The 56,230-nt window shown below is 62.5% G+C and carries 54 protein-coding genes; 25 read left to right on the forward strand and 29 right to left on the reverse strand.

Annotation, left to right across the window (positions count from 1 at the left end; genetic code table 11):
- Positions 1-40 precede the first annotated feature (40 nt).
- Positions 41-1,048, forward strand: coding sequence for a GTP 3',8-cyclase MoaA (moaA, locus tag AACZ65_RS07170; protein ID WP_339669399.1), 1,008 nt, complete (start codon positions 41-43; stop codon positions 1,046-1,048).
- An 81-nt stretch (positions 1,049-1,129) separates the two neighbouring features.
- On the opposite strand, the gene AACZ65_RS07175 is transcribed toward moaA, so the two are convergent.
- Entirely contained in the window at positions 1,130-1,834 is a 705-nt protein-coding gene (locus AACZ65_RS07175; RefSeq protein WP_037269199.1) for a DUF1223 domain-containing protein, read from the reverse strand.
- Positions 1,835-2,081: 247 nt separating this feature from the next.
- Here AACZ65_RS07175 and acnA point away from each other — a divergent pair, with 247 nt between their 5' ends.
- Positions 2,082-4,832 carry an aconitate hydratase AcnA gene (acnA, locus tag AACZ65_RS07180; protein WP_339669403.1) on the forward strand — a complete coding sequence of 917 codons (2,751 nt, stop codon included), beginning with the start codon at positions 2,082-2,084 and terminating at the stop codon, positions 4,830-4,832.
- A gap of 202 nt (positions 4,833-5,034) precedes the next feature.
- Positions 5,035-5,178, forward strand: coding sequence for a hypothetical protein (locus AACZ65_RS07185; protein WP_339669405.1), 144 nt, complete (start codon positions 5,035-5,037; stop codon positions 5,176-5,178).
- 76 nt (positions 5,179-5,254) lie between these two features.
- Here AACZ65_RS07185 and AACZ65_RS07190 read toward each other — a convergent pair whose 3' ends face one another.
- From AACZ65_RS07190 to yajC, 9 genes are read right to left on the reverse strand one after another with little or no spacing between them, the layout of a single operon-like run.
- Entirely contained in the window at positions 5,255-5,788 is a 534-nt protein-coding gene (locus AACZ65_RS07190; RefSeq protein WP_339669407.1) for a DsbE family thiol:disulfide interchange protein, read from the reverse strand.
- Positions 5,781-5,939, reverse strand: a complete 159-nt coding sequence (gene ccmD / locus AACZ65_RS07195) for a heme exporter protein CcmD (protein WP_339669409.1) — start codon at positions 5,937-5,939, stop codon at positions 5,781-5,783. Before ccmD ends, AACZ65_RS07190 begins: the two co-directional genes overlap by 8 nt.
- Positions 5,936-6,676 (reverse strand): heme ABC transporter permease, encoded by a 741-nt coding sequence (locus AACZ65_RS07200; protein WP_339669411.1) that lies wholly within the window; start codon positions 6,674-6,676, stop codon positions 5,936-5,938. Before AACZ65_RS07200 ends, ccmD begins: the two co-directional genes overlap by 4 nt.
- A gap of 16 nt (positions 6,677-6,692) precedes the next feature.
- On the reverse strand, positions 6,693-7,349 hold the full coding sequence (gene ccmB, locus AACZ65_RS07205) for a heme exporter protein CcmB (RefSeq protein WP_339669413.1): 657 nt from the start codon (positions 7,347-7,349) through the stop codon (positions 6,693-6,695).
- Positions 7,346-7,963: a heme ABC exporter ATP-binding protein CcmA gene (gene ccmA, locus AACZ65_RS07210; protein WP_339669416.1), complete on the reverse strand. Its 618-nt coding sequence runs from the start codon at positions 7,961-7,963 to the stop codon at positions 7,346-7,348. Before ccmA ends, ccmB begins: the two co-directional genes overlap by 4 nt.
- Positions 7,964-8,019: 56 nt before the next feature.
- The gene (locus AACZ65_RS07215; RefSeq protein WP_339669417.1) at positions 8,020-8,373 is read right to left on the reverse strand and encodes an Mth938-like domain-containing protein; all 354 of its coding nucleotides are present in this window, start codon (positions 8,371-8,373) and stop codon (positions 8,020-8,022) included.
- 3 nt (positions 8,374-8,376) lie between these two features.
- Positions 8,377-9,138: a sulfite exporter TauE/SafE family protein gene (locus tag AACZ65_RS07220; protein ID WP_037269185.1), complete on the reverse strand. Its 762-nt coding sequence runs from the start codon at positions 9,136-9,138 to the stop codon at positions 8,377-8,379.
- Complete coding sequence (secD, locus tag AACZ65_RS07225) at positions 9,131-11,767, reverse strand: protein translocase subunit SecD (RefSeq protein ID WP_339669420.1); 2,637 nt, start codon at positions 11,765-11,767, stop codon at positions 9,131-9,133. The genes AACZ65_RS07220 and secD overlap by 8 nt, the downstream gene beginning before the upstream one ends.
- A gap of 41 nt (positions 11,768-11,808) precedes the next feature.
- Complete coding sequence (gene yajC, locus AACZ65_RS07230; RefSeq protein WP_037269181.1) at positions 11,809-12,090, reverse strand: preprotein translocase subunit YajC; 282 nt, start codon at positions 12,088-12,090, stop codon at positions 11,809-11,811.
- A 160-nt stretch (positions 12,091-12,250) separates the two neighbouring features.
- Between yajC and serS the strand changes: the two genes are divergently transcribed.
- Both serS and AACZ65_RS07240 read left to right on the forward strand, forming a co-directional pair.
- Complete coding sequence (gene serS, locus AACZ65_RS07235; RefSeq protein WP_339669422.1) at positions 12,251-13,543, forward strand: serine--tRNA ligase; 1,293 nt, start codon at positions 12,251-12,253, stop codon at positions 13,541-13,543.
- 328 nt (positions 13,544-13,871) lie between these two features.
- Complete coding sequence (locus AACZ65_RS07240) at positions 13,872-14,786, forward strand: hypothetical protein (RefSeq protein WP_339669424.1); 915 nt, start codon at positions 13,872-13,874, stop codon at positions 14,784-14,786.
- Between the two features lie 114 nt (positions 14,787-14,900).
- Here AACZ65_RS07240 and AACZ65_RS07245 read toward each other — a convergent pair whose 3' ends face one another.
- The 4 genes from AACZ65_RS07245 to AACZ65_RS07260 form a co-directional block, all read right to left on the reverse strand.
- Entirely contained in the window at positions 14,901-15,914 is a 1,014-nt protein-coding gene (locus AACZ65_RS07245; protein WP_339669425.1) for a fatty acid desaturase, read from the reverse strand.
- A 110-nt stretch (positions 15,915-16,024) separates the two neighbouring features.
- On the reverse strand, positions 16,025-17,491 hold the full coding sequence (gene der, locus AACZ65_RS07250; RefSeq protein WP_339669427.1) for a ribosome biogenesis GTPase Der: 1,467 nt from the start codon (positions 17,489-17,491) through the stop codon (positions 16,025-16,027).
- A 49-nt stretch (positions 17,492-17,540) separates the two neighbouring features.
- Positions 17,541-18,794 (reverse strand): PQQ-binding-like beta-propeller repeat protein, encoded by a 1,254-nt coding sequence (locus tag AACZ65_RS07255; protein WP_339669429.1) that lies wholly within the window; start codon positions 18,792-18,794, stop codon positions 17,541-17,543.
- Between the two features lie 148 nt (positions 18,795-18,942).
- Entirely contained in the window at positions 18,943-19,632 is a 690-nt protein-coding gene (locus tag AACZ65_RS07260) for a hypothetical protein (RefSeq protein ID WP_339669431.1), read from the reverse strand.
- 221 nt (positions 19,633-19,853) lie between these two features.
- Here AACZ65_RS07260 and AACZ65_RS07265 point away from each other — a divergent pair, with 221 nt between their 5' ends.
- From AACZ65_RS07265 to AACZ65_RS07275, 3 genes are all read left to right on the forward strand, one after another.
- Positions 19,854-21,065: an efflux RND transporter periplasmic adaptor subunit gene (locus tag AACZ65_RS07265; protein WP_339669433.1), complete on the forward strand. Its 1,212-nt coding sequence runs from the start codon at positions 19,854-19,856 to the stop codon at positions 21,063-21,065.
- On the forward strand, positions 21,062-24,841 hold the full coding sequence (locus AACZ65_RS07270) for an efflux RND transporter permease subunit (protein ID WP_339669435.1): 3,780 nt from the start codon (positions 21,062-21,064) through the stop codon (positions 24,839-24,841). Before AACZ65_RS07265 ends, AACZ65_RS07270 begins: the two co-directional genes overlap by 4 nt.
- A gap of 207 nt (positions 24,842-25,048) precedes the next feature.
- Complete coding sequence (locus AACZ65_RS07275; RefSeq protein ID WP_297542513.1) at positions 25,049-25,222, forward strand: VPEID-CTERM sorting domain-containing protein; 174 nt, start codon at positions 25,049-25,051, stop codon at positions 25,220-25,222.
- A gap of 8 nt (positions 25,223-25,230) precedes the next feature.
- Here the strand turns inward: AACZ65_RS07275 and xrtE are convergent, their stop codons facing one another.
- The 6 genes from xrtE to fdhF all read right to left on the reverse strand — a co-directional run bounded on the left by xrtE (position 25,231) and on the right by fdhF (position 32,839).
- Positions 25,231-26,835 carry an exosortase E/protease, VPEID-CTERM system gene (gene xrtE, locus AACZ65_RS07280; RefSeq protein WP_339669439.1) on the reverse strand — a complete coding sequence of 535 codons (1,605 nt, stop codon included), beginning with the start codon at positions 26,833-26,835 and terminating at the stop codon, positions 25,231-25,233.
- Between the two features lie 66 nt (positions 26,836-26,901).
- Positions 26,902-27,567, reverse strand: a complete 666-nt coding sequence (locus tag AACZ65_RS07285) for an alpha/beta fold hydrolase (RefSeq protein ID WP_339669441.1) — start codon at positions 27,565-27,567, stop codon at positions 26,902-26,904.
- Positions 27,564-28,193 carry a DNA-3-methyladenine glycosylase 2 family protein gene (locus AACZ65_RS07290; RefSeq protein ID WP_339669499.1) on the reverse strand — a complete coding sequence of 210 codons (630 nt, stop codon included), beginning with the start codon at positions 28,191-28,193 and terminating at the stop codon, positions 27,564-27,566. The genes AACZ65_RS07285 and AACZ65_RS07290 overlap by 4 nt, the downstream gene beginning before the upstream one ends.
- On the reverse strand, positions 28,190-28,918 hold the full coding sequence (locus AACZ65_RS07295; RefSeq protein WP_339669443.1) for a cobalt-precorrin-6A reductase: 729 nt from the start codon (positions 28,916-28,918) through the stop codon (positions 28,190-28,192). The genes AACZ65_RS07290 and AACZ65_RS07295 overlap by 4 nt, the downstream gene beginning before the upstream one ends.
- Positions 28,915-29,964 carry a cobalt-precorrin-5B (C(1))-methyltransferase gene (locus AACZ65_RS07300; protein ID WP_339669445.1) on the reverse strand — a complete coding sequence of 350 codons (1,050 nt, stop codon included), beginning with the start codon at positions 29,962-29,964 and terminating at the stop codon, positions 28,915-28,917. The genes AACZ65_RS07295 and AACZ65_RS07300 overlap by 4 nt, the downstream gene beginning before the upstream one ends.
- Positions 29,965-30,064: 100 nt before the next feature.
- On the reverse strand, positions 30,065-32,839 hold the full coding sequence (fdhF, locus tag AACZ65_RS07305; RefSeq protein WP_339669447.1) for a formate dehydrogenase subunit alpha: 2,775 nt from the start codon (positions 32,837-32,839) through the stop codon (positions 30,065-30,067).
- A gap of 231 nt (positions 32,840-33,070) precedes the next feature.
- On the opposite strand from fdhF, the gene AACZ65_RS07310 reads away from it, so the two are divergent.
- From AACZ65_RS07310 to AACZ65_RS07330, 5 genes are read left to right on the forward strand one after another with little or no spacing between them, the layout of a single operon-like run.
- Positions 33,071-33,721: a histidine phosphatase family protein gene (locus AACZ65_RS07310; RefSeq protein WP_339669449.1), complete on the forward strand. Its 651-nt coding sequence runs from the start codon at positions 33,071-33,073 to the stop codon at positions 33,719-33,721.
- Between the two features lie 18 nt (positions 33,722-33,739).
- Positions 33,740-34,354, forward strand: a complete 615-nt coding sequence (locus tag AACZ65_RS07315) for a glutathione S-transferase family protein (RefSeq protein WP_339669451.1) — start codon at positions 33,740-33,742, stop codon at positions 34,352-34,354.
- Positions 34,355-34,363: 9 nt separating this feature from the next.
- Positions 34,364-35,419 (forward strand): saccharopine dehydrogenase, encoded by a 1,056-nt coding sequence (locus tag AACZ65_RS07320; RefSeq protein ID WP_339669452.1) that lies wholly within the window; start codon positions 34,364-34,366, stop codon positions 35,417-35,419.
- Positions 35,420-35,668, forward strand: a complete 249-nt coding sequence (locus AACZ65_RS07325) for a SemiSWEET transporter (RefSeq protein WP_296636715.1) — start codon at positions 35,420-35,422, stop codon at positions 35,666-35,668. It abuts the gene before it with no gap.
- Between the two features lie 14 nt (positions 35,669-35,682).
- Positions 35,683-36,825 carry a saccharopine dehydrogenase family protein gene (locus AACZ65_RS07330; protein WP_339669456.1) on the forward strand — a complete coding sequence of 381 codons (1,143 nt, stop codon included), beginning with the start codon at positions 35,683-35,685 and terminating at the stop codon, positions 36,823-36,825.
- 98 nt (positions 36,826-36,923) lie between these two features.
- Here the strand turns inward: AACZ65_RS07330 and AACZ65_RS07335 are convergent, their stop codons facing one another.
- Positions 36,924-39,263 (reverse strand): UvrD-helicase domain-containing protein, encoded by a 2,340-nt coding sequence (locus AACZ65_RS07335; RefSeq protein ID WP_339669458.1) that lies wholly within the window; start codon positions 39,261-39,263, stop codon positions 36,924-36,926.
- Positions 39,264-39,372: 109 nt separating this feature from the next.
- On the opposite strand from AACZ65_RS07335, the gene AACZ65_RS07340 reads away from it, so the two are divergent.
- The 8 genes from AACZ65_RS07340 (at position 39,373) to AACZ65_RS07375 (ending at position 48,523) form a co-directional block, all read left to right on the forward strand.
- Positions 39,373-40,512 (forward strand): alpha-hydroxy acid oxidase, encoded by a 1,140-nt coding sequence (locus AACZ65_RS07340; protein ID WP_339669459.1) that lies wholly within the window; start codon positions 39,373-39,375, stop codon positions 40,510-40,512.
- Between the two features lie 152 nt (positions 40,513-40,664).
- Positions 40,665-44,105: a pyruvate carboxylase gene (gene pyc, locus AACZ65_RS07345; protein WP_339669461.1), complete on the forward strand. Its 3,441-nt coding sequence runs from the start codon at positions 40,665-40,667 to the stop codon at positions 44,103-44,105.
- Between the two features lie 119 nt (positions 44,106-44,224).
- Positions 44,225-45,025 (forward strand): phosphodiesterase, encoded by an 801-nt coding sequence (locus AACZ65_RS07350; protein ID WP_339669463.1) that lies wholly within the window; start codon positions 44,225-44,227, stop codon positions 45,023-45,025.
- 16 nt (positions 45,026-45,041) lie between these two features.
- Complete coding sequence (locus AACZ65_RS07355) at positions 45,042-45,431, forward strand: MAPEG family protein (protein WP_339669465.1); 390 nt, start codon at positions 45,042-45,044, stop codon at positions 45,429-45,431.
- 133 nt (positions 45,432-45,564) lie between these two features.
- Complete coding sequence (locus AACZ65_RS07360; protein WP_206018417.1) at positions 45,565-45,858, forward strand: ribbon-helix-helix domain-containing protein; 294 nt, start codon at positions 45,565-45,567, stop codon at positions 45,856-45,858.
- An 89-nt stretch (positions 45,859-45,947) separates the two neighbouring features.
- Positions 45,948-46,343, forward strand: a complete 396-nt coding sequence (locus tag AACZ65_RS07365; protein ID WP_339669468.1) for a VOC family protein — start codon at positions 45,948-45,950, stop codon at positions 46,341-46,343.
- Between the two features lie 56 nt (positions 46,344-46,399).
- On the forward strand, positions 46,400-46,924 hold the full coding sequence (locus AACZ65_RS07370; protein ID WP_339669470.1) for a Twin-arginine translocation pathway signal: 525 nt from the start codon (positions 46,400-46,402) through the stop codon (positions 46,922-46,924).
- Between the two features lie 27 nt (positions 46,925-46,951).
- Positions 46,952-48,523: a GMC family oxidoreductase gene (locus tag AACZ65_RS07375; protein ID WP_339669472.1), complete on the forward strand. Its 1,572-nt coding sequence runs from the start codon at positions 46,952-46,954 to the stop codon at positions 48,521-48,523.
- 71 nt (positions 48,524-48,594) lie between these two features.
- On the opposite strand, the gene AACZ65_RS07380 is transcribed toward AACZ65_RS07375, so the two are convergent.
- The 3 genes from AACZ65_RS07380 to hisF are packed head-to-tail and all read right to left on the reverse strand — an operon-like array spanning position 48,595 to position 49,964.
- On the reverse strand, positions 48,595-48,885 hold the full coding sequence (locus tag AACZ65_RS07380) for a Dabb family protein (RefSeq protein ID WP_037269127.1): 291 nt from the start codon (positions 48,883-48,885) through the stop codon (positions 48,595-48,597).
- A gap of 3 nt (positions 48,886-48,888) precedes the next feature.
- A complete protein-coding gene (locus AACZ65_RS07385; protein ID WP_297542473.1) occupies positions 48,889-49,203 on the reverse strand; it encodes a phosphoribosyl-ATP diphosphatase in 315 nt (104 codons plus the stop codon).
- On the reverse strand, positions 49,200-49,964 hold the full coding sequence (gene hisF / locus AACZ65_RS07390; protein WP_297542471.1) for an imidazole glycerol phosphate synthase subunit HisF: 765 nt from the start codon (positions 49,962-49,964) through the stop codon (positions 49,200-49,202). The genes AACZ65_RS07385 and hisF overlap by 4 nt, the downstream gene beginning before the upstream one ends.
- Before the next feature lie 102 nt (positions 49,965-50,066).
- Here hisF and AACZ65_RS07395 point away from each other — a divergent pair, with 102 nt between their 5' ends.
- On the forward strand, positions 50,067-50,519 hold the full coding sequence (locus AACZ65_RS07395; protein WP_339669476.1) for a DUF302 domain-containing protein: 453 nt from the start codon (positions 50,067-50,069) through the stop codon (positions 50,517-50,519).
- 15 nt (positions 50,520-50,534) lie between these two features.
- Here AACZ65_RS07395 and hisA read toward each other — a convergent pair whose 3' ends face one another.
- Complete coding sequence (gene hisA / locus AACZ65_RS07400) at positions 50,535-51,257, reverse strand: 1-(5-phosphoribosyl)-5-[(5-phosphoribosylamino)methylideneamino]imidazole-4-carboxamide isomerase (RefSeq protein WP_339669478.1); 723 nt, start codon at positions 51,255-51,257, stop codon at positions 50,535-50,537.
- A 135-nt stretch (positions 51,258-51,392) separates the two neighbouring features.
- Between hisA and AACZ65_RS07405 the strand changes: the two genes are divergently transcribed.
- Together AACZ65_RS07405 and AACZ65_RS07410 are read left to right on the forward strand one after the other, a co-directional pair.
- Complete coding sequence (locus tag AACZ65_RS07405) at positions 51,393-51,782, forward strand: DUF2147 domain-containing protein (protein WP_339669480.1); 390 nt, start codon at positions 51,393-51,395, stop codon at positions 51,780-51,782.
- Between the two features lie 68 nt (positions 51,783-51,850).
- Entirely contained in the window at positions 51,851-52,285 is a 435-nt protein-coding gene (locus AACZ65_RS07410; protein ID WP_339669482.1) for a VOC family protein, read from the forward strand.
- Between the two features lie 31 nt (positions 52,286-52,316).
- Here the strand turns inward: AACZ65_RS07410 and AACZ65_RS07415 are convergent, their stop codons facing one another.
- The 4 genes from AACZ65_RS07415 to AACZ65_RS07430 all read right to left on the reverse strand — a co-directional run bounded on the left by AACZ65_RS07415 (position 52,317) and on the right by AACZ65_RS07430 (position 55,363).
- Entirely contained in the window at positions 52,317-53,267 is a 951-nt protein-coding gene (locus tag AACZ65_RS07415) for a glutaminase (RefSeq protein ID WP_339669484.1), read from the reverse strand.
- Complete coding sequence (gene hisH, locus AACZ65_RS07420; RefSeq protein ID WP_339669485.1) at positions 53,267-53,905, reverse strand: imidazole glycerol phosphate synthase subunit HisH; 639 nt, start codon at positions 53,903-53,905, stop codon at positions 53,267-53,269. The genes AACZ65_RS07415 and hisH overlap by 1 nt, the downstream gene beginning before the upstream one ends.
- 3 nt (positions 53,906-53,908) lie before the next feature.
- Positions 53,909-54,496, reverse strand: a complete 588-nt coding sequence (gene hisB / locus AACZ65_RS07425) for an imidazoleglycerol-phosphate dehydratase HisB (protein WP_339669487.1) — start codon at positions 54,494-54,496, stop codon at positions 53,909-53,911.
- A gap of 102 nt (positions 54,497-54,598) precedes the next feature.
- The gene (locus AACZ65_RS07430; protein ID WP_339669489.1) at positions 54,599-55,363 is read right to left on the reverse strand and encodes an SDR family oxidoreductase; all 765 of its coding nucleotides are present in this window, start codon (positions 55,361-55,363) and stop codon (positions 54,599-54,601) included.
- Positions 55,364-55,543: 180 nt separating this feature from the next.
- Here AACZ65_RS07430 and AACZ65_RS07435 point away from each other — a divergent pair, with 180 nt between their 5' ends.
- Positions 55,544-56,086 (forward strand): helix-turn-helix domain-containing protein, encoded by a 543-nt coding sequence (locus AACZ65_RS07435; protein ID WP_339669491.1) that lies wholly within the window; start codon positions 55,544-55,546, stop codon positions 56,084-56,086.
- Positions 56,087-56,230 lie beyond the last annotated feature (144 nt).

A 56,230-nucleotide genomic window follows, 5' to 3' on the forward strand; every position in this document is an offset into this window, starting at 1 on the left:
GTCCCTTGCCCCGCCTCGCCCCCCCGCCTAGATTTACGCCATGACAGCACCTCTGATAGACCCGTTCCAGCGCGCCATCTCTTACCTGCGTGTCTCCGTGACAGACCGCTGCGATTTCCGCTGCGTCTATTGCATGTCCGAGAACATGACCTTCCTGCCCAAGCGCGAATTGCTCACGCTCGAGGAACTGGACAGGCTCTGCTCGACATTCGTGCGCATGGGGGTGCAGAAACTGCGCATCACCGGCGGCGAACCGCTGGTGCGCAAGGGCATCATGACCTTCTTCGACGCGATGACCCGCCATCTGGCGACGGGCGCACTCAAGGAACTGACCCTCACCACCAACGGCAGCCAGATGGAACGCTTCGCGGGCGATCTCTATGCCGCAGGCGTGCGCCGGGTGAATATCTCGCTCGACACGCTCGATGATCAGAAATTCGCCGACATCACCCGTTGGGGCCGCTTGGCCCAAGTGATCAAGGGCATCGACGCCGCCCAAAATGCCGGGCTGCGCGTCAAGATCAACACCGTGGCGCTCAAGGGCTTCAACGAGGACGAACTGTTCACCCTGACCGAATGGTGCGCGTCGCGCGACATGGACCTCACCTTTATCGAAGTCATGCCAATGGGCGACATCGGCAATGAGGACCGCTTGGGCCAATACTGGAAACTCTCCGATCTGCGCGCGCGCTTGCGCGAACGCTTTACCCTCACCGAATTGACCGAGCGCAGCGGCGGCCCCGCCCGCTATGTGCGCCTTGAGGAAACCGGCCAGAAAATCGGCTTCATCACGCCGCTCACGCATAATTTCTGCGAAAGCTGCAACCGCGTGCGCCTCACCTGCACCGGCGAGCTTTACATGTGCCTCGGCCAAGAGGATATGGCCGATCTGCGCGCGCCCCTGCGCAACAATCCCGCCAGCGACGCCATGCTGGAAGAGGCCATTCGCGCGGCGATCACCCGCAAACCCAAGGGGCACGATTTCGACTATTCGCGCCAGACCGTCGATGGCCGCGTCTCGCGCCACATGAGCCACACGGGCGGATAACCCCGCCCGCCTGCGGCAAAACCCGCAGGCTTCATCGTTCCCAAAATACTCAGTATCACCGCGCAGTCCCGGCGCGCGCCCTCAGCGCAGATGCGCGACCGCCTCGATCGTTCCGAAATCCACATACTGAAACAGCACAATCGCCTTGTCTTCGCGCGCCAGCGTAAAATCCAGCGCCAGCGGTTCACGGCTGTCCCAGACCGTAAGCGGCGTCATTTCCGTTACGATATTGGCATAGGTGATGGTTTTCCCCGCATTCTCGCCATGTTCGATGGCGACCGTTTCCTCGGGAATATAGCGCACCAACTGAACCGAAAGCGGCATGCTGCGCGCAGGCTCGGCCCGCGCCGCGATCTGCACCCGCTCCTCGTCCCGCGTCACCTCGACAGCAATGCCGTTTTGGCCCGGCTCCCGGTGCTTGGCGATCAGCGCCTCGACATCCTCGAACCGCGTGCCCACGACATGATCGGCCCCGTTGATGATCATCTGCGGCGTGTAGACCATCTTGCGCTCAGCCGCCTTGGCATATCCGCGCTGCCGGGCACTGTTGTCGGGGCTGCCGAAACTGTCCTCCCAGCCGATGTAGTCCCAATAATCCACATGCAGCGAGAGTGCGACCACATCCTTCCGCGCGGCGAGGTCCTGAAAATAGGCATCTGCGGGCGGACAAGAGGAACAGCCCTGCGACGTAAACAGCTCTACCACCACAGGCCGCTCTTGCGCGCCCGCCTGCACCGCCCAAAGGGACAAAAGCCCCACGATTACGCTCGCCGCCAGTTGTCGCATATCGTTCGTCTTCCCGTTCGGTGTGCTTGGTCACAGTCGGATCATATCATATCCGCGCCTCTTCGTATTTAGGCCGCGTGGCACGCAAAAACCAATCAACGTTTCGAGAGTCACAGGTGATTTACTGAAATATCGATCAATTGTGTGCAATAGTATACAAATATTCTCGCACCCCTCTTGATCGAGCGTTTCAAATCGGTCAGAAGCAGGATCAAGTGATCCAGCCTCGACCATGAAAGGACGGCCCATGCCCATCAGCGTCGGACAAGACAGCGCCAAGACCCGCAAGACCCTCACCATCGGTGACCAGACCGTCGCCTATTATTCGATCACGGCCGCCGAAGAGGCCGGGCTTGGCGATTTCTCGCGCCTGCCCGCCGCGCTCAAGGTGGTGCTGGAAAACATGCTGCGGTTTGAGGATGGCAAGACCGTTTCGCTCGATGACATCCGCGCCTTCTCCGAATGGGCGGCGAATGGCGGCAGCGCCAATCGCGAACTGGCGTATCGCCCGGCGCGCGTGCTGATGCAGGATTTCACCGGCGTTCCGGCGGTGGTGGACCTTGCCGCCATGCGCGATGGCATCGTGGCCCTCGGCGGGGATGCCCAGCAGATCAACCCGCTCAATCCCGTGGACCTCGTCATCGACCACTCGGTGATGATCGACGAATTCGGCAATCCGCGCGCGTTCCAGATGAACGTCGACCGCGAATACGAACGCAACATGGAGCGCTACCAGTTCCTGAAATGGGGCCAGGGGGCGTTCAACAATTTCCGCGTGGTGCCGCCGGGCACCGGCATCTGTCACCAGGTCAATCTCGAATACCTGGCCCAGACCGTCTGGACCGACACCGACCAGCACGGCCAGACCGTCGCCTATCCCGATACGCTTGTCGGTACCGACAGCCACACCACCATGGTCAACGGCATGGCCGTCCTTGGCTGGGGCGTGGGCGGGATCGAGGCCGAGGCCGCGATGCTGGGTCAACCGATTTCCATGCTCATCCCAGAGGTCGTCGGTTTTGAACTGACCGGCCGCATGGTCGAGGGCACGACTGGCACCGACCTCGTGCTCAAGGTCGTGGAACTGCTGCGCAAAAAGGGCGTGGTCGGCAAATTCGTCGAATTCTACGGCGCGGGGCTCGATCACCTGCCGCTGGCGGATCGCGCCACCATCGCCAACATGGCCCCGGAATACGGCGCCACCTGCGGCTTCTTCCCGATCGACGATGAAACCCTGCGCTACCTGCGCAACACCGGGCGCGACGAGGCGCGCGTCGCGCTGGTCGAGGCCTATGCCAAGGAAAACGGCTTCTGGCGCGGCGCGGATTACGCCCCCGTCTACACCGACACGCTGCATCTCGACATGGGCAGCATCGTGCCCGCCATCTCGGGGCCGAAACGCCCGCAGGATTACGTCACCCTCGACAAATCCGCCGCGGCCTTCCTTGACGTCGTGTCGCAATATCGCGGCAAGGATGCCAGCCCCGCCGCCGCCGACATGGCCGCCGAAGGCCCGGCCACGGCCGTCGCCGCCGACCCGCGCAAATCGGTCAAGGTCAAGGGCGAAGACTATACCATCCGTGACGGCTCGGTTGTGATCGCCTCGATCACCTCCTGCACCAACACCTCCAACCCCTATGTGATGATCGGCGCGGGCCTCGTCGCCCGCAAGGCGCGCGCGCTTGGCCTCAACCGCAAGCCTTGGGTCAAGACCTCGCTTGCCCCCGGCTCGCAAGTCGTCTCGGCCTATCTCGAGGCCGCCGGTCTGCAAGAGGATCTCGATGCCATCGGCTTCAACCTCGTGGGTTATGGCTGCACCACCTGCATCGGCAACTCCGGCCCGCTGCAAAAGGAAATCTCCGAGGCCATCGCCGAAGGCGATCTCATGGCCACCTCCGTGCTCTCGGGCAACCGCAATTTCGAGGGGCGCATTTCCCCCGACGTGCGCGCCAACTACCTCGCCTCCCCGCCGCTCGTCGTGGCCTATGCCATCGCGGGCGACATGAACATCGACCTCACCACCGAACCCTTGGGCACCGACAAGGACGGCAACCCCGTCTATCTCAAGGACATCTGGCCCAGCCAAAAAGAGATCGCCGAACTGGTCGAGCGCACGGTGACGCGCGAGGCGTTCCAGTCGAAATATGCCGATGTCTTCAAGGGCGACGAGATGTGGCAGGCGGTCGAGACCTCCGAAGGCGAAACCTATGATTGGCCCGCGCAATCGACCTATGTGCAAAACCCGCCCTATTTCAAAGGCATGGCCAAAGAGCCGGGCACCATCTCCAACATTTCCGGCGCGCGCGTGCTGGCGCTCTTGGGCGATATGGTCACGACCGACCACATCTCGCCCGCAGGCTCCTTCAAGGAAACCACCCCCGCCGGCAAATACCTGACAGAGCGTCAGGTGCCCGTGCGCGAGTTCAACTCCTACGGCTCGCGGCGCGGCAATCACGAGGTGATGATGCGCGGCACCTTCGCCAATATCCGCATCCGCAACGAGATGCTGGATGGGGTCGAGGGCGGCTATACCAAGGGCCCGGACGGCGCGCAGACCTCGATCTTTGACGCCTCCATGGCCTATCAGGAGGCGGGCACGCCGCTGGTGATCTTTGGTGGCGAACAATATGGCGCGGGCTCGAGCCGCGACTGGGCGGCCAAGGGCACGGCGCTTCTTGGGGTCAAGGCCGTGATCGCCGAGAGTTTCGAGCGTATCCACCGCTCCAACCTCGTGGGCATGGGCGTCATCCCGTTCGAATTCACCGGCGGCGACTCGCGCAAGACGCTGGGCCTGACCGGCGAGGAAACCGTGGCCATTTCGGGCCTCGATACGATCAAACCGCTGGCCGAGGCGCCCTGCACCATCACCTATGCCGATGGCACGGCCAAAACGATCACGCTCAAATGCCGGATCGATACCGCGATCGAGATCGAATATATCGAGCATGGCGGCGTGCTGCATTACGTGCTGCGCAACCTCGCCAAATCCGCGGCCTGATAAACCCCGCGGTCTCATCACCAGGGCGGCCCCTCATCCGGGCCGCCTTTTTCATGTCCTGCGCAGAGTTCCGCCTGCGACGCCCAATTTCCGGCCATTCCCCGCCGGTCCCGCGCTCCTGATGCCATCGTGAGGTGATTCCCCTTTTTCCGTGATGCCCGCACCCCAATCTTGAGGGCAGGAGATTGAGAAAGGGTAAATCATGCGCACCACCGCACTCATCCTCGCCCAGGCCGGGCTGATCAGCCTGCTTGCTGTCTATGGGGCCTATGGCGACAATCCCAAGCAAACCGCCTGCCCGCTGCCCGCAATGACCAGCGCGCAAGAGTGTGCGGCACCGCAATGACGGGCACCACCGGAGCTTACAAAATCTGCTTACAAACCTTACAAACCGTAAGGTCGCGCACTTGGGCCACTACGCCCTAACGCGCCGCCTCAATCGCAGGCAGGATCGTGGTCTGCATAACCCGCTCGGTGATCGGCCCGGCAAAGCGCAGCACGATATTGCCTTTGCCATCAATGACATAGGTCTCGGGCACGCCATAGACGCCCCAATCCAGCGCCATCCGCCCGGATTCGTCCGCCCCCAGGGCGGCATAGGGATTCCCAAGTTCCTTCAGGAAATTCAACGCGTTATCGGCCTTGTCCTTGTAGTTCACACCGTAAATCGTGATCCCGTCCCTGGCCAGTTTCTCAAGGTTGGGATGCTCTACCCGACAGGGCGCACACCAACTTGCCCAATAGTTCACCAGCTTGACCGTTCCGTCGCGCAAGTCACTGTCAGAAAATGTTTTTCCATCGCCAAGCGGTGTCACGACCACCGCCGGTGCCGCCTTACCGGCCAGCGCCGAGGGCAGCTCGTTGGGGTTGTCCCGCTGCAACCCGACAAAGGCGAGCCCGGCAAATCCGGCAAAGATCACCAGCGGCAACACCATCATGGGGGAAAGTTTAGCCATTGGATTTCACCTTGCTTTCAACATCTTGCAGCTCTTTCTTCACGCGATTGGACCGGCGCACGCTCAGCAGCACCAGCACCACGATCATCAGGATCGACACTGCATAAGACGACAAGACCGCCTCTGCGTATTTCCCCAAATCCGGCATCATGCCCCCATCCTTTCGCGCGCCAAGAGCGCCCGCATCCGCCGCGCGCGAATTTCCGTTCGCGTCCGCATCAACACCAAGGCTATGAAAAGAAATACAAATCCCGCCATGCAAACCAGCAGCGGATACCAGAACACATCCGCCACATTCTCCTCCTTGTCGAGGCTGAGCGACGCCCCCTGATGCAACCCCTGGTTCCAGAAATTGACCGCATAACGGCTGAGCAGGGCAAAAACCGATCCGACAAGGCAAAGAATACTGGTCAGATCCGCAGCCGTGTCGTCATTCTCGATTGCTTCCCACAGGGCTATGTACCCGAGATAAAAAAGAAAAAGGATGAGAAAGCTGGTCAGGCGTGGGTCCCACGCCCACCAGGTGCCCCACATCGGTTGCCCCCAGATCGCCCCTGTAACAAGTGCGATGACCGTCATCACTATGCCAACCGGCGCCGCCGCCCGCGCCGCCAGCGCGCTCACATGATGCCGGCGCACAATCCAAATGAGCGACGTGATCAACATCATGAGCCAGGCATTGATCGCCATTAGCGCGCTAGGCACATGTAAATAAATGATCTTTACCGTCGACCCTTGACGGTAATCCGCAGGCGTAAAGAAGAACCCCCAGATAAGACCGCTCACCAAGGTCACCGCCGCCAGCCCCGCGAACCACGGCAAGAGCCAGTCGGCGGTCTGGATGAATTTCTTGGGATTGGCGTATTCCCAGAATGCGTTCAGGTTCATCGTATTTCCCGTGTCATCAGCGCAGGTTCACTCTCAATACCGCAGCCGAGGCAAAAGGCAAAAGCGCGATGGTGCCGCAGGTGATCCCCGCCAGCATCAAGAGCGGGGTGGTTACGTCCAACCCCTCCGCGCCGCGCCGCGCCACCTCGGCCCCAAAAATCAATGTAGGCACATAGAGCGGCAGCACAAGCAGGCTGAGGAGCAGACCGCCACGCTTGAGCCCGACCGTCAGCGCCGCACCGAACGTGCCAATCACACTCAGCGCAGGCGTTCCAAGAAAAAGGGATATAATCAACCACTTATAGCCCGCTTCTGAGAGGTTGAGTAAAAGACCCAACACCGGAGCCGCCGCCACCAATGGCAGGCCTGTGGTCAGCCAATGCGCCAACGCCTTGACGCTGACGATCCCCTCCATCGGAACGGGCGAGGTGGCCAATAGGTCAAGGCTCCCATCTTCCCAATCGAGGGCCAGTATACGGTCGAGCGACAGCAAACACGCGAGTAGCGCCCCCAACCACAGGATACCGGGCGCAATCACCGTCAAGAGCGCGCTTTGCGGCCCGACGCCAAAGGGCACCAGCACCACGACAATCAGGAAAAACGACAGCCCGAGACCAAAGCCGCCGCCCGCGCGCATCGCAAGACGAATATCCCGGAGGAGCAACGCAATCACAGGAACGCCCCATCAAAATCGCTATTCGACAATGGCTTAGCCTTAAACGCCCCAACATCGAGCATCTGCGCCTCATTAAGCCCAAGGTCGATATGCGTCGCCATCAGCGCCATACCTCCCGTCGCCAGATGCGCACGCACGGCATGGGCGAACATCGCCACGGCCTCGGTGTCTAGCGACACGGTCGGCTCATCCAGCACCCAGATCGCCCGCCCCGTCACCAAAAGCCGCGCCAATCCCAGCCGTCGCTTTTGCCCCGCCGAGAGCGCGCCCGCCGGACGGGTCGAGAGAGAGCCAAGCTTGAACGCCTCAATTGCTTGGGAATAGTCTTTTTTGCCAAAAACTTGCGCCCAGAAACTCAGGTTCTCCGCAACCGTCAGCGTCGCCTTTATCCCGTCCGCATGCCCGGCATAAACAAGACTTTCAGGCGGCACGTCGATCAGGCCTGAAATCGGCGGTTGCAAGCCCGCAATTGTCCGCAAGAGCGTGGTCTTGCCAATCCCGTTTGGCCCGCGCACCACAAGCGCCTGACTCGGGGTCAGCGTGAAACGCACCCCTTCCAGCACGGGTATCCCGCCGCGCGCAATGGTCAGATCAGAGACTTGCAGCATCATGCGCTGTGCTTAACCCAATGCGAGACCATGGAAAAGCACCATCGGCGCGCGGATCGTCACACCGGTTGCAGCGCCACCGCCACCCGGCGCCCCTCGGACAAAAGCACATTATACGTTCGGCAGGCCGCGGGCGAATTCATCGTCTCCACGCCCAATCCTGCCGCTTCAAGATCATCGCGCAACCTTTTGGGAATATGCGCTATTTCCGCTCCAGTCCCGATAAAGATCACATCGACCTCCAGCGCGAGGGCCAGCAGCGATGCCGCATCGTCATAGCCACCCCATGTGCGCGCGCCCTTGGGCGTGACCAGAATAGCCCCTTCCATCACCTGCCCGGCCACCCGAAAGAACCCCGGACCATAGCCGTCAATCGGCGTCGCCCCGTCAAAGCTGATTTCCGTCATCCGCATCGCTTATCCTTCCGTCCCCCAGATCGGCAAACCGCTCACCACGGCCAGACCGATCACAGCATAGGCCGCCCAACGATAGAGCCGCTCGTGACGCGGGTCAAAGAGCGATTGCCCGAACAGCGAGGTGATGAAGTAAGGCACCGCAAGTATCAGCGCCAAAAGGAAAATCTGGCCATTGATCGTCCCGCGCAAGAGCAGGTTCACCACAATCACCACATCGAGCGCCGCCAGAAAGAGGATCGTATTGGCCCGCACCGATTGCGCCACCGCTTGCCCGGCGAGGTAGAACAGGATCACCACCGGGCCTGTCAATCCTGTCAGCCCGCCGATCACCCCAGCCAACGCGCCAATCGCCACCAGCATGGGGCGTCCCACCTGCCCCGAGAACCGCCACCCGGTGATGAGCGCCGCCAAAGTCACGGTTCCAACAGCGGCGACCACCCAACGAATGCTCACCGGATCGAGCCGCGCCATGAGCCACAGACCGAGCGGCACGGTCACGAGCGCCGCAAGCGCCAGGATGCCCACCTCGCGCCGATCCGCCTGTGACCACGCCCGCGGCAACAGCGCAGAGGTGCTGGCAATGCCCGTTAGCGTGATCACCCCCACGATGATCTCCGGCGGCAGGAATATTCCCGCCACCGGCACAAAGATCAGCGCCGTGCCAAACCCGGTAAATCCGCGCACGATCCCCGCCAACGCAATCGCCAGCAAGAGCCATGGTAGCCCCGGCGTGGCCCAGACCGCGCTCAGCGTCTCAGGCATCTATATTGGCAAATTGCGTGCCCGCGTTGGCATCCGGCTTGGACCAGTCGCGCTTCACACCCAGCCACATCAGGATCGTGCTGGCCACGAAGATTGACGAATAGGTGCCCACGATCACACCCCAGATCATCGCGAAAACAAACCCCCGGATCACGTCACCACCAAGGACATAGAGCGCCAGCAGGGCCAGCAGCGTGGTCAGCGACGTCACCATGGTTCGGCTCAGCGTTTCGTTGATCGAGAGGTTGAGCACCTCGCGCAACGGCTTCTGCTTGTACTTGCGCAGGTTCTCCCGCACCCGGTCGAACACCACCACCGTATCGTTCAGTGAATAGCCGACAAGCGTCAAAAGGGCCGCGATGATCGCCAGATCGAACTGGATCTGCAATTCCGAGAAGACCCCCACCGTCAGCGCGACGTCATGCACAAGCGCAATGACCGCCCCCACCGCGAATTGCCACTCGAAGCGCATCCAGATGTAGATCAACACCGCCCCGATCGCGAGGACAACGGCAAGCACCGCCGTTTGGATCAGCTCGCCCGACACCTTCGGCCCCACGCTCTCGACCGAGGTGAACTGAATATCCGGGACCACCTGCTGCAACGCCGCCTCGACCGCGGTAATGACCTCGGGTGTCACGCTCTCGGCTTCGTCCTGCGCCTGTATCCGCAGCATCGCCACATTCTCTTCGGGGCCAAAGGTCGGGTCGAATACCTCGGTGATACTTACATCGCCCAGCCCCAGATCGTTGATCGCGCCGCGATAGGTGCCAATATCAACTGGTTCGGCACTGAGCGTGCGGATCGTGGTTCCCCCCTTGAAATCAATGCCGAAATTTAGCCCCTGCACCGCAAAAGAGCCCAGCGCCACAAGGATCATGACCCCGGAAATGCCCAACCACAGCTTCCACCGACCAAAAAAATCCCAAGAGGTGGTTTCCGGCACGATCCGGAAACTGCGCCCGGTCAAGACCGTCTTGGGTCGCTTGCGCTCGAACCACATGACCGTGATCAGCCGCGTCACAAAGAGCGCGGTAAAGACCGAGGTCACAATCCCCAGCCCCAGCGTGATGGCAAAGCCGCGCACCGGGCCAGACCCCATGACATAGAGGATGAGCGCGGTCATGAAGGTGGTGATATTGGCGTCCACAATGGCGCTCATCGCCTTTTCATAACCCAGATCAATCGCACGCGCCGCCCCCTTGGCCGATTTCATCTCTTCACGAATGCGCTCGAACACCAGCACATTGGCATCCACCGCCATCCCGATGGTCAACACGATCCCGGCAATGCCCGGCAGGGTCAACGTAGAGCCGATGAGACTCAACAGGCCAAAGATCAGACCGACGTTCACGATCAGGGCAAGATTTGCAAAAATGCCAAAGATGCCATAGCTCAGGACCATGTAGACCAGCACCAGTGCAAAGGCGACAAGACAGGCCAGCTTGCCCGCCTCGATACTATCGGCACCCAGTTCTGGGCCCACCGTGCGCTCTTCGAGGAAATCAAGCCCCGCAGGCAGCGCGCCTGCGCGCAGGAGCACCGCAAGCTGCGTGCTGTCCTCGACATTGAAATTGCCGGTAATGATCCCCGATCCGCCGGGAATGTGGCTCTGGATCACTGGCGCACTGATGACCTCGCCATCGAGAACGATGGCAAAGGGATTGCCGATGTTTTCAGCCGTGTAATCGCCGAATTTGCGCGCGCCCGTGGGATTGAAGCGGAAGGATACCGCCGGTCGGCCATTCTGGTCGAAATCGGGCTGCGCATCGACCAGTTCCTCGCCGGTCACGACTGGCGCACGCTCGAGGATGTAGTAAACCCCACTCTCATCGAGCGCGGGCAATACCTCGTTACCCGCCCCCGCCGGTGCATCGGCACTGGACGCGCGGCTTACGACCGGCTGAAAGGTCAGTTGCGCCGTGGTCCCGATCAGCGCCTTCAACTCGGCGGCACTGCCGATCCCCGGCACCTGAATCAGAATCCGGTCCGCCCCTTGCCTCTGAATTGTCGGCTCGCGCGTGCCCACCTCGTCGATCCGGCGACGGATGATTTCCAGCGATTGCCGCACGGTGCGGTCGTCGGTGGCACGCTGTTCGGCCTCGCTGAGGCGAATGATGACATCCGCGCCGTCGGTGGTCACGTCGATGTCGTTACCGCCGACGCCGGTCAATAGATCCGTGACGGGGCGTGCCAGCCCCCGCACCAATGCCGCCGCCTCGGACGCCATCTCGGGCCGCTCGACCAGTCGTACCCGCAACTCGGGCGCTTCGGTCTGTTGCAGCCGGATCGGCCCCACGCGATCCCGCTCTTCGCGCAAGAGATCGCGCACCTCGGGCCACATGCCCTCAACCCGCGCCTGATACACATCCTCGACCTTGACCTCGGCCAAGAGATGCGCACCGCCACGCAGGTCGAGCCCCAGATTGACAAGGTTGGACGGCATCCAATCAGGCCAGAGCGACAGATCCTCAGCCACCGTGGCCGGGTCCTGTCCCGCCTCAACAGCGGCCACGGCATCGTTATGCCGCTCTACCCTGTCATAAAACCCGTTCGGCAGGGCCAGCATCAGACCAAGGGCCACCAACCCCCAGATACAGAGGCGTTTCCACAGGTCGATTTGCAGCATTTTCCCGCCCTTTCAGAGCTTTTTCGCAGGGGGCCGGGGGCTTAGCCCTCGGCGGGCTCGGTCTTGGACAGAACCTGTGCGATGGTGGCGCGCACCACACGTACCTTGATACCTTCCGCGAGTTCCACCTCGATCTCGCTGTCATCCTTGACCTTGGACACCTTGCCGATGAGGCCGCCTTGCGTCACTACCTGATCGCCCCGGCGCAGCGCGCCGATCATGGCCTTATGCTCCTTGAGCTTCTTCTGTTGCGGACGGATCAGCAGGAAATACATGATCGCAAAGATCAGAATGAGCGGGATGAACTGGCCAAAGGCTTCCATGGGGTGTCCTCTATTTGGGGCGTGAACAGGGGTTCACGAATTGCCGGGGAACCTAGGCGCGAGGCGGGGCATTTGCAAGGCGCGAAAGCATGGCGCAGCCCCGGTTTCTGGTGCATAACGCCGCCCAAGCGATTCACAGTTAGGTTTGAGGACCAGCGCCATGCACGATATCCGCGCCATCCGCGAGACCCCCGATGCCTTTGACGCCGCCCTTGCGCGGCGCGGCCTGGCCCCGGTCTCGCCCCAGATCCTCGCCCTCGACGAGGCGCGGCGCGCCCGCATCCACGCGGCCGAAACCGCTCAGGCCGACCAGAACCGCGCCAGCAAAGAGGCCGGCGCCGCCAAGGGCCGCGGCGACGAGGCCGAATTCGAACGCCTGCGCGCGCTGGTCTCTGCCAAAAAGGATGAAATGGCCGCGATGCAGGCCGAGGCCAAGGCGCTTGATGCGCAACTCACCGACCTTCTGATGGCCCTGCCCAACCTGCCCTTCGACGACGTGCCCGATGGCGCGGACGAGAGCGGCAATGTCGAGCTGCGCCGCTGGGGCACGCCCGCGCATTTCGATTTCCAGCCCAAAGAGCATTACGACATCACCGGCGTTCTTCCGGGGATGGATTTCGAAACCGCGGCCAAACTCTCCGGCGCGCGCTTTGTCGTCTTATCGGGCAGCATTGCCCGCCTGCACCGCGCCTTGGCCCAGTTCATGCTCGACACCCATATCGAGGAAAACGGCCTGACCGAGACATGGACGCCCGTGCTGGTGCGCCCCGAGATGATGCTGGGCACCGGGCAATTGCCGAAATTCGGCGAAGACAGCTATGAAACCACCAATGGCTGGTGGCTGGTGCCCACCGCCGAGGTGACGCTGACCAATATCGTGAATGGCGAGACAGTCGATGCCGCCACCCTGCCGCGCCGCTACGTGGCCCATACCCAATGCTTCCGCTCCGAGGCCGGTAGCGCCGGGCGTGACACCGCCGGCATGCTGCGCCAGCACCAGTTCGAAAAGGTCGAAATGGTCTCGATCACCCACCCCGAGGATAGCCGCGCCGAGTTGGACCGCATGACCGGCTGCGCCGAAGGCATCCTTGAACGCCTTGGCTTGCCCTATCGCACCATCGTGCTTTGCACCGGCGACATGGGCTTTGGCGCGCGCCGCACCCATGACATCGAGGTCTGGCTGCCGGGGCAGAACGCCTACCGCGAAATCTCTTCCGTCTCGGTCTGCGGTGATTTTCAGGCCCGCCGCATGAACGCCCGCTTCAAACCGCAGGGCGGCGGCAAGCCCGAATTCCTGCACACGCTCAACGGCTCCGGCCTCGCCGTCGGCCGCTGCCTGATCGCGGTGCTGGAAAACGGCCAGCAGGCCGATGGCTCCGTCCGCCTCCCCGACGCCCTCCACCCCTACCTGCGCGGCAAGACGATGCTCAAGGCAGACGGCAGTCTGGCGTAAAGCACGTTGCGCCCCATCGGGTTCGCACCGCCCCGGGCCTGACCCGGGGCCTCCACCCTCCCGCTTCGGCGAGGTGCCGGGGCAAGCCCGGGACGGATGTGGTTCCGATGGCGCGCAACACGCCCTACACAGGGATTTCCTCTCGCCTTTGACACCTCGCGGGGGCAACCGTCGAACAGTCAGGCATTCTTGCACAGGACAATAACGACCATTCAAGAACGCTACCTTAGAGACCGAGCCGGTATGGGTTGGGAGGGCGGGACGGAGCTTGAGTTCGCTACAACGAATATCCTTCTCAAATGCCGTATTTATCCTGTAACGTTATCGTATGGCGCGGTTTTATTTTCCCCAACTGTTTTGGTCTCCTTTTTCTTCGGAAGAAGTTCAAACCGAAACGTTCAGCATGCATCCTCGTCGTTGGGACGTATCTGTTTTTGATCTGTATTCGCTCGCAGCAGAAAAGCACCCGATGCGAATGACCGCAGAACTGATGCAGATTTTTATGCCGAACGTTAATCTTGAGATTTCGGTGGATACTACAGATCTTTCGGAAGCAAAGAGGCTGTTGGATATCCTGAAAGTGATGCTTTACATTGAAGGTATTAAACCCACGATCACACCCTTTGCTACAAGCCACTCTCTAAATGAGTATGCGGGGATTAACTATCGAAGTTCCAGCACCCTGCGTGAAAAGCTACCGGAAGAAATGCGCAATGGCATTACTGCCAAAGAGTCTAGGGTAGAAGGGTGGCCTGTTGAGCTTACTTTTTCCGTCCTACGTGGGGATAGTGAGAGTTATTCCAATACGATAGATGCAAATGCTTTTATCAAAGCGGCTGAGGCTGTTATCGCTTGGCAAGAAATCGAAACTCATTTTCGCAAAGCGTCTATACTACGTGCTGCTTTGGCGAAGGCTCCCTTAATGCCTGACCGATCGTCATCGATTCTTCACATCTGGCAGGCGCTTGAGTCTGTGTTTGGAGGTGGATCAGAGCTAAGATTTAGGATGTCACTTTCGCTAGCTGAGTTATGCGGACCTGTCGAGCCGCGAGCTGAAACTTATGAAAAGGCCAAGAAAAGCTACTCTGACCGCAGCAGTATAACCCATGGAACCATATACCACGCAGATGACAAGCAATGGACGCGAGCATGGGGGCTTTTGGTAAGAGCTATTCGAGCGATTCTGCATCGAAAAGCGATACCTTCAGAGAACGATCTCTTCTCAGCGTTGCTTTCCCGCTGAGCCACACGCCACTCTTGCCTCTGGCCACTTTCAATCCCCACCCCGCACACAGCACGAATGTCCGATCTCACTTTTGCCTCAACGGTATGCCTTGAAAGCCGAATACCCTACCCCCTACTCCGCCGCCACAATCCCCACCGCGTCTGCCTTCGGAAACGGCACCAACCGCCCCGCGCCCTCATCCCAGAGCTTCAACCGGAAACTGCGGATTGCCTCGGGCCAGCGGATCACGTCATGCGCGCGCAACTCCTCCGGCAACGCCCTCTGACAGCGCCGCAGGTTATAGGACGGAATACCGGGGTTATAGTGATGCAGATCGTGATAGGCGATATTGCCCGTCCCCAGATCCCAGAGCCATCCCAGATCGAGCGAACTTGACCCCATGAGCGTGGCCCGGCGGAAATCGAGCGACGGCTTGCGGTCCCAATATGTCTCTTCGAAATTGTGCTGGAGATAGACCAGAAACACCCCGATCACCCCTGCCAGCACCGCGCTCAGCGCCCAGACCGCTAGGCCCGTCACCCCCAACGTGGCCCAGATCACCGCCAGATAACCCGCCAGCATCAGGTTGTGGGCAATCACCCCCCACACGCCCACCACCCGCGTATTGCGCGGCCAGCGATAGCTGATGAAATAGGCGTAAATCCCCCCCAGCGACAGCATCACCATCGGATTGCGATAGAGCCGATACCACAACCGCCGGGGCCAAGGCGCCGCCCGCCATTCCGCCAGTGTCATCGTATAAACCTCGGTCGTCTCGCGGTGATCGAGATTGCCCAGATAGGCGTGATGCTGGTTGTGATTGTATTGCATGACCCGGTAGGGCGTCAGCGAAAACACCGACAGGATATATCCCGCCCCATCGTTCAGCCCCTTTCGCGCAAAGAGCGCAAGATGCCCGCAGTCATGCTGCAAGACATAGAGCCGGACCGAGGCAAAGGCGAGCACGACCACCATCAGCCCCGCAGCGATCCACTGACCCGCCTCGACCAACCAAACGCCCAACACCAACGCCACGCCATAAACCGCCACCGTGCACGTAAACGACAGCGCCCCGCGCAAATCGCTTTTGGCGGTATAGGGCTTGAGGAACGCGCGCAGCGCGGCCTGATCGGGGGTTTCGGTCACGTCAGCCTCCTTGCCACAGAGGGATAACAGTCTTGATGTGACGCAGATGTGACCTCGGCCCGCTGGAATGCAAGAGGGACCGCGCAGGAATTTGCACGGCCCTGCCCGGCTTAGTCGCTGGCGCGGCCTGTAAGATGCTTGCGCAGGCTCGACGGTCCCGCCTTTTTCTTGCTCTTGTAGGGGTTGCGATCCGCCTGACTGCGGAAATACAGGCGGATGGGCGTGCCCGGCATGTCGAAATCGGCGCGCAGCCCGTTCACCAGATAGCGCGAATAGCTCTCGGGCAGTTTGTCGGGATGGCTGCACATGACCACGAATCCCGGCGGCCGCGTCTTGGCCTGCGTCATGTAGCGCAGCTTGACCCGGCGACCGCCCGGCGCGGGCGGCGGATGCTGCTCCAGCATGCCGATCAGCCAGCGGTTCAATTGCGCTGTGGTTACGCGCCGGTTCCACACCTCATGCGCGCGTGCCACCGCATCGCGCAGGCGGTCCAGCCCCTTGCCCGTCTTGGCCGATACCGTGACCAGAGGCGCGCCGCGCAACTGCGGCAATAGCCGCTCGAAGGCCTCGCGCAATTCGCGGATCTTGTCGCTCTTGTCGGGCTCCATGTCCCATTTGTTGATCGCCACCACCACCGCGCGCCCCTCGCGCTCGGCCAGATCGGCGATCCGCAGATCCTGCTGCTCAAAGGGAATCGCGGCATCAAGCAGAACCACGACCACCTCGGCGAATTTCACCGCGCGCAGCCCGTCTGACACCGACAGCTTTTCCAGCTTGTCCTGAACCTTGGCCTTCTTGCGCATCCCCGCCGTGTCGAAAATGCGCACCGGCATCCCGTCCCAGTCGATGCGCAGGGAAATGGCATCGCGCGTGATCCCGGCCTCAGGCCCGGTCAAGAGCCGCTCTTCACCTAGGATCTTGTTGATCAGCGTCGATTTCCCGGCATTGGGCCGCCCCACGACCGCCACCTGCATCGGGCGCGCCTCGGTGGGCCTGCGATAGCTGACATCCTCGTCATCCTCGATATCCTCGTCGAGCATGACATCCACCTCCGGTGCCTCCGCCTCGGCGCGCGCCTCAAAGGCATCGGACAGCGGCATCAGTTGTGCATAAAGGTCGTTCAAACCCTCGCCATGCTCCGCCGACATGCGAATGGGCTCGCCCAGACCCAGACCCCAGGCCTCGATCACCCCCGCATCCGCCGCCGAACCTTCGGCCTTGTTGGCCGCAAGGATCACATGCGCCGAGCGTTTGCGCAGAATCTCAGCAAGGCTCTCATCCATGGGCGTCACGCCCGTCCGCGCATCAATCAGGAACAGGCAAACATCGGCCATATCAACCGCGCGCTCTGTCAATTTGCGCATACGGCCCTGCAGGCTCTCGTCGGTGGCGTCCTCCAGACCGGCCGTATCAATCACCGTGAACCGCAGGTCACCCAACCGCGCCGCACCTTCACGCAGGTCACGCGTCACACCGGGCTGGTTGTCGACCAAGGCCAGCCGCTTGCCCACCAGACGGTTGAACAGCGTCGATTTGCCAACATTGGGACGGCCCACGATGGCGAGAGAAAAGGTCATGACTTAGGCTCCGATACGGATCAAGTCGCCCTGATACAGGAACACAGGATCAACGGAAAGCCAGCAATTGACCCTTTTTCGACACGACATAGAGCGTGTTGCCCGCAACCACCGGGTTGGACGTGGCCCCGCCCGGCAAATCGCGCGCGCCCGTCATCTGCCCCGAGGCCGGATCAAAGAACCGCAATTGCCCGTCGCCCGAGGCCAGGATCAACTGACCACCGGCCAGAATGGGGCCGAAATGGCCCACGATCTCGGCCTGCCGCTTGGGCTTGCGATCCGCAAAGAGCGGCAATTCGTGCCCCCAGATTCGCGTGCCATCCTCGGTCGAGAGGCGCACCAATTCGTTGCGATCAGTGACCATGAACACCGAGTCGCCCGCAGGCCAGACCGGGTTCAGCGGGCCTTCTTCTGCGGTCCACAGACGCTTGCCGCTGCCAAGGCTCAGCGCCACCGTGCGCCCCGAGTGACTGCCGGTGTAGAGTCGGTCCCCCACGACCACCGGGTCGCCAGTGATGTCATCCACCCGCGCGCTCGCCACACCCAGACGCTCGCCCGCGACCTGCGCGTCCCAGAGGCGCAGACCGCCCCGACGGAACGCACCCTGCAATTCCCCCGCACCAAAGGCAAAGACAACGTACTTATCCGTGACCGCCGGGGCCGGTCCGCCCAGCACGTTGTGAATGTCAGGCGTACCGCTCAACTGCCAGGCAATGCGCCCGGTGTCGGTCTCGATCGCCCAGGCCACATCGTCGCCCGCCACCACATAGACCAACCCGTCAAGCACCGCCGGTGTGCCGCTGCCGGGCGCGCCCAATTCCTGCTCCCAGATCACGCCGCCGCTGGTCGGGTCAATTGCCGTGAGCTTGCCAAAGGCCGAGGACACAAAGAGCTTGCCATCGCCATAGGCCAGACCACCGCCGCTGGCATTGTCCGAGTTGTCATTGGCCGGGGTCAAATCCCGCGTCCAGAGCAGTTGCCCCGTGGTCGAGACCGCCGCCACCTTGGCCTCGGCATCAAGCGTAAAGATGCGCCCTTCGGCGACCACCGGATCGGCGGTGATCCGCACCCGCCGCCCGTCGCCCTGCCCGATATTCACCGACCACGCCAGTTGCGGCGCGCGCGACAGCGCGGGATGCGCACTGCGCGTCGCAGGCGATCCGATCCGCTGGCGCCAGTCTGCATTGACGGTTGCCGCGGGCAACGAAATCGGAAGCACCCGGTTTTCCGGGGTCACGTTGGCCTGCGCGCGCGCCGCCTCGCTCTGGAGAACTTCGCGAATCCCCTGGCGTTCGCCGCTCAAAATCTGTGTCTTCTTTGTACAGGCCGTCAGCGCGAGGACTGCAACCAGCCCCAGAATCAATCCGTTCGGTTTCACTGCTCTTGCCCTCACTCTTCGCCTTTTACCGCCCTGTTGACCCGCTTGGGCCTTTGGCCTGGCGCGGCCTTCGTCATTCGCCCACCGACACGGCCCCTGTCACAGGCTCCGGAAGGTCGGGCAATTCTTCGCCCAAGGCCACAATCACTTGTGTCACCCGCCTGCGCAAGCCCATCGTGGCCTCGGCATCGCTGGCAATTGCCACAAGGCGCTCAAGAGCCGCCTCGCGGTTGCCTGTTTCAAGGTCGATCAGCGCCAGTTGTTCCTCGGCCAAGAGCCGCAGCACACCGCCACTCAGCGCCAAGCCGTTCAACCGACCACGGCGCGCCTCGGCATCCAGCCCAGAGCCGGGCAGCATCACCGCCTTGAGCGTGGCAAGGTTGCGATAGACCGCCTGCACATCCGACCGATCCGCCAGCGCCAGCAACCGCTGCGCCGCCGCCTCAGGGTTATCCGCCGCTTCCTCTGCGGCCGCCAAGAGGGCAATCACAGACGCCGCCTGCGCGCCCGGTGCCGTGATTGCATCCAATGCCGCCGCCCGTGCCGCCCGATCCTCGGTCGCGAGGGCAGCCAGCACCGCATCGCCCAATGCCTGTGCGGCGGCGCGATCCTGCGCCTTGCGCCATTCGTTCCAAGCGGCTCCGCCCACCAGCAACAGGATCGCCAGAACCGCGATCCAGCCATAGCGGCGCATCAACGCAAATAGCCTGTCGCGGCGCACCTCTTCGGTGACTTCGTCGATGAAACTGTCGGTGTTGCTCACGCCGCGCCCCCCTTGAATTTTGCCCCTCTTACCCCGAAGCCCTGTCCCTGCCAAGGGGCGGCGCGCCCGCGACGCAAGGGCGTGCTTGCAGCAGGCATCGGAAAAGATTAATCTGAACCGGTTGGTTTAGCGTAAGTCGGTAATGGTGCGCCTGGGCCGTGTCCCGCAAGGTAGGCCCAAGCCCGGCCCAACGCCACGCCTCATGGCCCGAAGGTAGATAAATGCGGTTGCTTCCTGTTCTCATCGCCCTCGTGGTGTCTGCCTTGGTCTATGTGGTCGTTTTCGAGCATCACCGCTTTCTTCCCGCCCCCGACCCGCAAACCGCCGAACCGCTGCCCGAAACGGCGCCAGAGGCCGAAGCGATCATGCGCGTCGTGGCCCTGCATTCCCAAGCGCGCGAGGTCGACAGCGCCGTCGTCGTGCGCGGCCGCTCCGAGGCCGACCGCATCGTCGAATTGCGGGCCGAGACCTCGGGCCTCGTCATCAACGAGCCGCTGCGCAAAGGGCATATGGTATCCCAAGGCGACATTCTCTGCCGCCTTGATCCCGCCGCGCGCGAGGCCGCCTTGGCCGAGGCCCAAGCCCGCCTGTCCGAGGCCCAGACCCGCATCCCCGAGGCCGAGGCCCGCGCCAACGAGGCGCGCGCCCAACTCGAAGAGGCCGAGATCAACGCCAACGCCGCCGAAAACCTGATCGAGAGCGGCTTCGCCTCGCAAACCCGCGTCGCCGCCACTCGTGCCGCGGTCAGTTCGGCGCAAGCGGCGGTGCAATCGGCCACCTCCGGCCTTGAGGCCGCGCGCGCCGGAATCGAATCCGCCCGCGCCGCCGTCGCCGCCGCCGAAACGGAAATCAATCGCCTCTCGATCATCGCGCCGTTCAATGGCGTGCTGGACACCGACACCGCCGAAATCGGCAGCCTTTTGCAACCCGGCGCGCTCTGCGCGACCGTGCTACAACTCGACCCGATCACCATGGTCGGGTTCGTGTCCGAAATGCAGGTGGCGCGCGTGCAGATGAACGCCCCCGCGCGCATCCGCATGGCCTCGGGCCGCATGGTCGAGGGGCGCGTCACCTTCGTGGCGCGCTCTGCCGATGACGTCACCCGCACCTTCCGCGTCGAAGTCACGGTGCCCAATACAGACCTCTCGCTGCGCGACGGGGAAACCGCCGAAATCCTGATCGGTGCTGCAGGCAAGCGCGCGCATCTCTTGCCACAATCCGCCCTCACCCTCGATGACGAGGGCACCTTGGGCCTGCGCATCGTCGGCCCCGAGAGCCGCGCGCAATTCATCCCGGTCGAGCTTTTGCGCGACACGCCCTCGGGCGTCTGGATCACCGGCCTGCCCGATAGCGCCGATGTGATCGTGATCGGACAGGATTACGTCACCGATGGCGTGCCTGTTGACCCTGTGTTTCAGGAGTTGGGCCAATGACCGGCCTCGTCGATTGGGCCGCCGCCCGCGCCCGGATGGTGCTGGCCTTCATCGTGCTCTCGGTTCTTGCCGGCACATTGGCCTATGTCGGACTTCCCAAGGAAGGTGAGCCCGACATCGAGGTGCCCGCTCTTTTCATCTCGGTTCCCTTCCCCGGCATTTCTGCCGAAGACAGCGAAAAACTACTCGTAAAGGTGATGGAAACAGAACTGAGCGATCTGGACGGGCTCAAGAAAATGACCGGCACCGCCGCCGAAAACTATGGCGGCGTGGCGCTCGAATTCGAATTCGGCTGGGACAAGACCAAGACCCTTGCCGATGTGCGCGACGCGATGGACACGGCCGAGGCGGATTTTCCGGAAGGGGCCGAGAAATACACCCTGAACGAGGTGAATTTCAGCGAATTCCCGATCATCATCGTCAACCTCTCCGGCCCGGTGCCCGAACGCACCATGTCGCGGCTGGCCAATGACCTCCAGGACACGCTCGAAGGGCTGGAACCGGTGCTAGAGGCGGGCATCGCGGGCAATCGCGAGGAAATGCTCGAGGTCATCATCGACCCGCTCCGCCTTGAGGCATACAACGTCACCGCGCTTGATCTCATCAACGTGGTGCAGAACAACAACCAACTGATCGCGGCAGGCGAGGTCGACACCGCTCAAGGCACCTTCGCGGTCAAGATCCCCTCATCCTTTGAAGATACCAGCGATTTCTACAACCTGCCGGTCAAGACCAATGGCGACCGCATCGTGCGGCTGGGCGATCTTGCGACGATCAATCTCACCTTCGAGGACCGGCTTGGCACAGCGCGCTTCAACGGCGAGACGACCGTCGCGCTACAGGTGGTCAAGCGCAAAGGCTTCAACATCATCGAAACCGCCGACCTCGTGCGCGCCGCCGTGACCGAGGCGGAAAAGACCTGGCCCGAGGATTTGCAGGTCGCCGTCAGCGTCGGCACCTCCAACGACCAATCCAGCACCGTGGCCTCCATGGTCAGCCAGCTCGAAGGCTCGGTTCTCACCGCCATCGCCCTAGTGATGATCGTCACGCTGGCGGCCTTGGGTATCCGGCCCGCACTGCTGGTGGGCTTTTCCATTCCCACCTCCTTTCTCCTCTGCTTCGCGCTTCTGGCGGTCATGGGCGTCGCCATCTCGAATATCGTGATGTTCGGCCTCATTCTCGCGGTTGGGATGCTGGTCGATGGGGCCATTGTCGTGGTGGAATACGCCGACAAGCGCATTTCCGAGGGCGAAGGCCCGATGCACGCCTATGTCGGGGCCGCCAAGCGGATGTTCTGGCCGGTGGTCAGTTCGACCGCAACCACGCTTTGCGCCTTTCTTCCGATGCTCTTCTGGCCCGGTATCCCGGGGCAATTCATGGGCATGTTGCCGGTCACACTGATTTTCGTGCTTTCCGCCTCGCTCTTGGTGGCGCTTGTCTACCTGCCCGTTCTGGGCGGCGTCACCGGGCGGCTGGAACGCTGGTTCAACGCCCGGACCGACCAGATCGCAAATGGCTTCTGGCTCTGGCATTTGGCGCTCATTCCGGTGGCTATCGGCGTGGCCCTTCTGGCCGGTCAGACGGCCCCGGCGCTCCTCAACGAGGTGCGCGCGGAATTTTCCGGCATGGACGGCACACGCATACTTGGCTCGGTCGTGCCGGTGCTGACAACGGTCTTTGGCCTCATGCTGGGGGTCTCTCTGCTGATGGCGGTGGGCCTCTCCGGGGTTGTTGCCACACTGCTGGCGCTCGTGGCCATTCCGCGCCGCTTTGGCAAACTTCTGACTGCGGCGCGGCACCGCTGGCTGCCCCCGCGCCGAGAACGGGTGAGGGGTGGCTATCAGCGCTCGGCCTTTGGCTGGGTGATCCATGCAATCGCGGGCAATCCGGTCATGCCTCTGGTGGCCTTTGGTACGATTTTCGTGCTCGTGGGCTCTGTGCTGATGTTCTACATCAACAACAACAATGGCACCGAATTCTTTGTGGATAGCGAGCCTGAGCGCGGGATCGTCTATGTGCGCGGGCGCGGCAACCTCTCGATTGACCAAAAGGACCAGTTGGTCAAACAGGTCGAGGACATCATCCGCGCCCACCCCGGTATTCAGACCGCTTTCGCCTTTGCCGGGGATGGCGGGCTCAATACGAATACCGGCGGCGCACAGCCCCCGCGCGATACGATCGGCCAGATTCAGTTTGAAACCATCGCCTGGGAGGATCGCCCGCAATCCATCGAGACCTGGTTCACCATTCCGCTTCTCGATCTGCCCGTGACCCGCCATGTGGTCGCGACGGAATTCGACGGCGATACCGTGATTGCCGAACTCAGCGCAGAGCTGGAAAACGTGCCCGGCATCAAGTTCGAGGTCCTCGCCCAATCCCGTGGTCCCGCCTCGGCCAAGCCGGTTCATCTGCGCCTCAAAAGCGACAATTGGGAAGATCTCATCGCCTTTACCGAAGTGGCTCGCGAGAAATTCGACCAAACCGAAGGTTTGCATCAGATCGAGGATACCTTGCCCCTGCCCGGCATCGACTGGCAGATCGACGTCGATGTCGAAAAGGCCGGGCGCTTTGGTGCCGATGTGGCGACCGTCGGGGCCATGGTGCAGCTCGTGACGCGCGGCATCCTGCTCGACACCATGCGCGTCGACAGCAGCGACGAGGAAATCGAGATCCGGGTCCGCCTGCCCGACCAGGACCGCGTGCTCTCAACCCTCGACAGCCTCAAGGTGCGTACCGATGACGGGCTTGTGCCCTTGTCGAATTTCGTCACCCGCAAACCGGTCAAACAGCTGGCCCAGATCGACCGCGTCGATCAGACCCGGTTCTTTGACATCAAGGCGGCGGTCAAGGACGGGCTATTCCTTACAGAATCCGCTTCAGACCTTACAGACCGTAAGGTTCCGATCACAGCGAACGAACGTATAACACATCTCACCGAGTGGCTCGACTCAGGCGTTCTGCCGCCCGGTATCAGCTACGAATGGACCGGTGACGCCGAGGATCAGGCCGAATCCGGCGCATTCCTGCAACAAGCGTTCATCGGCGCGCTTGGCCTGATGTTCATCATCCTCTTGGCGCAATTCAACAGCGTTTACAACGCGGTACTGGTTCTCTTGGCGGTCGTGCTCTCGACCACGGGCGTGCTGATCGGCATGCTCGTGATGGATCAGCCCTTTTCGATCATCATGACCGGCACCGGCATCGTCGCTCTCGCGGGGATTGTGGTGAACAACAACATTGTTTTGATTGACACTTTTCAGGAATACGCCCGTTACATGCCCCAGATCGAGGCCATCACCCGCACCGCGCAGGATCGCATCCGCCCTGTGCTCTTGACCACGATCACCACGATGGCCGGGCTTGCGCCGATGATGTTCGGGCTCAGTCTCGACTTTGTAAATGGCGGCTATGCCTTTGATAGTCCAACAGCTTTGTGGTGGAAGCAGCTTGCGACCGCAGTGGTGTTCGGCCTCGGCATCGCAACCGTTCTTACGCTGGTCTTCACCCCTGCGATGCTGGCCCTTCGGGTGTGGCTCGGCACCTACGCCCTATGGGGTGCACAACTCTTGGCCAAGCTCTCGATGGGCCGCTCCAGCCGCGCCGCACGGGATTGGGCCCTCGCCCGAACCGCAAGCCGCCTTGCAGACTCAGAAATCGTCTGGCCGGTCGAAGGGCACAACGCCTCCGCGCAAGTCAGCCAGCCCACCGCATCCAGGCAAGAGCCAACCGACTCGGCAACGCGGGTCGAGGGTTCTCCCCTGCGCGCCGCAGAGTGATTCTCAGCGGCGTGCCAGAGCAACGGCACGCCAACCGGGAAAACTGCTCATTGTTCTGGCATCTCCGCTCTCGGCTCGGAAACAAAGCGTCCTTTTGGTGCGGTTCGTTTCCAAAAACCGGGTTACTGAGCGGCGCAGCTTGAAATGTGTCGAAAATCTGGCATAACGAAGGCAAGAGTTTGCATTAGACATATACGGAGATGACCGATGTTTGATTGGTTCTGGAATGGCTGGTACGGTGGCACGACTTCGGGTGGTGGCTCGTCGTCAACATCTTCCGTGCCGGAAATGGACGCCGCGAGCGGGACACTCGCCATCGCGGTGGTTCTCGCGGCCCTTGTCCTTGCTTGGGAAATCAAACGCCGTCGCGCGCGGAACTGACCTGACGGTCAGATCAGCGTCCAATCCCCCCTCCAAAGGGCGACGGCTGCGATGACAGCATTGGCAACAGCATGGGCGGCCATGGCATCAGCCAGCCGCCCATTGCGCATGTAAACCAGAGAAAACACAACGCCCGCCAGGCCCGCTTCAATCCAGCGGCCATGAACAAGGGCGAATAGACCGGCCGAAACCGCAATAGCGATGATCCGGCTGACAACGGTTCCCCGATCCAGCCGCGCTTGCACATAGCCCCGAAAAAACAGCTCTTCAATCACCGGCACAAGGGCTACCGTGCCAAGGATACGCATCCCTGCCCAAAGGGCAAAGACCCCCGCCCCAAGCGACAAGAGCGCCTCAGAGGGGGGGTCTGCTGCGGGCGCGGTCACAATCCATGCCACCCCGATCAATCCCCCCGCGACCACCGACAGCGCCGACGGCCACGCCAGATGCTGCCGCACGGTGCCCCGCACCCACCAGAGCGCGGCCAGCATCATGCCCACCTGCACCGGATAGGCCAAGGCGGGCTCGCGCCAGAATGCCTGTGCAATCAGACCTGACAGAGCGAAGACGATAAACGGCAGGATTCGCCCGGCCACATCATCCTCGGCCATTGGCGCCACGCTGCGCACCCGTGGCACTGCCGCCGCTTGCAACGCATAGCCACTGCGCCCCACTACCACCAACACACTGATGGACAGCGCCGTGAACATCAACCACCCGGCAAAGCTGTGAAAGCCATTGACCGCAAGCTCGGGCGAGACATGCACCCCGATCAGAATCAAAACCGTGATCCGCACCGCGTTGAACAGCCAGCTCACCAAGAGCGCGATAGGCCAGATCACAAGGCCAAAGCGGCGCAGGCGCAATTCGTCTCGGAAAAGCACGCCGTAAAGAGCGAGAAACGCGGTGATCAGCACCAACCCCTCAATCCCAGAACAGCTATCGGCCACCATGACCCGGAATTCCGGCGTGCCGATCACATAGGTCGCGGGATCCACAACCACATCCTCGACAAATAGGCGCAGCAAGAGAAATACCGCGATAAAGGTCACATCTGTAATCGCCTGCACACTCCACAATGGCCCTGCCAGAACCACCGCCCCCGGCAGGGCCGCCGCGAAGGCAGCAATGGCGACGAGCGACAAGGTGCGTCCTCGCAACCACGCGATCCAGGCTGACGGCCGCATGAGCCACAGCACCCCTCCCAAGGCCGCCATCAGCGCCCCCAAGGCCGCCAGCGGAAACACCCGCGCAAACTCCGCGCTCAACGCCTCGGGCGCGACCAGAACCAGCGGCGCAAGCATCGCCAGAACGCCCGCCCCATGCAGCAACGCCCAAGGAGCTCCCCCCGGTGCGGCGCTTGCCGTGCTTGCGAACTCGGACCGCGCCACGGGGCGCGCCCAGAGATATACCCCGACCAAAGACCCCGCGCAAAGCAGCCACAGCGCCACGAACCGCAGCCCTCGGCACGCGGTTTCGATTCCGGTTGCGCGGCACTCAAGGTCACTCAAAACCTGGTAGAGCAGCACAAGCAGCACCATCTCGGCGACAAAGAGCGCGCCAAGAGAATAGGCCCGTCCAAGCGGGGAGAGACTGTCGGTGTCCTTGCTCATCCGTCCCGGCCTAGCGCACCCGCGCCGCCATAATATGGCAAGCCTGCGGCGATTTGCGGAAAACCGTCAAAGGCCAAGTTTGTCGCGCATGAAGGCCAGAGCAACCGATAGGCCGTCGGGCGCGATCCCATGGCCAGTGCCCTTCATGATATGGGCATAGACATCCTGCCAACCGGCCTGCTGCAAGGCCTCTGCCGCCTGCGGCAGCGACTGCACCGGCACCACCTCGTCGGCGTCACCATGCAACAAAAGGACCGGCGGGCGGCTTTGCACCTCATCGCTCAGCAATTCCGGCGACAAGAGCCGCCCCGAAAAGGCCACGACGCCGCCAAGCGCGTCTTCGCGCCGGGGTGCGACATGCAGCGCCATCATCGTGCCTTGGGAAAAGCCGAAGAGCACCACCTGTTCCGGCAAGAGATCTTCATCCACCATAAGCGCATCGAGAAAGGCGTTCATATCCGCCGTGGCCGTCATCAGCCCGCGATGCGCCTCTTCCTCGCTCGATCCGTCAATCCAGGGAATCGGAAACCATTGAAGGCCAAAGGGCATGCCGGGAATACTTTCGGGCGCATCGGGTGCTACAAAGAGCGTATCGGGCAAATGCTCCGCCAGCGGATCGGCCAGCCCCAGCAAATCTGCGCCATTGGCGCCGTATCCGTGCAGAAAGACCACGGCCGAGCGTGTCTCGCCCGACTGCGGCGCCTTGCGGCCTGCTTTCAAAACCCGTGTCATCTGATCCCTTCCCTGTCCTTGGCCACCCGGTAATAGGCCCACAAGAGCCGTGCCGCAACGGCGCGCCAGGGCGCCCAATCCTCGGCCATCTGCCGCAGCGCCCGTTCCTTGGGGCGTTCCGGCAGGTCGTAGAGCAGGCGCACCGCCTCTTGCAAGGCAAGATCGCCGGGCGCGAAGACATCCGCGCGCCCCAGACTGAACATCGCATAGATTTCCGCCGTCCAGACGCCGATACCGGGCACCTGCGTTAGAGTTGCAATGACCTCCGGCGTCGGTGCGTAGCGCAGGGCGGCATAGTCAATCCCCGCCTCCGCAAGCGCGCGGGCATAGCGCGCCTTTTGTCGGCTGAGGCCCACGGCGCGCAGGTCATCATCCGTGACTGCAACAATGCGCTGAGGCTCGGTAAACCCGGCCTGTTCCATCCGCGACCAAATCGCATTGGCTGACGCAACACTGACCTGTTGGCTGACAATCGCGCTCAACAGCTCAGCGAACCCATCCGGGTTTCGCCGCAAAGGCAGCGGCCCGGTCAGACCATACGCATGGCGCATGCGCGGGCACAGCGCCGCCAGATGGGTCGCCCCCTCTTCCACATCCGCCTCACATGTGATGATCCGCCCCGTCATAGCGCCTGCACCCACTCTATTGCCTCCGCGACCGTCGCCACACGGGGCGCGTCGGGTTGCGGCGGGCGGGCGATCATCGCCACCGGCAGGCTCAGCGCCCGCGCCGCCGCCAATTTGCTCTCGGACGCCGCCCCGCCCGCATTTTTGACTACCAGCCAATCAATGCCAAGCCGGGTGAAAAGGGAAATTTCATCATCCACGGAAAACGGCGGACGGCCAACGATATAGGTGCCATTTGCCATGGGAAAGGGTGCCTCGGGCGGATCGACCACACGGCAAATCAGGCGCCGCCCGTCGAGATTGGCAAAGCGGGTCACGCCCTGCCGCCCGGTCGCAAGAAACACCGTAGCCCCCACCGGAATATGCGCCGCCGCCTCTTCTTCGGCGGCAATGTCCGTCCAGCGATCCTCTGTCCCCGGCACCCATTCCGGCCGCAAAAGCTGGCAATAGGGCAGATCATGCGCCGCGCAAAGCCGCGCCGTCCGCGCCGAGATCTGCGCCGCAAATGGATGCGTGGCATCGAGCACCGCCGTAATGCCCGCCTCTGCCACATAGGCAAGAAACCCTGCCTCACCGCCGAACCCTCCGATCCGAGTGGGCAGCCCCATGGCGCGCGGTGCCCGCGTCGCCCCGGCGAGCGAGGCCACCGCCGCGCGCCCCTCATCCGCCAGATGTCGCGCCAGCTGTTGCGCCTCCCCCGTACCCGCCAGCAGCAAGAGCGTCATGTGCCCCCCGCCCGCGCCAGCACTGCGCCTGCCCGGTCGATCACGACGGTATCCACGGCAACCCCGTCAGGCAGCATCGCCAACACCTTGGCGCGGCTTTCGCGCGCCACCCAATCCGCCAGGGTTTCCCCCGCCAAATCATAGGCTTGCAAGGCCGTATTCATGTATTTCAGCTCGGGCAGGCCAAGCGCCTCGGCAAGGCCCGCAAAATCCACCTGGCTGCGACCCGAATGCAGATCGCGCGCGCCCTGCGCCAGCTTGGTCATCTTGCCGATACCGCCCCCCACCGTCAGGCGCGGCATCGGATTCCGGGCAAGATACTTGAGCATCCCACCGGCGAAATCTCCCATATCGAGCATCGCGTGATCTGGCAGATCATAGAGGCCCTGCACCACCTGTTCGCTCGTGGCACCCGTACAGCCTGCCACATGGGTCAACCCTGTCTCGCGCGCCACGTCGATGCCACGATGGATCGACGCGATCCAGGCCGCACAGGAGAACGGGCGCACAATCCCGGTGGTGCCCAGAATTGACAACCCTCCCTTGATACCCAGCCTCGGGTTCCACGTCTTTTGCGCGAGCGCTGCCCCACCGGGCACCGAAACGGTGATCTCTATATCCGGGCTTTCCGACAGGCGCTCGGCCATATCCTCGACCGTTTCGCGCATCATCTGGCGCGGCACCGGGTTGATCGCAGGGTCGCCTGGCGGGATCGGCAGACCTGGCATGGTGACGCGCCCCACCCCCTCGCCCGCGCGAAACACCACGCCACCTTCTGAGCGCGCCACACGGGCGATGATCATCGCCCCATGGGTCACATCCGGGTCGTCGCCTGCGTCCTTGATCACCCCCGCCTCGGCCCAGTCCTCGCCACTGGCGTGATGCGCGATGTCAAACTCTGGTGTTTCGCCGCGCGGCAGGGTGATTTGCACGCGCCGCACCTTGCCTTCCCCCCAAAACAAACTCAGCGCCGCCCGCGTCGCGGCGGTGGCGCAAGCGCCCGTGGTCCAGCCACGGCGCAACGGGGTGTCGGGTTTTCGGGTCATGTCCAAGCGCGACTATAGGCGCGCCGCGGTCCGAGGCCAAATGCCAAATCTACGGGCATGTGTTTGTGCGCCCCACGACCTGCGCGGGGCGCATTCCATATCATTCCGCCGCGATATTCGCCGCTTCGACCTTGACCGCCGAAAACTTGAACTCGGGGATCTTGCCATAGGGATCGACCGCCGGGTTGGTCAGGATATTCGCCGCCGCCTCGACATAGGCAAAGGGCAGGAACACCATATCGGGGGCCACAGCGCGATCTGCCCGCGCCATGATCCGGATCGAGCCGCGCTTGGTGCTCAGGCGCACCATGCCGCCCGGCTCAACCCCCAGCTTGCGCAGAGTTGCGGGATGCATCGAGCAATTCGCCTCAGGTTCGACCGCATCAAGCACCCTGGCGCGCCGGGTCATCGACCCTGTGTGCCAATGCTCAAGCTGCCGCCCCGTGGTCAGGATCATCGGATAGTCCGCGTCAGGCACATCGTCTGGCGGGATGATCGCCGCCGGGGTGAATTTCGCACGACCCTCGGGGCGCGGGAACCCATCGCCAAACACCACCGCCTCGCCGGGCTGATCTGGGCCTTTACAAGGATAGGTCACAGCCCCTTCCCGCTCCAGCCGCTCCCAGGTGATATTGTCGAGCGAGCGCATGTTGACCTTCATCTCGGCAAAGACATCCGCCGGGCTGTTGTAGGACCAATCGAGACCGATCCGCTTGGCCAGCTCCACGGTGATCGCCCAATCCTCGCGCGCTTCTCCCGGCGGGGGCACGGCGGGGCGGCCCATCTGCACCTGACGATTGGTGTTTGTGACGGTGCCCGCTTTCTCATAAAAGGCCGAGGCAGGCAGGATCACATCGGCATAGTTCGCCGTTTCGGTGATGAAAATATCCTGCACCACCAGATGCTCCAGCTTGGCCAGAGCATCGCGGGCGTGCTCCACATCCGGGTCTGACATCGCCGGGTTCTCACCCAGAATATACATGCCCTTGATCTTGTCCTCGTGGACCGCATCCATGATCTCGGTCACGGTCAAGCCCTTTTGGTTCGAGAAGTCCCCCGATTGCCAGACCTCGGTAAAGGCGCGGCGCACGCCGTCATCGGTCACGGTCTGATAGTCGGGCAGGAACATCGGCACGAGGCCTGCGTCAGACGCCCCCTGCACGTTGTTCTGGCCACGCAGCGGATGCAGCCCGGTGCCCGGACGGCCCACATGGCCGCACATCAGCGCCAGCGAAATCAGGCAGCGCGAATTGTCTGTGCCGTGGATGTGCTGGCTGACGCCCATCCCCCAAAAGATCATCCCCGCCTTGGCCGTGGCAAAATCCCGCGCCACAGCGCGCAGGGTCTCGGCGGGCACGCCACAGATCGCTTCCATCTTCTCGGGCGGGAACTGCGCCAGATGCTTTTTCTCCGCCTCCCAATTCTCGGTGAAGGCTGCGATATACTGCTGGTCATACAGCCCCTCTTCCACGATCACGTGCATGATCGCGTTGAGCATCGAGACATCCGCACCGGGGCGGAATTGCAGCATATGGGTGGCAAAGCGCTTCATGCCCTGGCCGCGTGGGTCCATGACGATGAGCTTGCCACCGCGCTTGGTGAACTGCTTGAAATAGGTCGCAGCAACGGGATGGTTTTCTAGCGGGTTGGCGCCGATGATGATCGCAACATCTGCGTTTTCAATCTGGTTGAAGGTCGCCGTGACGGCACCAGAGCCGACATTCTCGATCAGCGCCGCCACGGAGGAGGCGTGGCAGAGCCGCGTGCAGTGGTCGACGTTGTTGTGACCAAATCCCTGACGGATGAATTTCTGAAAGAGATAAGCTTCTTCATTGGTGCATTTGGCGCTACCGAAGCCCGCCACGCTGGTCCCGCCATGGGTATCCTTGAGCCCCTTCAGCGCGCCCGCCGCCAGATCGAGCGCCTCGTCCCACTCGGCCTCGCGGAATACTTCCTGCCAATTGCCGGGATCGACATTCAGACCCTTGGCGGGCGCATCGTCGCGGCGAATGAGCGGTTTGGTCAGGCGGTGCGGGTGGTGGATATAGTCAAAACCGAACCGCCCCTTGACGCAGAGCCGCCCTTCGTTGGCAGGCCCATTGATGCCCTCGACATACTTGACCTTGCCATTCTTGACCTTGAGCGAGACCTGACAGCCCACGCCGCAGAAGGGGCAGATGCTCTTGACCTCTTCGTCGAAATCCGCGCTGTCGCCCTGCTGCTGATCGTCAAGCACGGTGGCAGGCATCAAGGCCCCGGTCGGGCAGGCCTGCACACATTCGCCGCAGGCCACGCAGGTTGAGGCCCCCATCGGATCAGCCAGATCGAACACCGGATAGGCGTCGTGTCCTCGCCCTCCCATGCCAATCACGTCATTGACTTGCACCTCGCGGCAGGCGCGCACGCAAAGACCACACTGGATACAAGCATCCAGATTGACGCGCATGGCGATATGGGTGTCATCAAGAAGCGGGATCCGCTCTTTCTCGAGCTTGGGAAAGCGGCTGTGCGTCACGCCGTTGGCCTCGGCCATATCCCAGAGGTGGCTCGAACGGTCATGCGATTGCGCCTGCTCGGGCTGATCGGCCAAAAGCATTTCCACCACCATCTTGCGCGCCGATTCCGCGCGCGCGGAATTCGTGGTCACCACCATACCCGCCTTGGCCTCGCGAATGCAGGAGGCGACCAAAGTGCGCTCGCCCTCAACCTCGACCATGCAGGCGCGGCAATTGCCATCGGGGCGATAGCCGGGTGCGGGCTTGTGGCAGAGATGCGGTATTTTCAGGCCGCGACCATTCGCAACTTCCCAAATCGTCTGACCGGCGTCTGCCTCGACCTCTTGGCCGTCCAATACGAATGTGATCTTGTCGGTCATCAGCGTGCCTCCCTGCTTTGGGCCTTTTTTAAGCATGCAGCGGCATCCCATAGGCCGTCAATCCCGACACCTCACCTTGCGTTTGCGCCACGAAAGGCAAAGAGCCATCGCATTGGCCCCAATTCCCGCGCCTCTTGCGCATCGCCGGCAAACGGGCGGATTATTTCGCGCACCACCTTTAACCCCGCCGCAACCGGCGCTAACGTCGCGCAGAATTCGGGGAGGGAAACCTTGGCAGAGCTAATTCTGGTGCGTCACGGGCAGGCCAACAGCCATGCGACCGATGAGACAGATTATGACCGGCTGTCGCCTCTGGGCGTGCAGCAGGCCGAATGGTTGGGCGCCCATCTGGCGCAGACGAATCCCCATTTCGACCATGTCCTCACCGGCACGCTCAACCGTCAGATCGGCACCGCCCGCGCCATGGGCTACGAGATCACCGAACGGGATCCGCGCCTTGACGAGTTGAGCTATTTCGCCCTCGCCCGCGCCATCGAAATGCAACACGGCATTCCCGCTCCTGCCGATGCGACCGAGTTCGCCCGCTACCTGCCGCAGGTGATCGAACACTGGGCAAGGGGCGATCTTGACGATGTGCCCGAGACTTTCGAGCATTTCACAACCCGGATCACCAGCCTGATCGACGACATCTGTCATCATAACGGGCGCATCCTGATCGTCACCTCCGGCGGCGTGATCGGCATGGTCATGCGGCACGCCCTCGGCCTCGATATTCCGGGCCTGTCCAAGGTCATGCTTCAAGTGATGAACAGTTCGCTGCACCGCCTTGAGCATGTGCACGACATGCTGATGCTGGGCACGTTCAACGCCACGCCCCATCTCGACACACCCGACCGGGCGCATGCCCGCACCTTCATCTGACAGTCAAGAGGACCCGCCATGAAACTCTATTACGCCAAAGGCACCATCTCGATTGCAGTGGCCATCGCCCTGCACGAGGCCGGTCTCGACTTTGAACCGATGCGCCTCGATTTCCGGGCCGGGGAGCAATCAGGGGCTACTTATCTCGCGATCAATCCCAAAGGGCGCGTTCCGGCCCTTGTCACCGACAACGGCATTCTGACCGAAACCGGCGCGATCCTCGATTACATCGCCGACACTACGCCGCAGGCCGGATTACGCCCCACAGATCCCTATCAGGCCGCCAAGATGCGCGAAGCGATGTATTACATCGCCTCCACCATGCATGTGAACCACGCGCACAAAATGCGCGGCCACCGTTGGGCCGATCAGCAAAGCTCTTTTGACGATATGAAGGCCAAGTCGGTGCAGACCATGACCGACAGCGCCGCCTATGTGGAAAACCACGTACTCACCGGGCCTTTTGTGTTGGGCGAGACTGTCTCGCTCGCCGATGCCTATCTCTATGTTGCCTGTAGCTGGCTGGCAGGTGACGGGGTGGACGTGGCACAATTCCCCAAGATCACTGCCTTTGTGCAGGCAATGCGCGCGCGCCCCTCGGTCGCGCAGGTGATCGCCGACAACATGATCTGAAAGGCTGACATGACACATCTGTGGGTAAGGGCCGAACAGCGGCCAAACGAGGAACGCGTCGGCCTGACGCCCGAGGGCGCGGCACAACTCATCGCCAAGGGCATCCGCGTGACGGTCGAGGAAAGCCACAACCGCGCCATTCCGATCGACGGCTACCGCGCGGCGGGCTGCACGATTGCACCGGAAAACGCATGGCCCTCCGCCCCCGCCGACGCGATCATCTTCGGGCTCAAGGAACTGCCCGAGGACGGCACGCCCCTGCCGCATCGCCACATCATGTTCGGCCATGCCTTCAAGGGCCAGCACGCCGGACGACGCCTCTTGCAGCGGTTCAAGGCCGGCGGCGGCACGCTCTATGATCTCGAATACCTCGTTGACGAAACGGGCCGGCGCGTTGCCGCCTTCGGCTATTGGGCGGGCTATGCCGGGGCAGCGGTGTCGCTCATGGCTTGGGTGGCGCAACAGCGCGATGCGACCTGCCCCCCCGTCGATACCTATCCGGGGCGCGACGCGCTGCTGGCCGACCTCGGTGCACGGCTCGATGCCACGGGCGCGCCGCGCCCCCGCGCCATCGTAATCGGGGCCTTGGGCCGCGTGGGCACCGGGGCGGCAGACCTTTGCGAGGCAATGGACGTGCTCGTCACCCGCTGGGACATGGCCGAGACCGCATCCGGCGGGCCTTTCCCGGAAATTCTCGCCCATGACATCTTTCTGAACTGCATCTTCGCGCGCCCCGGCACGCCGGTGTTCGTGCCGAAATCCGCGCTCGATCAGCCCCGCCAACTGACCGTGGTCGGCGATGTGGCCTGCGATCCTGACAGCGATTACAACCCGGTGCCGCTCTATGACGCGGCCACCTCCTGGGCGGCCCCCGTGCTGCGTGTGCATGACGCGCCGCCGCTCGACATCATGGCCATCGACAACCTGCCCTCGCTCTTGCCCGTGGAATCCTCGCAGGATTACGCGGGGCAGTTGCTGGCCTCCCTCCTGACCCTCGACACCTTGGATCAAGGGGTCTGGGGCCGCGCGGCAGAGACCTTTCACACCCATATGAAAGCGATCTGAATGGCGCCCTATGTCGGATATCTGGCCGCCTTTCTGGGGACGATCTGCTGGATTCCACAGGCGGTCAAGGCTTGGGCCACGCGCGACACCTCGGGCCTCTCGCTCCCGTCAAACTTGCTCTTTCTGACCACCGTATCCCTGTGGCTGGTCTATGGGCTGATGATCGGCGACTGGCCTCTCATTCTGGCCAATATCTGCGCCGTTCTGGCGATGCTGAGCATCGTCGCGGCGAAACTCCGTTACAAGTAAAAGGAGAGACGGACATGACAATCCACTGGTGCGGTACCGGCCTATCGGCCATTCCCGGTCTGCGGCGACTGATCGAGGCAGGGCATGACGTGAGCGTCTGGAACCGCTCGACCGACAAGGCGCGCGCCGCCGTCGGTGATCTCACGGACAAGATCCACGCCTTTGACAAGGACGCCCTCGCCAAACTGCTCAAACCCGGCGATGTCGTGGTCTCGATGCTGCCCGGCGACTGGCATGTGCCGCTGGCCGAGCTTTGCCTCGGGACGGGCGTGCATTTCGTCTCCTCCTCCTACATCGCCCCCGAGATGCGCGCCCTGGATGAGGCGGCGCGCGACAAGGGACTGTGCTTTGTCAATGAAATCGGCCTCGATCCCGGCATTGACCACCTGATGGCGCATCATCTGGTGGCCGACTATCGCGCCTCCCCGGCCTTTGACGCAGGCAATGACCTGTCGTTCACCTCCTATTGCGGCGGCGTGCCGAAACATCCCAACCCGTTTCGCTACAAGTTCAGCTGGTCGCCTCTGGGCGTGCTCAAGGCGCTGCGCTCGCCCTCGCGCTCGATTCGAGATTTCTCGGAACTCAGGGTGTCCCGGCCCTGGGACGCGATTTCCAGCTATGACGCGCCCCTGCCAACCCCCGAGACCTTCGAGGTGTATCCCAACCGCGATTCAATCCCCTTCATCGCCGATTACCGGTTCGATCCCGACTGGCGGATCAAGGACTTTGTGCGCGGCACGCTGCGCCTGAATGGCTGGTCCGAGGCTTGGAAGGAGGTCTTTGCCGAGATCGAAACGCTCGACGGTGCCGCGGGCGATGCCCGGCTCAAGGAGATGTCCGATCAGTTCTGGCAAGAGAACGCCTATGATGAGGGCGAACCGGACCGCGTCGTGCTCTGCGTCGATCTCAAGGCAGAAAAGGCCGGTAAACCAGTCTGGCACCAAAGCTATGTGATGGACGCCTGGGGCGATGCGCGCGGCACGGCGATGGCGCGGCTCGTGTCGATTCCGGTCTCGCTCGCGGTCGAGTCGGTGCTCGCGCGCGAAATCCCCGCAGGCGTCAGCGCAGCTCCCCATGATCCGAAACTGGTCGCGCGCTATCTGGCCGAGGTTAGCCGGCTGGCGCAGCATCTGACGGTCGTGGATCACCTCGGCTGAGCGTTTCGGCGCAAGGTCGGATTTGAGTATTTGCACCAAGAAGAAGCGACATCGGGTTTCTTCTTGGCAAAAATACTCAGATCCGCCGCTGACCCGCGTCAGAACGGCACATCATCCGCGCCGGTGACAAAGCGCGCGACCACCTTCTTGGTGCCCGCCTTTTCAAAGGCGATTTCGAGCTTGTCACCCTCGATGGCGATGATCGCCCCATAGCCGAATTTCTGATGAAAGACGCGCTCGCCCACCGTATGCGCGCTGGTGGCCTGAAGGTCGATCACGCTGTGGCGGGCCTCGCTTGGCTGGCTCATGGGCCGTTCGCCGCCGCGCGCCTGAAGCCTCCGCCAACCGGGGCTATTGTACACATTGGCCTCGGCGGCGCGGCTCTCGATGCCGGCTGAGGCCGCCGCCCCATACCCACCGCCATAAAGCCCCGGAGGGGTCAGCACATCGACATGCGCCTCGGGCAATTCGTCGATGAAGCGCGAGGGCATCTGCGATTGCCACTGGCCGTAAACGCGGCGATTTCCCGCAAACGAAATGGTGCAGACCTCTTCGGCGCGGGTTATGCCGACATAGGCCAGCCGCCGCTCTTCCTCGAGCCCGCGCACGCCGGTTTCGTCCATCGCGCGTTGCGACGGGAAAAGCCCATCCTCCCATCCCGGCAGGAACACAGCCGGAAACTCCAGCCCCTTGGCGGCGTGCAGGGTCATCAGCGTGACCTTCTCGCCCTCATCGCCCGACTCGTTGTCCATGATGAGGCTGACATGCTCCAGAAACCCTTGCAGGTTTTCGAACCCTTCCAGGGCTTTGACCAATTCCTTGAGATTCTCGAGCCGCCCCGGTGCCTCGGGCGTCTTGTCATTCTGCCACATGGCCGTGTAGCCGCTCTCGTCGAGGATCATCTCGGCCAGTTCGACATGGGTGATGTCGGCATCGTCCACCATGCGGCCCCAACGGGCCAGCCCGTCGATCAGCAGGCGCAACTCCCCCGCCGCCTTGCCGCTGATGCCCTTGTCGTCGAGCAAGAGCCGCGCCCCCTCGACCAGCGACACGCCATTCTGGCGCGCCGAGACCTGGATTTTCTGCTGCGCCTTGTCGCCAAGACCGCGTTTTGGAGTGTTGACGATCCGCTCGAACGCCAGATCATCCGCAGGCGAGACCACCAACCGGAAATAGGCCATGGCGTCGCGAATTTCCAAACGCTCGTAGAATCGCGGACCGCCGATCACGCGATACGGCAGGCCGATGGTCAGGAACCGGTCCTCGAAGGCGCGCATCTGGTGCGAGGCGCGCACGAGAATTGCCATCTCGTCCAGCGAATAGGGCCGCATCCGCCGCGTGCCCCGCTGCATCGCGTCGATTTCCTCGCCGATCCAGCGGGCCTCTTCCTCGCCATCCCAATGGCCGATCAGGCGGACCTTTTCCCCCTCCTCGGCGGCGGTCCACAGCTCCTTGCCCAGCCGGTCGCGATTGCCCGCAATCACCCCCGACGCCGCCGCAAGGATATGCGGGGTCGAGCGGTAATTCTGCTCCAGCCGGATCACAGCCGCGCCCGGAAAATCCTTTTCGAACCGCAGGATATTGCCCACTTCGGCGCCGCGCCAGCCATAGATGGACTGGTCGTCATCGCCCACGCAGCAGATGTTCTTGTGCCCCCCCGCCAAGAGGCGCAACCACAGATATTGCGCCACGTTGGTATCCTGATACTCGTCCACGAGGATATAGCGGAACCAGCGTTGGTATTGCCTGAGCACATCGTCGTGCTTTTGAAAGATCGTGACCACATGCAAGAGCAGGTCGCCGAAATCGACCGCGTTCAGCTCGCGCAGGCGGGTCTGATACTGCCGATAGAGCGCCGGCCCCTTGCCGTCATAGGCGCTGCCCTCGCTGCTGGGCAGATTGTCGGGCGTCCAGGCGCGGTTCTTCCATTGGTCGATGATCCCAGCCAGCATCCGCGCGGGCCAGCGTTTGTCGTCGATGCCCGACGCCTGCACCAATTGCTTGAGCAGGCGCAATTGGTCATCTGTATCAAGAATGGTGAAATTGGACTTGAGATCGACGAGTTCGGCGTGACGGCGCAAGAGCTTGACACAGATCGAATGAAACGTGCCAAGCCACGGCATGCCCTCGACCCGCTCGCCCATCAGGCGGCTGACGCGTTCCTTCATCTCGCGCGCGGCCTTGTTGGTAAAGGTCACGGCCAGAATATCGCCCGGCCCCGCGCGCCCGGTGTTCATCAGATGAGCGATGCGCGTGGTCAGCGCCTTGGTCTTGCCCGTGCCTGCCCCGGCCAGCATGAGCACCGGACCATCCAATGTCTCCGCCGCGCGGCGCTGCTCGGGGTTGAGGTCATCGAGATAGGGCGCAGGCCGCGCAGCTATCGCACGGGCCGAGAGGCTGGCCCCCTCAAAGGCATCGGATTCGTCAAATCTGTTCATGCGTAGGACAATAGCGCGGAGGCAGCGAGAGTTAAAGAGATGTTCGGGGATTGTTCCACCCTGATCTGCCCTCTGGACAAGCCCCTGAAAACCCGCGCAAATGCGCATCATGAACCTGCATGCCGCCTTTCCCGCCCTGTCTGACCTGCGCGCCCGTGCGGCGCGGCGCATTCCACATTTCGTCTGGGAATACCTTGACAGTGCCACCGGAACAGAGGCCACCAAGGCGCGCAATCGCCTGATGCTCGATCAGGTGCGGCTCAGCCCCTCGATCCTGCATGGCGAGTTCACAGCCGACATCACCGCCCCCCTCTTTGGGCAGACCCATGCCCTGCCGGTCGGAATCGCGCCCGTGGGCATGTCCGGCCTCATCTGGCCCGATGCCGAGCGTCTCCTGGCAAGGGCCGCAACGCAGGTGGGGATACCTTATGGCCTCTCCACCGTGGCGAGCCAGACGCCCGAGGTCGTGGGCCCGCATCTGAGCGGCAATGGCTGGTTCCAGATGTATCCGCCGCGCGACACCGGCATTCGCACGGACATGCTGAACCGCGCGCGCAACGCCGGGTTCTCGGTGCTGGTGCTGACTGTCGATGTGCCCGTGGGCAGCCGTCGCGAGCGACAGGTGCGGTCTGGGCTTACACAGCCGCCCAAGCTGACGCCGCGGCTTTTGGCGCAGGTCGCCCGCTGCCCGGCCTGGGCGCTTGGCACCGCGCGGCTCGGCATGCCGCGGATGCGGCTGATTGACGATTATGCGGGCCAGACCAAGGGCTTGCCCTCGAACAAGCACGCCGGATACCTGCTGCGCACCTCGCCCGACTGGGAGTATCTGCGCTGGCTGCGCGATGCCTGGGACGGGCCGCTGGTCGTCAAGGGCGTGCTGCGCGCCGACGATGCCACCGCGCTCGAGAAAGAGGGCGTGGATGCGATCTGGATTTCGAACCACGCAGGTCGACAGTTCGACGCCGCCCCCGCCACAATCGAAGCGCTGCCGCAGGTACGCGCCGCAACCACCCTGCCGGTGATCATGGACGGCGGCATCGAAGGCGGGCTCGACGTGCTGCGCGCCATCGCCCTTGGAGCGGATTTCGTCATGTTGGGGCGCGGCTGGCACTACGCGCTTGGGGCCTTGGGCGAGAGCGGCCCCGCGCATCTGGCGGATATCCTGGCCGAGGATTTGCGCGCCAACATGGGCCAGTTGGGCACGCACACGCTTTGGGATGTGCGCGCACGCTTGATCCCCTCCGGGTAGGGCCACCCACCCGTCGGGACAGGAAATTTCCCTTGCCGGGGAATACCCAGTTTGCCGGATTGCACAAACCTTTCACAAATCCTACAAGGATGCAGCGCTGCAATGCGGCATAGACGGCCGCGCCGCCAGAACTGATAAACCGGGGGACAGGCATGGCCGACTTCAAGAAAATTCTCATCGCCAACCGGGGCGAAATCGCCATCCGCATCATGCGGGCTGCCAATGAAATGGGCAAGAAAACCGTCGCTGTCTTCGCCGAAGAGGACAAGCTCGGGCTGCACCGCTTCAAGGCGGACGAGGCATATCGCATCGGCGAGGGCATGGGGCCGGTTCAGGCCTATCTGTCGATCGAGGAAATCATCCGCGTGGCCAAGCTCTCGGGCGCGGATGCGATCCATCCCGGCTATGGCCTCCTGTCTGAAAATCCGGCCTTTGTAGATGCTTGCGACGCGGCGGGGATCACCTTTATCGGCCCGCGTGCCGAAACCATGCGCGCGCTTGGCGACAAGGCAAGCGCGCGGCGCGTGGCCATCGAGGCGGGCGTGCCCGTCATCCCCGCGACCGAAGTTCTGGGCGATGACATCAAGGACATCCGCAAGCAGGCCAAGGAGATCGGCTATCCCTTGATGCTCAAGGCGTCCTGGGGCGGCGGCGGGCGTGGCATGCGCCCCATCGAAAACGAGAGCGAGCTTGAGGATAAGGTCCGCGAGGGCCGCCGCGAGGCCGAGGCAGCATTCGGCAATGGCGAGGGCTATCTTGAAAAGATGATCCTGCGCGCGCGCCACGTCGAGGTCCAGATCCTGGGCGACAAGCATGGCAATATGTATCACCTCTTCGAGCGCGACTGCTCGGTGCAGCGCCGCAATCAAAAGGTGGTGGAACGCGCCCCCGCCCCCTACCTGTCAGAGACGCAGCGCGAGGAAATCTGCCAGCTTGGCTACAAGATCTGCAAGCATGTGAATTACGAATGTGCCGGCACCGTCGAATTCCTGATGGATATGGACAGTGGCAAATTCTACTTCATCGAGGTCAATCCCCGCGTTCAGGTCGAGCATACCGTGACCGAGGAAGTCACCGGCATCGACATCGTGCAGGCCCAGATCAAGATCGCCGAAGGCAAGAGCCTGATGGAGGCCACCGGCAAGGCCAGCCAGTATGACATCACCCTGCATGGCCACGCGCTCCAGACCCGGATCACCACCGAAGACCCGCTCAACAACTTCATCCCCGATTACGGCCGCATCACCGCCTATCGCTCGGCCACGGGCATGGGCATCCGTCTGGATGGCGGTACCGCATACGCGGGGGGCGTGATCACCCGCTACTACGACAGCCTTCTGACCAAGGTCACGGCCTGGGCGCCCACGCCGGAACAGGCGATCGCCCGGATGGACCGCGCCCTGCGCGAATTCCGCATTCGCGGCGTGAGCACGAATATCGCCTTCGTCGAGAACCTGCTCAAGCATCCGACCTTCCTCAACAATACCTACACGACCAAATTCATCGACACGACGCCCGAACTGTTCAAATTCGCCAAGCGGCGGGACCGCGGCACGCGGGTTCTCAGCTACATCGCCGACATCACGGTCAACGGCCATCCCGAGGTCGAAGGCCGGGCCCGCCCGGCCGCCGACCTCAAGCTGCCCCGCGCCCCGCGCCCCGCCAACCCTGAAATCAAGGACGGCCCGAAACAGATCCTTGAGCGCAAGGGCGCGCAGGCGGTGGCCGACTGGATGGCAGCGCAAAAGCAGCTTTTGATCACCGACACCACCATGCGCGACAGCCATCAGTCGCTCTTGGCCACACGCATGCGCTCGATCGACATGATCGGCATCGCCCCCAATTACGCCCATGATCTTCCCGGCCTCTTCTCGGTCGAATGCTGGGGCGGGGCGACCTTTGACGTGGCCTATCGCTTTCTCGACGAATGTCCCTGGCAGCGCCTGCGCGACATTCGCGCGGCCATGCCCAACCTGCTCACTCAGATGCTTCTGCGCGGCTCGAACGGGGTGGGCTATACCAACTATCCCGACAACGTGGTCGCCGCCTTCGTCAAACAGGCCGCCGAGAGCGGGGTGGATATCTTCCGCGTTTTCGATCCGCTGAACTGGGCCGAGAACATGCGCGTGTCGATGGATGCCGTGCTCGAGTCGGGCAAGGTGCTTGAGGCGGCGATCTGCTACACCGGCGATATTCTCGATCCCGCGCGCTCGAAATACGACCTCAAATACTACCTCTCCATGGCCAAGGAGCTGAAGGCCGCCGGCACGCATATCCTCTGTCTCAAGGATATGGGCGGGTTGATGAAACCGGCCACGGCAAGCGTGCTCTTCAAGGCGCTCAAGGAAGAGGTGGGGCTGCCGCTGCATTTCCACACCCATGACACGGCAGGCATTGCCGGGGCCACGATCCTTGCGGCCTCCGAGGCCGGGGTGGATGCGGTCGATTGTGCGATGGACTCGCTCTCGGGCAATACCAGCCAAGCCACACTCGGAACCATTGTCGAGGCGCTGCGCCATACGCCGCGCGACACCGGGCTCGACATCGGGGCCATTCGTCAAATCTCGAACTACTGGGAATCGGTGCGCAATCACTACGCCGCCTTCGAGAGCGGCATGCAATCGCCCACCTCCGAAGTCTACCTGCACGAGATGCCCGGCGGCCAGTTCACCAATCTCAAGGCGCAGGCGCGCTCGATGGGGATGGAGGACCGCTGGCACGACATCGCGCGCACCTATGCCGATGTGAACCAGATGTTCGGCGACGTCATCAAGGTGACACCGATTGCCAAGACCGTGGGCGATCTGGCGCTGATGATGGTAAGCCAGGGCCTCACCTGCGAGGACGTGCTCGACCCCAAGACCGAAGTCAGCTTCCCCGACTCGGTGGTCACGCTGATGAAAGGCTATGTCGGCCAGGCCCCCGGCGGCTTCCCCCCCGCCATCGTCAAGAAGGTGCTCAAGGGCGAAGAGCCCATCACCGTGCGCCCAGGCACGCTCTTGCCGCCCGAGGATATCGATGCGCGGCTTGCCGAACTGACCGAGCGTTTCGGCAAGAAGATCGACAACGAGGACCTGATGGGCAGCTTGATGTATCCCAAGGTCTTTGCCGATTACATGGAACGGCATGCGCAATTCGGCCCCGTGCGCACCCTGCCCACCCGCACCTTCTTTTACGGGATGGAGACCGGCGAAGAGATCACCGCCGAAATCGACCCCGGCAAGACGCTGGAAATCCGGCTGGTCGCGGTAAGCGAGACCCAAGAGGACGGCGAGGCGCGGGTGTTCTTCGAACTCAACGGCCAGCCGCGTACCGTGCGCGTGCCCGACCGGCGGATCAAGAGCACAGTGGCGGCCCGGCCCAAGGCGGAACTGGGCAACGCCAACCACATCGGCGCGCCCATGCCGGGGGCCGTGGCGACCGTTGCCGTCAAGGCCGGACAAAAGATCAAGGCGGGCGACCTCTTGCTCACCATCGAGGCAATGAAGATGGAAACCGGTCTGCACGCAGAGCGTGATGCTACCGTGAAGGCGGTGCATGTCCAACCCGGCAGCCAGATTGACGCCAAGGATCTGCTGGTCGAACTGGAATAACACCCCCCGCCCCCCTTGGAACCTGACCCAAGGGGGGCGATTTCCATTCCCGGAATACGCTTTCCCAACCACCTCACTTGCGCCATGCTGCGCGGCATAGCCCAATGACAGGCCGCGCCATGCAGAAAATCCTCGTCTTCACCGATATTCACATCGTGGCCCAGGGCCAGACGATCATCGGCCTTGATCCCTATGCCCGCTTTACCCAAGGGCTGAGCCACGCGCTTGCGCGCCACCCCGATGCCGCGCGCATCGTGCTCTGCGGCGACCTGACACATCGAGCCAGGCCAGAGGAATACGCCCGCCTGCGCGGGGCCCTGGCCGACTGCCCCCTGCCCGTCAGCCTCATGCTTGGCAATCACGACCGCCGCGCGCCCTTTCTCGACACCTTTCCCGAGGCCGCACGGATGGAAACGGGGCATATTCAGCACCACGCCGACATCGGGGCGCATCGGCTGATCTGTCTCGACACGCTGGACGAAACCGCCCCGGACCTGCATTCAGGCTACCTCTGCCCCGCGCGACTTGGCTGGTTGGAGCAGCGTTTGACCGAGGCCGGCACAGGGCCGGTCATCATCTTTACCCATCACCCGCCCATCGACACGGGCTTTGCCGGGATGGATGCCATCGGGCTTCGCAACCGCGCCGAGTTCATCGCACGCCTCAGGGCGGCGGGAAATGTCGTTCAGATCGTATCGGGCCATGTTCACCGCACGGTTCAGGGATCGGCGGGGGGTATTCCCACAGCCATCCTCAAGAGCCCCTGTCACCAGATGCCCATGGCGCTCGACGCAGAGGATACCAGCCTCTCGATCGACGAACCCGGCGCCTATGGCCTCTTGCTGCTGACCGAGACAGGGGTGGTTGTCCATACCGAGGATTTTACCCTGCCGCCGACCCGTTCGGCCACCTATTCCTGAACAGAAAGCACATCGCATGTCCCTTGCTATCGCGCCTCTTTACGCGGGCCTCATCGGCCTTCTCTTCGTCCTCCTGAGCGTGCTGGTCATTGCCGCGCGTTTCAAGACCAATGTCTCGTTCGGCGATGGCGGAGAGCAGCTCTTGATCCGCCGCATCCGGGTGCAGGCCAATTGCGCCGAATACGCACCCCTTGGCCTGATCCTGCTCGGCATGGCCGAACTTCAGGGCGCGCCGGGATGGGTGGTGCATCTGCTGGGGCTGATGCTTCTGGCCGGGCGGGTATTCCATGCCGCCGGATTTGGCCGGGTGCCGGAAATCATGCCGCAGCGCAGCGCCGGGATGGTGCTGACCTTTGCCATGCTAATTCTGACCGCGCTCGCCAATATCGGCCACGCGCTGCTCTGACAGACCGCCCCGCGCAGGCGGGCACGGTGCAGAAGGCTTCCCCTGCTGGCAAAAATCGTCCATCATCCTAAAACGTACTGAGATCCGCGCCGCGCGCGCCCCCGCCGTGGCCCGGATGAGGGAGGACCTGATCATGTGTCGAATCTTTGCCGGGCAAGACCCCGACCGTTACGCGCTTGTAACCCGCCGCATGCGCCTCAATGGCCAGAGCACAAGCATCCGTCTCGAAAAATCCTTTTGGGGTATCCTCGACGAAATCGCCGAGAGCGAAGGGCTGACGACCCCCGGTTTCGTGTCGAAACTTCATGCCGAAGTGCTGGAACTGCACGGCGAGCCCGCCAATTTCACGTCGCTCCTGCGCTGCACCTGCCTTGTCCACCGCGAAAACCCGCTCGAGGCGGACGCGCGGCAGATGGCGGCGGAGTGAGACAAATCAAGGCGTAGTATCCCCTTACTACCCGGCCTTGCCTCGCTTTGGTAACTTTTCCGAACCAAATACAGGTTTCGGAGGGCATGATGGCCAAAGCCATTCACAGCATGATTCGCGTTCTCGACGAGGCGCGGTCGGTCGATTTCTATGCGCGCGCTTTTGGGCTGCGCGTGGCGGACCGGCTCGATTTCGAGAAATTCACCCTTGTCTACATGTCGAATGACGAAAGCCCGTTCGAGGTGGAACTGACCATCAACAAGGGTCGGACCGAACCCTACGATCGCGGCGATGGCTATGGCCATTTGGCCGTCTTGGTCGAGGATCTGGCAGCTGAGCATGCACGGTTCGAGGCCGAGGACCTCAATCCCCGCAAGATGGTGGAATTCGCCCCCGACGGCGAACTCGTGGGCAAGTTTTTCTTTGTCGCCGATCCTGACGGCTATGAAATCGAAGTTCTGGAACGCGGTGGGCGTTTCAAATGAGAGCAGGCGCGCGCCCCGCACCGGGCGCGTGCTTTTACCATTAGGGAGGAGAACCAATGACTGACACCAATGCCCGCAAAGGGCTGACCCGGCGCGAGTTGCTCTCGCGCTCAATCGTGGCGGGCGCAAGTTTCGTCGTGGGGGCCGGCTTTGTCGCCAGCAACGATGCCGCCTGGGCGCTTGAAACGCAGGCACTCAAGCCCGAGACCATGGCCACGCTGATCCAGATGGCGCGCGACATCTATCCGCATGACCATCTGGCCGATGAATATTACGCCATCGCGGTCAAGGGCTATGACACCGCCGAGGCTGCGGAAGGCGTCGAGGCCGGGATCGCTGGCCTCAACGCCGCGGCGCAAGGAAAGGGCCATGCCGATTACCTGAGCATCGGATGGGAGCGTGACCGCGTCGACATCCTGCGCAGCATCGAGGACAGCGCCTTCTTTCAGCAGGTGCGCGGCGGGCTGGTGACGGGCCTCTATAACCAAAAGGCGGTCTGGCCCCTCTTCGGCTACGAGGGCGAGTCCTTTAGCCAAGGCGGTTACATCAACCGCGGATTTGACGACATCAACTGGCTTTAGGCCATAGCCATCTAGGGAGGAAAGACTATGGCTGCACCTTTTGATCATAACGACGACACCGTGATCGTCGTCATCGGCACCGGCGCGGGCGGCGGCGTGCTGTCCAACGAACTGGCGCAACGCGGCATTTCCGTTGTCGCGCTCGAAGCAGGCGGGCGGTATCTGCCCGAGGATTACATCAACGACGAATGGGAGAGTTTCGGCCAACTGGCTTGGCTCGACCCGCGCACCACGTCGGGCGACTGGCGCGTGGCACGCGATTTTTCCGGCTTGCCCGCTTGGATCGTCAAGGCGGTGGGCGGCACCACGACCCATTGGGCCGGGGCTTCGATCCGCTTTCAGGACCATGAATGGAAGGCCAGAACCAACTACGGCCCCGTGCAGGGTGCCAACCTGCTCGATTGGCCCATCGACGGGGCGGAAATGGCCCCTTGGTATGATCTGGCCGAGAAAAAGCTGGGCGTGACGCGCACCAACAATCTCGCGGGCCTGCCGGGCAACAACAATTACAAGGTGTTCGAGGCTGGTGCCAAGGCGCTCGGCTACAAAGAGGTCCACACCGGCCGCATGGCCATCAACTCTGAGGAATATGACGGGCGCATGGCCTGCCAGCAGACAGGGTTCTGCTTTCAGGGCTGCAAATGGGGCGCGAAATGGTCTGCGGCCTATACCGACATCCCGCGCGGCGAGGCCACGGGCAATCTCGAAGTGCGGTCAAAAGCGCATGTCGCGCGCATCCTGCATGACGACAGCGGCAAGGTGACGGGCGTCGAGTATTTCGACGAGGCGGGCAATCTCCAGATGCAAAAGGCGCGCGCCGTCTGCGTTGCGGGCAACTCCTTTGAATCTCCTCGCCTGTTGCTCAATTCCGCATCGTCGATGTTCCCGGACGGTCTGGCCAATTCATCGGGCCAGGTGGGGCGCAACTACATGCGCCATATGACCGGCTCGGTTTACGGCGTGTTCGACAAGCCGGTAAAGATGTGGCGCGGCACGACCATGGCGGGCATCATTCAGGACGAGGCACGCCACGACCCCTCGCGCGGCTTTGTCGGCGGCTACGAGCTGGAAACGCTCTCGCTCGGCCTGCCCTTCATGGCAGCGTTCCTCGATCCCGGTTCATGGGGCCGTGAATTCACCACCGCGCTCGACGCTTACGAAAACATGGCCGGCATGTGGATCGTGGGCGAAGACATGCCGCAAGAGACCAACCGCGTCACCCTCAACCATGACGTCAAGGATCAGTGGGGCCTGCCCGTCGCCAATGTGCATTTCTCGGATCACCCCAATGACATCGCGATGCGCAACCATGCCTACAGCCGGGGCACTGCGGTCTACGAGGCGGTCGGGGCCACCCGCACCTTCCCAACACCGCCCTACCCCTCAACCCACAATCTCGGAACCAACCGCATGTCCGAAAACCCGCGCGACGGGGTCGTGAACAAATGGGGCCAGACCCATGACATTCCCAACCTTTTTGTCTCGGATGGCTCGCAATTCACCACGGGGGCGGCGGAAAACCCGACGCTGACCATCGTGGCGCTGGCCATTCGGCAGGCCGATCACATTGCAGGCGAGATGTCACGCGGCAACCTCTGATCGGTTGCCCCGTCCCTCCCCCGGCGCCTCAAACTCTCCCCGAGGTGCCGGGGGACATGGGCCAGACGGCGTTATTCGGATTTGAAATCCGCCGCGATGCGCAACTCGCGCAGCGGCCGGACAAGGGCTATGCACTCGGCATAGATCGGATCGGCCTTGTAGGCGGCAAGTGCGGCCTCATCCGTGAATTCCGCATAGACCACCAGATCGACCTGCGCCCCGGCAATGGCATCGCTCTGGAGATTGCGCCCCACCTCGAAATGCGAGGAATGGGGGATCCGCGACAGCATCATCAGCCCGTCGCGGATACGCTCGATATCGTCCGGGTTGGCGGCGGAAAAGAATACAATATGGCGGATCATGTCTCAGTCTTTCGAGCGGGAGGCTTTTTCTGTCAGGCCAGAGGTGCCCTGACGGCGGGCAAGTTCGGCCATGACGTCAGATAGGGCGACATCGCGGGATTGCAGCATCACCAACAGGTGAAAGAGCACGTCCGCCGCCTCCGAGGTCAGCCGCGCACGGTCGCCCTTGACCGCCTCGATGATTGCCTCGATGGCCTCTTCGCCGAATTTCTCGGCGCATTTTTCCGGCCCCTTGGCCAGCAATTTCGCCGTCCAGCTACTCTCGGGGTCGGCCTCTGCACGCGCGGCGATGATACGGGCCAGATCGTCAAGCGTCATGCGGCCAACCTCATCGGGATGCCTGCCGCGGCCATATGCGCCTTGGCCTCGGCAATCGTGTAGGTGCCGAAGTGAAAGATCGAGGCGGCAAGCACAGCCGAGGCATGCCCTTCGATGACCCCTTCGACCAGATGGTCGAGCGTGCCCACACCGCCAGAGGCAATGACAGGAATATCCACCGCATCGGCAATGGCCCGCGTCAGCGGCAGGTTGAACCCCGCCCGCGTCCCGTCGCGATCCATCGAAGTCAGCAGGATTTCCCCCGCCCCCTTCTCGGCCACCAGCCGCGCGAAATCCACCGCGTCGATGCCTGTAGGCTTGCGCCCGCCATGGGTGAATATCTCCCATTTGCCGGGGCTCACGGTTTTGGCGTCGATGGCCACCACGATGCACTGACTGCCAAACTGATCGGCGGCACGCGCCACCACATCAGGATCGGCCACAGCGGCGGAATTGAAGCTGACCTTGTCCGCCCCCGCCAGCAAGAGCGCGCGCACATCCTGCGCGCTGCGCACGCCGCCGCCCACGGTCAAGGGGATGTAACAGGCCTCGGCGGTGCGGCGCACCACGTCGAACATGGTGCCTCGATTCTCATGCGTGGCGTGAATATCGAGAAAGCACAGCTCATCCGCCCCCGCCGCATCATAGGCACGCGCGGCATCCACCGGATCGCCCGCATCTCGCAGGTCGACAAAATTCACGCCCTTGACCACACGGCCATCGGCGACATCGAGACAGGGGATGATACGGGTCTTGAGCATAGTGTCGCTGTTACAGGAATTTCACGCCGTTGTTTATGGGCAAATCGGTTAACATGCCAGAGGATAAGACCCATATAAGCGTTGCAAATGAAGGAGTTTACCATGAAGCGTTTTCTTGTCGCAGCCGCGATGACCCTGACCGCCCTGCCCGCCCTCGCCAGTGACGACGATATCATCAAAGTCAGATCCACCTCCGATGTGGCCACGACCATGGACCGGCTCGAAGCAGCCGTAACCGGCGCCGGGGCCACGGTCTTTGCGCGCGTGGATCACGCGGCCGGCGCGGCCAGCGTCGATCTGGCACTTGATCCCTCGCAGGTGCTGATCTTCGGCAACCCCAAGATGGGCACGGCCGCGATGCAGGATGACCCACTGGCGGGGTTGTTCCTGCCGATGAAAGTGCTGGTCTATCAGGATGGCGCGGGCGAGACATGGCTCGCCTATCAGGACCCTGAGGATATGTTCGACGACACCGCCATCAACGACGACGCCGACTACATCAAGAGGATGACCGGCGCGCTTGGCAAGCTGACAGGCGTGGCCGCTGGACAATAAGCGCTCTGACCGCGCTCAGCCACCGAGCGCGGCCAAGGCCGCCCCAAGATCAAGCGCCCCATCATAGAGCGCGCGCCCCGAGATCGCCCCATCGAGCGCCACGCCGCAATCGCGCAAGGCAATGAGATCCTCGAGCGACGACACCCCTCCCGAGGCAATCACCGGGATGCTGACGGCACGGGCAAGAGCCGCTGTCGCCTCAATATTCGGGCCCTGCATGGCCCCATCGCGGTTGATGTCCGTATAGATGATCGCGGCCACCCCGGCATCCTCAAAGGATTTCGCGAGGTCGGTCGCTTCCACATCGGTCTCGGTGGCCCAGCCCTTGGTCGCCACGCGGCCACCCCGCGCGTCGATGCCAACCGCCACCTGCCCCGGAAAGGCGCGCGCCGCCTCGCGCACGAGCGCCGGATTTTCCACCGCCACCGTGCCGAGAATCACCCGCGCCAGCCCCTTGGCCAGCCACCCTTCGATGGTGACCATATCCCGAATACCCCCGCCCAATTGCGCGGGCACCCGGCACGCTGCCAAAATCGCCTCGACCGGGGCCGCATTGACCGGCGCCCCGGCAAAGGCCCCGTTCAGATCCACCAGATGCAGCCATTCACAGCCCGCCGCCACAAACTCCATCGCTTGGGCCGCCGGGTCCTCGTTGAACACTGTCGCGCGGTCCATATCGCCGCGCAAAAGACGCACGGCCTTGCCGTCCTTGAGGTCAATGGCAGGATAAAGGATCATCGCGACGGCCTTTCATGTAGATGTCCCGCGCGCTTTGGCATGCACGCGCGCGAAATGCAACGCGACCCCACGTCAGACTTGATTTGTAGCACCTCCGTGGCACAGGATTTTCACGAATGTCAGGGAGGATCAGACATGCGTAAACTGATGATGATGACGGCGGTGTTCACGATGGGGGCCGGGATGGCGATGGCAGAGCCGCTCCTGGGAACATGGCGCACCGCAAAGGATGACAATGGCCATTCCGGCCTGATCGAAGTGGCGCCCTGCGGCGCGAAACTTTGCGGCACGCTGGTCAAATCCTTCGATGAGAACGGCAAGGAAATGCAGAGCAAGAATATCGGCCGCAAAATCATTTCCGAAACCGCCCCCACGGGCGGTGGTGAATACAAGGGTAAGGTCTATTCGCCCGACCGCGACAAGACCTATAACTCCAAGCTGCAACTCTCAGGTAATACGCTCAAGGTCAGCGGCTGCGTGTTTGGCATCTGCCGCGACGGCGGCACCTGGCAAAAGGTCAAGTAAGCGCCGACTAGCATGACATTTGCGAGGGGACGGTTTGGTCTGAGGGGCATCTGCAGTATGGTGGTGCCATGACGGATCAAGACCTTCCCTTCGCCGCGCCGCCAGCCGAACTTCTTGAGGCGGCCCTCTACGTGCCGGATATTGACTCGGCTGAGCGGTTTTATGGCGGTATCCTCGGGCTTGATCCGATCGTGCGGGTCGGAAACCGCCATGTTTTTTACCGAGTGGGTGCAGGCATCTTGTTGATATTCAACCCCGAAGAAACGTGTAAACCATCAAACAATCCCGAACAGCCCGTCCCGTCGCATGGCGCCCATGGGCAGGGTCACTTCTGCTTTGCGGTTGAGGGGCTGGCGCTCGATGACTGGCGCGCGCGGCTTGAGGCGGCGGGTGTCGAAATCGAGGCCGATTTTCACTGGCCGAATGGGGCGCGATCCATCTACTTTCGCGATCCGGCGGGGAACTCCATTGAAATGGCAGAGCCGAGATTGTGGGAGAGATAGGCGTTAAGTGGCTGACGTTTCAGATTGGCCCTTATCTGTCGGTCTGCCGAGTGTCGAGCCCGAAAACCGACCAGCCGATACGCGTGGTCAACCGCTCCATCGCCTCGGTGCCCAGCTTGGAATTGCCAAAGTGGTTGAGCCCAGGAGACCAGACCGCGATCGCGGCCACGCCAGGCACGATGGACAGAATACCGCCCCCCACCCCGCTCTTGCCCGGCAGCCCCACGCGAAAGGCATAATCGCCCGACCCGTCATAATGCCCGCAGGTCATCATCAGCGCATTGATGCGGCGAATCCGTGCCCGTGACACCAGACGCGGCGCGCCCGGTGCCCCCACCAGAAACAGCCCGGCATTGGCCAGCTGCGCGCAGGTCATCTCGACCGCGCATTGGTGGAAATAGGTGCCAAGGCTCAGCTCAGGCGGGTTCTTGAGGTTGCCATGCGACAAGAGGTAATGCGCGAGGGCGAAATTCCGGTGGCCTGTCGCGATTTCGGACCGCGCCACACGGTCGTTGATATGGATCGCCTCATCCCCCGCCGCCGCCCGGATGAACCGCAAGAGCGCGCCAAGGGTTTCGCGCGGGCTGGAGCCTTGCAACACCGCATCGGTGGTTACAATCGCGCCCGCATTGATGAACGGATTGCGCGGATAGCCTTTCTCCAACTCCAAGAGCAGCATCGAATCAAACGAATGACCCGACGGCTCGCGCCCCACCCGCGACCAGAGCCGGTCGCCCAGCTTCCCAAGCGCCAGGGCCAGCATGAAGACCTTGGACACGGATTGAATCGAAAACGGCACCTGCGCGTCGCCCGCCATCACCGTGGGCAAGCCGGGCCGCGCAATGGCGATGCCAAACTGGTTCGGGTCCACATCCGCCAGTTCGGGGATGTAATCCGCGACCTTGCCCCGGTCATCCGAGGCGCGGGCAATCTCCGTGATCTCGTCCAGCACCGGCTGGAGCGGGGGCAGCGCCTCCGCCATCAGGGGTTCCAGCGCAGGAAATTCGCGATCATGCGCAGGCCGGTCTGCTGGCTTTTCTCGGGGTGAAACTGGGTGCCCACCATCGTGTCGCGCCCGACCACGGCGGTAATGGACCCGGCATAATCGACATGCGCCAGAAGATGCGCGGGATCATCCACCCGGAACTGATAGGAATGGACGAAATAGGCGTGATCGCCCGTGCTGATGCCATCCAGCACCGGATGCGCATGGTCGATCACCAGATCGTTCCAGCCCATATGCGGCACCTTCAGCGCCGGGTCCGAGGGGGTGATCGGCCCGACCGTGCCGCCGATCCAGTCGAATCCGGCGGTTTCCTCATATTCCAGCCCGCGCGTGGCCAGCATCTGCATGCCGATGCAAATCCCCATGAAGGGACGCGCATGGGTGATCACCGCCTCTTCGATCGCCTCGAACACGCCGCGATGGTCATAAAGCGCCCGCCGACAGGCCGGAAACGCCCCATCCCCCGGCAGCACGATCCGCGCGGCCGCGCGGATGGTCTCGGGGTCCGAGGTCACGACCACCGCCCCTGCCCCGGTCTCTTGCGCCACGCGCTCGAACGCCTTTTGCGCCGAGTGCAGATTGCCGCTCTCGTAATCAACAATGACGGTGGTCATGGGTCAAAGACTGCCCTTGGTCGAGGGAATCGCATCCGCCTTGCGCGGGTCGGTCTCGACCGCCTCGCGCAGGGCGCGTGCGACCGCCTTGAACGCCGCTTCGGCCATGTGGTGGCTGTTGATCCCGTGCAGCGCATCGACATGGCATGTGATACCACCATGCGTGCTCAGCGCCTGAAAAAATTCCCGCACCAATTCGGTGTCGAAGGTGCCGATTTTCTGCGTGGGCAAGTCCATGTTCCACACCAGATAGGGCCGCCCCGAAAGGTCAAGCGCGGCACGCACCAGCGCATCATCCATGGGCAAGAGGCACGCGCCATAACGGCGAATGCCGCGCTTGTCGCCAAGCGCCTGTGTCAGCGCCTGCCCCAATGCGATTCCCACATCCTCGACCGTATGGTGATCGTCGATATGCAGATCGCCGGCGCCGCGCACTGTCATGTCGATCAGCGAATGCCGCGCCAGTTGATCCAGCATGTGATCAAAGAACCCGACCCCGGTTTGATTGTCATACCGACCAGTGCCATCAAGATTGACGGTCACACTAATGTCGGTTTCGGCGGTCTTACGGGTGATTGTGGCGCTGCGCATGGGGCCTCCGCTCGGGTTTCTCGGCGGTGTATAGTCTGCGCAAGGCCGCGCGCCAAGGCCCAAGCGGCAAAGGCGCGCGCACCGCGATGCAACTGTTGCCTGTTAATTGCGGCCGGACATGACCCCGCCATCGACGTCCCAGATGGCTCCAGTGACCCAAGCCGCCTGATCAGACAGCAAAAAGTCTATGGTCGCGGCGACATCGTGGGGCGTACCGATACGTCCGATTGGGTGGAAGGCGTCGAACCCATCATGCAGCGCCTTACTGATCTGCTCCGGCTCTATGAATGCACCGTAGATTGGTGTCTCAACCACAGCAGGGGCCACGGCGTTGACTCGGATGCCGTGTTCGCCCAGTTCCATGGCCAGATGTTGCGTGAGGGCATGAAGCCCCGCCTTGGCCATGGAATAGGCCGAAGACGGCGTGGCCTTGACCGCCTGATGGGCCCACATCGAGCCGATATTGACAATGGCCCCACCGCCATGGGCGATCATGTTGCGGGCAACCGCTTGGGTAATGCGGAACGTGGCGCTGTTGAGTCTGTGATAATGGTCGAAATCGGCCTCTTGATGATCGAGAAACGGCTTGGGGCTAAATGTGCCCGCAGCATTGACCAACATCGAAATATGGCGGTCGCGCTCTGCAATGGCGTTCAGCGCATGCTGCAAGGAGGTTGGGTGAGTGAGGTCCACGGCAAAGCTGTGGACTGTGCCAAGCTCGCGCAGCCGGTCGGTGGCAGCGTCAAGCTTTTCACCGGCACGTGCCATCAGGCCGACGTGGACGCCACGCTGAAGCAGCCGCTCGGCGGTTGCATACCCCATGCCGGACGAACCGCCGACAACAAGAGCAAGGGGGGGATATGTCATGTCATTCTCCATTTATCTATCAGTAGATAGATGCGAGGATTATCGAGCATACACTCGAACGTCAACAACTATCTATCGAAAGATAGGCGCGGCGAACGCTTCAACGGTGGGTGGCTTGATTGCCGGCGGCTTGCCGTCTATCTCTCGATAGAGAGAGGGACCGGCATGACAACACAAGACATGAAAGAAACCATCCTCAAAGCAGCAGAGAAAATGATCCGAAGCAGGGGGTATAACGGCTTCAGCTTCCGTGAAATCGCCGATGCGGTCGGAGTAAAGAGCGCGAGTGTGCACTATCATTTCCCAACCAAAGGTGCGCTTGGCGCCGCCGTGGCGCGGCGCTACACCGACGATTTTCTGTCGGCGCTCGGCCCGGTGGATGAGGCTCCGATGGACGCAGTCGGGGTGCAAAAGCGCCTGCATGACCTTTCGCGACGGTCTCTGGTTGAGGAGAATCTGATGTGCCTATGCGGCATGCTCGGGGCGGAAGTGGCTGATCTGCCCGGCGAATTGGCAGCAGAGGTGCGTGTGTTCTTTGAGCGTTCAGTCGCGTGGACAGAGGCCGCCCTGGCACGCACAGAGTGGGGAACGCGTGTCGGACAAACGCGCCGACGCAAGCTGGCACTCAGCACGCTGGCAACGTCTGAGGGCGCACTCGTTCTCGCACGCAGCATGGGCGACATCTCGGTATTTGACGAGATTGACTTACCCGCGCCAGATTGACCCATTTCTCAAGCGACCATGCCGAAAACACAAAACGCGGGCTAATGCCCGCGTTTTGTGTTTTGCTTCGGAAACCCATCCGAAGAAAATTGGAGCGGGCGAGGCGATTCGAACGCCCGACCCTAACCTTGGCAAGGTTATGCT

Source organism: uncultured Roseovarius sp., assembly GCF_963972555.1.
GTDB classification, from domain to species: domain Bacteria; phylum Pseudomonadota; class Alphaproteobacteria; order Rhodobacterales; family Rhodobacteraceae; genus Roseovarius; species Roseovarius mucosus.

Coding starts and splice junctions, on each gene's coding strand:
- moaA (WP_339669399.1), top strand. CDS start 41: ATGACAGCACCTCTGATAGACCCGTTCCAGCGCGCCATCTCTTACCTG.
- AACZ65_RS07175 (WP_037269199.1), bottom strand. CDS start 1,834: ATGCGACAACTGGCGGCGAGCGTAATCGTGGGGCTTTTGTCCCTTTGG.
- acnA (WP_339669403.1), top strand. CDS start 2,082: ATGCCCATCAGCGTCGGACAAGACAGCGCCAAGACCCGCAAGACCCTC.
- AACZ65_RS07185 (WP_339669405.1), top strand. CDS start 5,035: ATGCGCACCACCGCACTCATCCTCGCCCAGGCCGGGCTGATCAGCCTG.
- AACZ65_RS07190 (WP_339669407.1), bottom strand. CDS start 5,788: ATGGCTAAACTTTCCCCCATGATGGTGTTGCCGCTGGTGATCTTTGCC.
- ccmD (WP_339669409.1), bottom strand. CDS start 5,939: ATGATGCCGGATTTGGGGAAATACGCAGAGGCGGTCTTGTCGTCTTAT.
- AACZ65_RS07200 (WP_339669411.1), bottom strand. CDS start 6,676: ATGAACCTGAACGCATTCTGGGAATACGCCAATCCCAAGAAATTCATC.
- ccmA (WP_339669416.1), bottom strand. CDS start 7,963: ATGATGCTGCAAGTCTCTGATCTGACCATTGCGCGCGGCGGGATACCC.
- AACZ65_RS07215 (WP_339669417.1), bottom strand. CDS start 8,373: ATGCGGATGACGGAAATCAGCTTTGACGGGGCGACGCCGATTGACGGC.
- AACZ65_RS07220 (WP_037269185.1), bottom strand. CDS start 9,138: ATGCCTGAGACGCTGAGCGCGGTCTGGGCCACGCCGGGGCTACCATGG.
- secD (WP_339669420.1), bottom strand. CDS start 11,767: ATGCTGCAAATCGACCTGTGGAAACGCCTCTGTATCTGGGGGTTGGTG.
- yajC (WP_037269181.1), bottom strand. CDS start 12,090: ATGGAAGCCTTTGGCCAGTTCATCCCGCTCATTCTGATCTTTGCGATC.
- serS (WP_339669422.1), top strand. CDS start 12,251: ATGCACGATATCCGCGCCATCCGCGAGACCCCCGATGCCTTTGACGCC.
- AACZ65_RS07240 (WP_339669424.1), top strand. CDS start 13,872: ATGGCGCGGTTTTATTTTCCCCAACTGTTTTGGTCTCCTTTTTCTTCG.
- der (WP_339669427.1), bottom strand. CDS start 17,491: ATGACCTTTTCTCTCGCCATCGTGGGCCGTCCCAATGTTGGCAAATCG.
- AACZ65_RS07265 (WP_339669433.1), top strand. CDS start 19,854: ATGCGGTTGCTTCCTGTTCTCATCGCCCTCGTGGTGTCTGCCTTGGTC.
- AACZ65_RS07270 (WP_339669435.1), top strand. CDS start 21,062: ATGACCGGCCTCGTCGATTGGGCCGCCGCCCGCGCCCGGATGGTGCTG.
- AACZ65_RS07275 (WP_297542513.1), top strand. CDS start 25,049: ATGTTTGATTGGTTCTGGAATGGCTGGTACGGTGGCACGACTTCGGGT.
- xrtE (WP_339669439.1), bottom strand. CDS start 26,835: ATGAGCAAGGACACCGACAGTCTCTCCCCGCTTGGACGGGCCTATTCT.
- AACZ65_RS07285 (WP_339669441.1), bottom strand. CDS start 27,567: ATGACACGGGTTTTGAAAGCAGGCCGCAAGGCGCCGCAGTCGGGCGAG.
- AACZ65_RS07290 (WP_339669499.1), bottom strand. CDS start 28,193: ATGACGGGGCGGATCATCACATGTGAGGCGGATGTGGAAGAGGGGGCG.
- AACZ65_RS07295 (WP_339669443.1), bottom strand. CDS start 28,918: ATGACGCTCTTGCTGCTGGCGGGTACGGGGGAGGCGCAACAGCTGGCG.
- AACZ65_RS07300 (WP_339669445.1), bottom strand. CDS start 29,964: ATGACCCGAAAACCCGACACCCCGTTGCGCCGTGGCTGGACCACGGGC.
- fdhF (WP_339669447.1), bottom strand. CDS start 32,839: ATGACCGACAAGATCACATTCGTATTGGACGGCCAAGAGGTCGAGGCA.
- AACZ65_RS07315 (WP_339669451.1), top strand. CDS start 33,740: ATGAAACTCTATTACGCCAAAGGCACCATCTCGATTGCAGTGGCCATC.
- AACZ65_RS07320 (WP_339669452.1), top strand. CDS start 34,364: ATGACACATCTGTGGGTAAGGGCCGAACAGCGGCCAAACGAGGAACGC.
- AACZ65_RS07325 (WP_296636715.1), top strand. CDS start 35,420: ATGGCGCCCTATGTCGGATATCTGGCCGCCTTTCTGGGGACGATCTGC.
- AACZ65_RS07330 (WP_339669456.1), top strand. CDS start 35,683: ATGACAATCCACTGGTGCGGTACCGGCCTATCGGCCATTCCCGGTCTG.
- AACZ65_RS07335 (WP_339669458.1), bottom strand. CDS start 39,263: ATGAACAGATTTGACGAATCCGATGCCTTTGAGGGGGCCAGCCTCTCG.
- AACZ65_RS07340 (WP_339669459.1), top strand. CDS start 39,373: ATGAACCTGCATGCCGCCTTTCCCGCCCTGTCTGACCTGCGCGCCCGT.
- pyc (WP_339669461.1), top strand. CDS start 40,665: ATGGCCGACTTCAAGAAAATTCTCATCGCCAACCGGGGCGAAATCGCC.
- AACZ65_RS07350 (WP_339669463.1), top strand. CDS start 44,225: ATGCAGAAAATCCTCGTCTTCACCGATATTCACATCGTGGCCCAGGGC.
- AACZ65_RS07355 (WP_339669465.1), top strand. CDS start 45,042: ATGTCCCTTGCTATCGCGCCTCTTTACGCGGGCCTCATCGGCCTTCTC.
- AACZ65_RS07360 (WP_206018417.1), top strand. CDS start 45,565: ATGTGTCGAATCTTTGCCGGGCAAGACCCCGACCGTTACGCGCTTGTA.
- AACZ65_RS07365 (WP_339669468.1), top strand. CDS start 45,948: ATGGCCAAAGCCATTCACAGCATGATTCGCGTTCTCGACGAGGCGCGG.
- AACZ65_RS07370 (WP_339669470.1), top strand. CDS start 46,400: ATGACTGACACCAATGCCCGCAAAGGGCTGACCCGGCGCGAGTTGCTC.
- AACZ65_RS07375 (WP_339669472.1), top strand. CDS start 46,952: ATGGCTGCACCTTTTGATCATAACGACGACACCGTGATCGTCGTCATC.
- AACZ65_RS07380 (WP_037269127.1), bottom strand. CDS start 48,885: ATGATCCGCCATATTGTATTCTTTTCCGCCGCCAACCCGGACGATATC.
- AACZ65_RS07385 (WP_297542473.1), bottom strand. CDS start 49,203: ATGACGCTTGACGATCTGGCCCGTATCATCGCCGCGCGTGCAGAGGCC.
- hisF (WP_297542471.1), bottom strand. CDS start 49,964: ATGCTCAAGACCCGTATCATCCCCTGTCTCGATGTCGCCGATGGCCGT.
- AACZ65_RS07395 (WP_339669476.1), top strand. CDS start 50,067: ATGAAGCGTTTTCTTGTCGCAGCCGCGATGACCCTGACCGCCCTGCCC.
- hisA (WP_339669478.1), bottom strand. CDS start 51,257: ATGATCCTTTATCCTGCCATTGACCTCAAGGACGGCAAGGCCGTGCGT.
- AACZ65_RS07405 (WP_339669480.1), top strand. CDS start 51,393: ATGCGTAAACTGATGATGATGACGGCGGTGTTCACGATGGGGGCCGGG.
- AACZ65_RS07410 (WP_339669482.1), top strand. CDS start 51,851: ATGACGGATCAAGACCTTCCCTTCGCCGCGCCGCCAGCCGAACTTCTT.
- AACZ65_RS07415 (WP_339669484.1), bottom strand. CDS start 53,267: ATGGCGGAGGCGCTGCCCCCGCTCCAGCCGGTGCTGGACGAGATCACG.
- hisH (WP_339669485.1), bottom strand. CDS start 53,905: ATGACCACCGTCATTGTTGATTACGAGAGCGGCAATCTGCACTCGGCG.
- hisB (WP_339669487.1), bottom strand. CDS start 54,496: ATGCGCAGCGCCACAATCACCCGTAAGACCGCCGAAACCGACATTAGT.
- AACZ65_RS07430 (WP_339669489.1), bottom strand. CDS start 55,363: ATGACATATCCCCCCCTTGCTCTTGTTGTCGGCGGTTCGTCCGGCATG.
- AACZ65_RS07435 (WP_339669491.1), top strand. CDS start 55,544: ATGAAAGAAACCATCCTCAAAGCAGCAGAGAAAATGATCCGAAGCAGG.